The 47,406-nt window shown below is 69.9% G+C and carries 38 protein-coding genes, 2 tRNA genes and 1 pseudogene (1 of these 41 running past the window's edge); 23 read left to right on the top strand and 18 right to left on the bottom strand.

Annotated features, from left to right (window positions below):
- Window positions 1–134 precede the first annotated feature (134 nt).
- A complete protein-coding gene (locus ABT254_RS19130) occupies window positions 135–4,514 on the top strand; it encodes an FtsK/SpoIIIE domain-containing protein (RefSeq protein ID WP_351471125.1) in 4,380 nt (1,459 codons plus the stop codon).
- Window positions 4,515–4,615: 101 nt separating this feature from the next.
- Here the strand turns inward: ABT254_RS19130 and ABT254_RS19125 are convergent, their stop codons facing one another.
- The 12 genes from ABT254_RS19125 to ABT254_RS19070 all read right to left on the bottom strand — a co-directional run bounded on the left by ABT254_RS19125 (window position 4,616) and on the right by ABT254_RS19070 (window position 16,111).
- Window positions 4,616–5,794 (bottom strand): putative T7SS-secreted protein, encoded by a 1,179-nt coding sequence (locus ABT254_RS19125; protein ID WP_351471064.1) that lies wholly within the window; start codon window positions 5,792–5,794, stop codon window positions 4,616–4,618.
- A 9-nt stretch (window positions 5,795–5,803) separates the two neighbouring features.
- Complete coding sequence (locus ABT254_RS19120) at window positions 5,804–6,526, bottom strand: hypothetical protein (protein ID WP_351471061.1); 723 nt, start codon at window positions 6,524–6,526, stop codon at window positions 5,804–5,806.
- Window positions 6,513–6,782 carry a hypothetical protein gene (locus tag ABT254_RS19115; RefSeq protein ID WP_351471059.1) on the bottom strand — a complete coding sequence of 90 codons (270 nt, stop codon included), beginning with the start codon at window positions 6,780–6,782 and terminating at the stop codon, window positions 6,513–6,515. The genes ABT254_RS19120 and ABT254_RS19115 overlap by 14 nt, the downstream gene beginning before the upstream one ends.
- 97 nt (window positions 6,783–6,879) lie before the next feature.
- On the bottom strand, window positions 6,880–7,179 hold the full coding sequence (locus ABT254_RS19110; RefSeq protein WP_030934419.1) for a WXG100 family type VII secretion target: 300 nt from the start codon (window positions 7,177–7,179) through the stop codon (window positions 6,880–6,882).
- Between the two features lie 267 nt (window positions 7,180–7,446).
- Window positions 7,447–8,088: a superoxide dismutase gene (locus ABT254_RS19105; protein ID WP_351471055.1), complete on the bottom strand. Its 642-nt coding sequence runs from the start codon at window positions 8,086–8,088 to the stop codon at window positions 7,447–7,449.
- A 104-nt stretch (window positions 8,089–8,192) separates the two neighbouring features.
- Window positions 8,193–9,575 (bottom strand): amino acid permease, encoded by a 1,383-nt coding sequence (locus tag ABT254_RS19100; RefSeq protein WP_351471053.1) that lies wholly within the window; start codon window positions 9,573–9,575, stop codon window positions 8,193–8,195.
- Between the two features lie 113 nt (window positions 9,576–9,688).
- Window positions 9,689–10,585 carry a TauD/TfdA dioxygenase family protein gene (locus tag ABT254_RS19095; protein WP_351471050.1) on the bottom strand — a complete coding sequence of 299 codons (897 nt, stop codon included), beginning with the start codon at window positions 10,583–10,585 and terminating at the stop codon, window positions 9,689–9,691.
- A gap of 17 nt (window positions 10,586–10,602) precedes the next feature.
- Window positions 10,603–11,943 carry an LLM class flavin-dependent oxidoreductase gene (locus ABT254_RS19090; protein ID WP_351471047.1) on the bottom strand — a complete coding sequence of 447 codons (1,341 nt, stop codon included), beginning with the start codon at window positions 11,941–11,943 and terminating at the stop codon, window positions 10,603–10,605.
- Window positions 11,944–12,078: 135 nt separating this feature from the next.
- Window positions 12,079–12,795 carry an ABC transporter ATP-binding protein gene (locus tag ABT254_RS19085; protein ID WP_351471045.1) on the bottom strand — a complete coding sequence of 239 codons (717 nt, stop codon included), beginning with the start codon at window positions 12,793–12,795 and terminating at the stop codon, window positions 12,079–12,081.
- The gene (locus tag ABT254_RS19080; RefSeq protein ID WP_351471042.1) at window positions 12,771–13,613 is read right to left on the bottom strand and encodes an ABC transporter permease; all 843 of its coding nucleotides are present in this window, start codon (window positions 13,611–13,613) and stop codon (window positions 12,771–12,773) included. The genes ABT254_RS19085 and ABT254_RS19080 overlap by 25 nt, the downstream gene beginning before the upstream one ends.
- 5 nt (window positions 13,614–13,618) lie before the next feature.
- On the bottom strand, window positions 13,619–14,686 hold the full coding sequence (locus ABT254_RS19075) for an ABC transporter substrate-binding protein (protein ID WP_351471039.1): 1,068 nt from the start codon (window positions 14,684–14,686) through the stop codon (window positions 13,619–13,621).
- A 249-nt stretch (window positions 14,687–14,935) separates the two neighbouring features.
- Window positions 14,936–16,111, bottom strand: coding sequence for an ROK family protein (locus ABT254_RS19070; RefSeq protein WP_351471036.1), 1,176 nt, complete (start codon window positions 16,109–16,111; stop codon window positions 14,936–14,938).
- A gap of 435 nt (window positions 16,112–16,546) precedes the next feature.
- Here ABT254_RS19070 and ABT254_RS19065 point away from each other — a divergent pair, with 435 nt between their 5' ends.
- A complete protein-coding gene (locus tag ABT254_RS19065; RefSeq protein WP_351471033.1) occupies window positions 16,547–17,125 on the top strand; it encodes a biotin transporter BioY in 579 nt (192 codons plus the stop codon).
- Here the strand turns inward: ABT254_RS19065 and ABT254_RS19060 are convergent.
- Both ABT254_RS19060 and ABT254_RS19055 read right to left on the bottom strand, forming a co-directional pair.
- Window positions 17,109–18,475, bottom strand: a pseudogene (locus ABT254_RS19060) (FAD-binding oxidoreductase). The gene ABT254_RS19065 and the pseudogene ABT254_RS19060 sit on opposite strands and share 17 nt — an antisense overlap.
- A 78-nt stretch (window positions 18,476–18,553) precedes the next feature.
- On the bottom strand, window positions 18,554–19,285 hold the full coding sequence (locus tag ABT254_RS19055) for an LPXTG cell wall anchor domain-containing protein (RefSeq protein ID WP_351471031.1): 732 nt from the start codon (window positions 19,283–19,285) through the stop codon (window positions 18,554–18,556).
- A gap of 260 nt (window positions 19,286–19,545) precedes the next feature.
- Here ABT254_RS19055 and ABT254_RS19050 point away from each other — a divergent pair, with 260 nt between their 5' ends.
- The 3 genes from ABT254_RS19050 (at window position 19,546) to ABT254_RS19040 (ending at window position 23,067) form a co-directional block, all read left to right on the top strand.
- The gene (locus ABT254_RS19050) at window positions 19,546–21,492 is read left to right on the top strand and encodes a serine/threonine-protein kinase (protein ID WP_450752073.1); all 1,947 of its coding nucleotides are present in this window, start codon (window positions 19,546–19,548) and stop codon (window positions 21,490–21,492) included.
- Between the two features lie 54 nt (window positions 21,493–21,546).
- Entirely contained in the window at window positions 21,547–22,032 is a 486-nt protein-coding gene (locus ABT254_RS19045; RefSeq protein ID WP_351471025.1) for a ribose-5-phosphate isomerase, read from the top strand.
- Between the two features lie 225 nt (window positions 22,033–22,257).
- On the top strand, window positions 22,258–23,067 hold the full coding sequence (locus tag ABT254_RS19040; protein WP_351471022.1) for an Fpg/Nei family DNA glycosylase: 810 nt from the start codon (window positions 22,258–22,260) through the stop codon (window positions 23,065–23,067).
- Window positions 23,068–23,074: 7 nt separating this feature from the next.
- Here the strand turns inward: ABT254_RS19040 and ABT254_RS19035 are convergent, their stop codons facing one another.
- A complete protein-coding gene (locus tag ABT254_RS19035; RefSeq protein ID WP_351471019.1) occupies window positions 23,075–24,313 on the bottom strand; it encodes a GNAT family N-acetyltransferase in 1,239 nt (412 codons plus the stop codon).
- A 162-nt stretch (window positions 24,314–24,475) separates the two neighbouring features.
- On the opposite strand from ABT254_RS19035, the gene ABT254_RS19030 reads away from it, so the two are divergent.
- Both ABT254_RS19030 and ABT254_RS19025 read left to right on the top strand, forming a co-directional pair.
- On the top strand, window positions 24,476–25,666 hold the full coding sequence (locus tag ABT254_RS19030) for a PP2C family protein-serine/threonine phosphatase (protein WP_351471016.1): 1,191 nt from the start codon (window positions 24,476–24,478) through the stop codon (window positions 25,664–25,666).
- Between the two features lie 4 nt (window positions 25,667–25,670).
- Window positions 25,671–26,138 (top strand): HD domain-containing protein, encoded by a 468-nt coding sequence (locus ABT254_RS19025; RefSeq protein WP_351471013.1) that lies wholly within the window; start codon window positions 25,671–25,673, stop codon window positions 26,136–26,138.
- Between the two features lie 17 nt (window positions 26,139–26,155).
- Here the strand turns inward: ABT254_RS19025 and ABT254_RS19020 are convergent, their stop codons facing one another.
- The gene (locus tag ABT254_RS19020) at window positions 26,156–27,334 is read right to left on the bottom strand and encodes an acyltransferase family protein (protein ID WP_450752078.1); all 1,179 of its coding nucleotides are present in this window, start codon (window positions 27,332–27,334) and stop codon (window positions 26,156–26,158) included.
- 614 nt (window positions 27,335–27,948) lie between these two features.
- Between ABT254_RS19020 and ABT254_RS19015 the strand changes: the two genes are divergently transcribed.
- Window positions 27,949–28,143 carry a hypothetical protein gene (locus ABT254_RS19015; protein WP_016435177.1) on the top strand — a complete coding sequence of 65 codons (195 nt, stop codon included), beginning with the start codon at window positions 27,949–27,951 and terminating at the stop codon, window positions 28,141–28,143.
- Window positions 28,144–28,291: 148 nt separating this feature from the next.
- Here ABT254_RS19015 and ABT254_RS19010 read toward each other — a convergent pair.
- Window positions 28,292–28,362 (bottom strand) — tRNA-Gly (locus ABT254_RS19010).
- 130 nt (window positions 28,363–28,492) lie between these two features.
- Here ABT254_RS19010 and ABT254_RS19005 point away from each other — a divergent pair.
- The 5 genes from ABT254_RS19005 (at window position 28,493) to clpX (ending at window position 33,369) form a co-directional block, all read left to right on the top strand.
- A tRNA-Pro gene (locus ABT254_RS19005) sits at window positions 28,493–28,569 on the top strand.
- 224 nt (window positions 28,570–28,793) lie between these two features.
- Window positions 28,794–30,191: a trigger factor gene (tig, locus tag ABT254_RS19000; protein WP_351471007.1), complete on the top strand. Its 1,398-nt coding sequence runs from the start codon at window positions 28,794–28,796 to the stop codon at window positions 30,189–30,191.
- A 356-nt stretch (window positions 30,192–30,547) separates the two neighbouring features.
- Window positions 30,548–31,153 carry an ATP-dependent Clp protease proteolytic subunit gene (locus ABT254_RS18995; protein WP_344402975.1) on the top strand — a complete coding sequence of 202 codons (606 nt, stop codon included), beginning with the start codon at window positions 30,548–30,550 and terminating at the stop codon, window positions 31,151–31,153.
- A gap of 70 nt (window positions 31,154–31,223) precedes the next feature.
- Entirely contained in the window at window positions 31,224–31,904 is a 681-nt protein-coding gene (locus ABT254_RS18990; protein WP_030934342.1) for an ATP-dependent Clp protease proteolytic subunit, read from the top strand.
- 178 nt (window positions 31,905–32,082) lie between these two features.
- On the top strand, window positions 32,083–33,369 hold the full coding sequence (gene clpX, locus ABT254_RS18985; protein WP_351471003.1) for an ATP-dependent Clp protease ATP-binding subunit ClpX: 1,287 nt from the start codon (window positions 32,083–32,085) through the stop codon (window positions 33,367–33,369).
- A gap of 71 nt (window positions 33,370–33,440) precedes the next feature.
- On the opposite strand, the gene ABT254_RS18980 is transcribed toward clpX, so the two are convergent.
- Window positions 33,441–34,394: a hypothetical protein gene (locus ABT254_RS18980; protein WP_351471000.1), complete on the bottom strand. Its 954-nt coding sequence runs from the start codon at window positions 34,392–34,394 to the stop codon at window positions 33,441–33,443.
- 137 nt (window positions 34,395–34,531) lie between these two features.
- Between ABT254_RS18980 and ABT254_RS18975 the strand changes: the two genes are divergently transcribed.
- The 10 genes from ABT254_RS18975 to ABT254_RS18930 all read left to right on the top strand — a co-directional run.
- Window positions 34,532–37,156: a valine--tRNA ligase gene (locus ABT254_RS18975; RefSeq protein WP_351470998.1), complete on the top strand. Its 2,625-nt coding sequence runs from the start codon at window positions 34,532–34,534 to the stop codon at window positions 37,154–37,156.
- Window positions 37,157–37,322: 166 nt separating this feature from the next.
- A complete protein-coding gene (gene folC / locus ABT254_RS18970) occupies window positions 37,323–38,807 on the top strand; it encodes a bifunctional tetrahydrofolate synthase/dihydrofolate synthase (RefSeq protein WP_351470995.1) in 1,485 nt (494 codons plus the stop codon).
- A 6-nt stretch (window positions 38,808–38,813) separates the two neighbouring features.
- Complete coding sequence (locus tag ABT254_RS18965; protein ID WP_351470992.1) at window positions 38,814–39,182, top strand: DUF4233 domain-containing protein; 369 nt, start codon at window positions 38,814–38,816, stop codon at window positions 39,180–39,182.
- A 71-nt stretch (window positions 39,183–39,253) separates the two neighbouring features.
- A complete protein-coding gene (ndk, locus tag ABT254_RS18960) occupies window positions 39,254–39,667 on the top strand; it encodes a nucleoside-diphosphate kinase (protein WP_030934323.1) in 414 nt (137 codons plus the stop codon).
- A gap of 300 nt (window positions 39,668–39,967) precedes the next feature.
- Window positions 39,968–40,987, top strand: a complete 1,020-nt coding sequence (locus tag ABT254_RS18955) for a rod shape-determining protein (RefSeq protein ID WP_099928866.1) — start codon at window positions 39,968–39,970, stop codon at window positions 40,985–40,987.
- A 179-nt stretch (window positions 40,988–41,166) separates the two neighbouring features.
- A complete protein-coding gene (gene mreC / locus ABT254_RS18950) occupies window positions 41,167–42,111 on the top strand; it encodes a rod shape-determining protein MreC (RefSeq protein ID WP_351470987.1) in 945 nt (314 codons plus the stop codon).
- A gap of 13 nt (window positions 42,112–42,124) precedes the next feature.
- Window positions 42,125–42,805, top strand: a complete 681-nt coding sequence (gene mreD, locus ABT254_RS18945; RefSeq protein ID WP_351470985.1) for a rod shape-determining protein MreD — start codon at window positions 42,125–42,127, stop codon at window positions 42,803–42,805.
- 83 nt (window positions 42,806–42,888) lie between these two features.
- A complete protein-coding gene (mrdA, locus tag ABT254_RS18940; protein ID WP_351470982.1) occupies window positions 42,889–45,138 on the top strand; it encodes a penicillin-binding protein 2 in 2,250 nt (749 codons plus the stop codon).
- Window positions 45,135–46,334, top strand: coding sequence for a rod shape-determining protein RodA (rodA, locus tag ABT254_RS18935; RefSeq protein ID WP_351470979.1), 1,200 nt, complete (start codon window positions 45,135–45,137; stop codon window positions 46,332–46,334). Before mrdA ends, rodA begins: the two co-directional genes overlap by 4 nt.
- Before the next feature lie 57 nt (window positions 46,335–46,391).
- Window positions 46,392–47,406 carry the 5' portion of a CYTH and CHAD domain-containing protein gene (locus tag ABT254_RS18930; protein ID WP_351470976.1) on the top strand. 491 nt of this gene lie beyond the right edge of the window, so only the first 1,015 of its 1,506 coding nucleotides appear in the window; its start codon is at window positions 46,392–46,394; the stop codon falls past the right edge of the window.

Genomic DNA, 47,406 nt, shown 5'->3' with positions numbered 1-47,406 from the left:
CGCGGATGGTTCACCAGTGTGTTCGTGAACCATCCGCGGGCCGGCCCCGTAGGCCATTTCAGTGGCCCGGGAGCCGACTGGCCCCACTCCCGCGGCCCCCGTTCACGCAGGCTGGAGGACGTTCCGTGTCGTTGATGTTGACCGTGGTGGAGGGGGACGGTGACGCGTTCGACGTCCACCTCGACGCCGACCCCGACACGCCCCTGAGCGCCGTCGCGGTGGCGCTGGCCGAGGCGGGCGGCGTCCAGCGGCCCCCGGAGGGCCTCGGCCTGTACGCCGGCGACCGGCTGCTGCCGGCGGACCTGACGCTGCGGGACGCGCCGCTGCACCATGCGGCCGTCGTCGGCCTGGGCCGCCCGGCGGGCAGCTCGTCGGCCGAACCGGACGGGTTGGTGGAGGTCCGTGCGGTCGGCGGGCCCGGGGCGGGCGCGGTGCGCCGGCTCGGCATCGGCGAGTACCGGATCGGGCTGGCGCACGACGGGACCGCCCAGGTGCTGGGCACCGTACCGGACCGTCCGTTCGCCGTCCTGACGGTGAGCCCCGGAGGGCGCTGCCGGGTGGCACCCGACGAGTCCGCGGACGGCGGCCCCCTGCAACTGGACCGCGAGGACCTCGGTGAGCCCACCGCCTGGGCGGTCGGCGAACAGCTCCTCGTCGGCGGCAGCCTGCTCGAACTCGCCCTGCCCGGGCCGCCGGACGCGGCCCTGCAACCGTCGGAGGACGGCACGGGCCAGGACTACAACAGACCGCCGCGGCTGCGGCCGCCGGCGAACGCCACCCGCTTCGTCCTGCCCTCCCCGCCCGCGACGCCCGCAGCCCGCCCGATGCCGTGGATCACCGCGCTTGCGCCGCTGGTGATGGCGGGGGCGGGCGTGCTGGTCTTCGGCCGTTTGTCGATGCTGCTGTTCGGGCTGCTCTCCCCGGTCGCGATCCTCGGCAACTACCTGGTGAACCGGCGCAGCGGACGCCAGTCCCACGCGGACGCGGTCGCCGCCTACAAGGAGAAGAAGGCACGCATCGAGGGCGAGGCGAAGCAGGCCCTGGCGGCCGAACGCACCGCCCGGCGCCGCGGTTTCCCGGACCCGGCCGAGGTCGTCCTGACCGCCGTCGGCCCCCGGCGCCGCCTGTGGGAACGCCGCACCACCGACGCCGACTTCCTGGAACTGCGCATCGGAACCGCCGACCTGCCCTCCGACGTGGTGCTCCAGGACCCGACCAAGGACGAACACCGCCGCCAGGACCCGCGGACCGCGTACGACGTCCCGGTGACCGTTCCGCTGCGCGAGCACGACGTGCTGGGCATCGCCGGCGAGGGCCCGGCCGCGCGCGCCGTGGCACGGTGGGCGGTCGCCCAGGCCGCCGTCCTGCACAGCCCCCGTGACCTCCAGATCCACTTGCTGACGACCGGCGGCCCGGGCCGGGACGCCTGGTCCTGGCTGCGCTGGCTGCCGCATGTGCGCAAGAAGTCCGGCGACATCCCGGCGAGCATCGGCTACGGCACGGAGAGCTGCGCCCGGCGGGTCGCCGAACTGGCCGCGCTGATCGCCGAGCGCGCCGGCGGGGAGGACCGCCGCGGCCGGCCCGGCGGACCGGACGTGCTCGTCGTCCTCGACGGGGCCCGCAGGCTGCGTTCGCTGCCCGGCGTGGCGCAGATCCTGCGCGACGGACCGTCCGTCGGCGTCCGCGCGATCTGCCTGGACGCCGAGGAGCGACTCCTGCCGGAGGAGTGCCACGCCGTCGTCGTCGAGGAACCCGGCCAGACCGTGCGGCTGGGACGCTCGGGGAAGGGCACCGTCGGCGGCATCCGGCCCGACGGGGTGTCCCTGGACTGGTGCCGTTCGCTGGCCCGGGCGATGGGCCCGCTGCGGGACCCGGGCGGGGACGACGAGGAGGCCGCGGTGCTCCCCGGCGCCGCGCGGCTGCTCGACGTGCTCGCCCTCGACCCGCCGCAGGCCGCCGGTGTCAAGGCGCGCTGGGCGGCAGGGGGCCGCTCGACCCGGGCGGCCGTCGGCGTCTCCCTGGACGGCCCGTTCTTCCTGGATCTGCGGCGCGACGGTCCGCACGCGCTGGTCGCCGGTACCACCGGGTCCGGCAAGTCCGAACTCCTCCAGACCCTGGTCGCCTCGCTCGCGGTGGCGAACCGTCCGGACGCGATGACGTTCGTCCTCGTCGACTACAAGGGCGGCTCGGCGTTCAAGGACTGCGTGGATCTGCCGCACACCGTCGGCATGGTCACCGACCTCGACGCCCATCTCGTCGAGCGGGCCCTGGTGTCGCTCACGGCGGAACTCACCCGGCGCGAGCACGTCCTCGCCGAGGCCGGTGCCAAGGACATCGAGGACTACGTCGAACTGCTGGAGCGCGACCCGGCCGGCCGCACACCGATGCCCCGGCTGCTCATCGTCATCGACGAGTTCGCCTCGATGGTGCGTGACCTGCCGGACTTCGTGAAGGGCCTGGTCAACATCGCGCAGCGGGGCCGCAGCCTCGGCATCCATCTGATCCTGGCGACGCAGCGCCCCAGTGGCGTCGTCTCCTCGGAGATCCGCGCCAACACCAACCTGCGCATCGCGCTCCGGGTGACGGACGCCGGTGAGAGCCAGGACGTCCTCAACTCCCCCGAGGCCGCGTCGATCTCGCAGAGCACACCCGGCCGCGCCTATGTGCGCCTGGGCCAGAACTCCCTCGTGCCGTTCCAGTCCGGACGGGTCGGCGGCCGCCGGCCCGGCGCCACGGCGAGCTCGCTGCCCGCGCCCTGGGCGGTGGTGGTCGGCTGGGAGCGGCTCGGCGAACCGCTCCCGCCGCGGCCCCGCGCCGCGGCCGCCCCCGCCGACGTGGAGACCGACCTCACGGCACTCGTCACGGCGATCCGCGAGGCGGACCGGGAGCTGGGCATCCCCGCGCAGCACAGCCCCTGGCTGCCGCCCCTGCCCGAGCAGCTCGTCACCGGCGACCTGCCGCCGGCCCCGCCCTCGGACTACGACCTCGCGCCCGTCGCGTACGGCGTGGTGGACCTGCCCGCCCAACAGGCCCGGCTCCCCCTGGTGATCGACCCCGCGACGCTCGGCCACCTGCACATCATCGGCTCACCCCGGCAGGGCAGGTCGCAGACGCTGCGCACGATCGCCGGCACCCTGGCCCGGGCCCACTCCGCGGACAAGCTGCACATGTACGGCATCGACTGCGGCAACGGCGCCCTGCTGGCGATGGAGGGGCTGCCGCACTGCGGCGCCGTCACCCAGCGCACCCAGCCGGACCGGGTGGCCCGGCTGCTCGCCCGGCTGACGGCGGAGCTCGCGCGCCGCCAGGAGCTGCTCGCCGCGCACGGCAGTGCCGACCTGCCGGAGCTGCGCCGCAGCCTGCCTCAGGAGGAACGGCCGCCGCACATCGTGCTCTTCATCGACCGCTGGGAGGTCTTCGACAAGCAGCTCGGTGAGTACGACGCCGGGAACCTGCTGAGCGCGGTGCTCACCCTGCTCCGGGACGGCGGGAGCGTCGGCATCCACCTGGTCGTGACCGGCGACCGGGCGCTGTTCTCCAGCCGGGTCAACGGCTCGACCGAGGACAAGCTCGTGCTGAAGCTGAACGAGAAGTCCGAGTACGGCATGATCGGGATCACCCAGCGGAACGTGCCCGACGAGATCCCGCCGGGCCGTGCCTTCCGCGCCGCCGACAAGGCCGAGGCGCAGGTCGCACTCCTCACCAACGACCCGGGGGGCCAGGCGCAGGCCGTGGCGCTCCAGAAGATCGCCGAGCAGTGCCGCCGGGATGCGGCCCACCTGCCGGCCGCCTCCCGGCCGTTCCGCGTCGACACCCTGCCGGACCGGCTCACCTGGGAGGAGGCGGTCCGGTACGTGCCGCAGCCGCTGAAGTCCGCGCGCTGGGCCCTGGCCGGTGTCGGCGGCGACGAACTCACCGCGTACGGACCGGACTTCGGTCTCACGCCGACCTTCCTCGTCGCCGGCCCCGCCCGCTCGGGCCGCAGCACGGTGCTGGCGACGCTGGCGCTGTCGCTGCTGTCGGTCGGGATGCCCGTCGTCGTCGGTGCGCCCGCCAGGTCGCCGCTGCGCCGCCTCGCCGGACGGCCCGGGGTCCTCGCGGTGTTCGACGAGTCCGACATCGACCCCATCGCGCTGGAGGAGGCGCTGGCGTCCTCGCGGCGGGGGGCCGTGGTGCTCCTGGACGACGGCGACCTGCTGCTGAAGACGAAGGCCGAGGCCGTCCTCACCCGGATCGCCAAGTCCGGTACCGAGATGCGCCGGGGCCTGGTGATCGCCGGGCAGACCGACCGGCTCTCCTCCGGGTTCTCCGGCTGGCACACCGAGGCCCGCCGCCACCGGTGCGGCCTGCTGCTGAAGCCGCAGAACATGAGCGACGGCGAACTCATCGGCGTCAAGGTGCCCCGCAGCCGCCTGGGTGCTACCCGCCCGGGCCGGGCGATCCTGCACCTGGGCGACGGCGTGCTGCGCACCGTCCAGGTCCCGGAGACGGTGCTCCCGGCGGCCGGGGACTGACCGGTCGTCCATCCGGACCGAGGGCTCCCGCCGTTGACGTCGGCGGGAGCCCTCGGAGCCTGGGGCATGTCCCGGGTCGGATCAGCGCCCGGTGAGCGGCCTCACGCGTCCACACCCCCGCCCGGCGCGTGCCCGGAGAACTCGAGGGGCCCGTAGATGAGGCCGGCGATGCTGGTGATGAGCCCCAGCCCGTTCAGGATGCCGTCCAGCGTCGACAGCGCCGGCCGGGCGCCGACCACGACGGTGGCCGGGACGATGGCGGTGGCTCCCCCTCCGATGAGGTCGAGCTCGATCACCGGTGCCGTCGCGAAGATCTCCGTCGGATAGAAATTCTTGAAGAGGTTCTTGATCCACTGCCCCAGGCCGACCTTCCCCAGGGCGCCGATGCCCTTGCTGGCGAGGACGGCGATCCCGCCCGTGGCGAGCCCCACCACTCCCAGGACGATGCCCACGATGTCCCAGTGCCCGGTATCGACCCCCTTCCCGATCGTGAGGCCCAGCGAAGCGGCTCCGAAGAGGAGAGCGCCCGCGGCGAGCGCGACACCGACGGGACCGGCGACGAACATGGCGACGACACCGAGAACGGTTCCGATGATGGAGAAGACCTGGTTCAGGATGTCCCCGATCTTGTCCCAGAAGCTCTTTCCCTTGACCGCCTCGCCCTCGGCCTCCTCCAGCTCGCGCTTGGCCACACCCGCGTCGGAAGTGCGCAGTTCCTGCGCGTCGAGGGCCAGCAGCCGGGCCGCGTCCAGCTCCGCCTGAGCCGACTCGACGGACTGCGCGGCCGAGGATTCCGCCTCCTTCGCGTCAGCCATGGCACGCCGGGCGTTGCTCCGGGCCGCCTCGTCGTCGGGGGGCGGGGGCTCCGCGCTGTCGAGGCTCTTCACATGGGCGCTCGCCGCGGACGCCACCTCGATCGCCGAGTCCAGCCGCTGTTTCGCCTCGCGGCCCCTTTCCAGCGCGCGGTCCGCCTGGTCCTGGCACTCCCGGAGGCTGATGGCGTACTTCGCGATCGCGTCGGCGGCCGCCTCGTAGGACGACTGGAGCTTGCCGACCTGGGTGGGCAGTTCCTTGAGCTGTGTCCGCAGCTTTTCCATGGACTTGCCCTCGCCGAGCTCGTCGGAGTCCAGTCGGGCGACGACGGAGTGGGCGGACTGGGCGTCGTTGGAGATGGACCGGTACTCGGAGGCGAGTCGTTCAAGGATCTCGGGGTCGCCGGGTGTCGGGTCCGACGAGAAGCCGAACACCGATTCCCAGTCGGCCAGCGGTGGCCGTGCCATGTCCCGCCCTCACTTCCCGTTCTCGGCGCCGGCGACGGCGTCCTGCACAGGGTCCTCGGAGTCGTGGAACCGGAAGGTCCCGGCGACGGCGTCGAACACCTCGAAGAACTTCTCCGCCAGGCTGATGTTGGGCGTCGTACTGGCGAGGATCATCAGGTCCCGGCTCGACGGCACGGGGATCACCACCTGGTGCACGGCAGTGCGGATCGTGGCCTGCCCGAAGTAGTCGAAGTCCTCGAGCGAGGTCATCCGCCCCACGCTGCCCACCTCGGGCAGCTCCATGATCTCCACACGGTTCAGGTCGGAACCCCGCCCGACCGAGGTCCGGCTGTTCTGCACGCCCGCGGCGAGCATCATCTGCGGCAGATCGGTCGGCTCACCCTCGGGGATCCGGGTCCGCAGCACCATCGCCGTGGCGTTCAGCGTGCTGCCGTCCGGCAGGAACCCGAGCAGGTAGCCGACCTGAAGGGCGCCCTGGGCATAGGCTTCGCGCGCGCTCCTGCGGGTCTCCCGGATCAGGGCGTCCACCCGCTCGCGCTCGACCTCCACACCCTTCGCCTGCTCCTCGATCCGGCGCCGGATCGCCACATCCCTGGTGTTCGGGTCGAGGTCGAGGTGCGCCCAAGTGGACGGGTATTTCAGCGTGTAGCGCGCCGGAGCGCCCGACGGCCGCTCATCAGAGGGCAGCAGCCGCGGCGGCCCGTCCCCGTCCTGTGCCTCAAGCAGGTTCATCCAACGCCTTTGCAGCTTCGTTGTCCGTGTCGGTGAAGTTGTCGACGATGCCCTGCGCGGCCTGCTTGAACGTGTCCACGTTCTCCTGGACCCGTTCGTGGCCGGCCGACCATGCGTCGTCGAAGCCGTTGACGGCCGAGATCAGACCGTGGTCGCCCACATCGTCGTCCGAACCGACATTGCTCAACTTCGCTGTCCTGTCGATCCGTTCGCGGATGTCCTGCAACGCGGCCATGGTGTCGGCGAGTTCGTCCACCGGTATCTGAATGCGCGACATGACGCCCCTTTCTCTCCCTGCACCGGCCGGGTTCCGTGGCGCCGGAGCGCCACGGAACCCGGCCGTGGCCGAGAAGTCAGCCGATGGCGCCGGACGTCTGGTCGTCGGTGTCGACGAACGCGTCGGCGACCTGCTTGATGAACTCGCTGACGCCCTGAAGGCCTTCGATCGCCTTCTCGGTGCCGTTCTTGTACTCCTCCCAGAACGGACGGAACTTGCTCTCGGAGCCCGGCGTCGCGTAGGCCGCCTCGACCATCTCGTCCATCTTGGTGTTGGCCTCGTGGAGGCTCTGCTGCATCAGTTCCTTCTGGTGCTGGAGCCAGGTCGACGCCTCCCGCATCTCGTCGGGGCTGATCTTGATGTTGCCGCCGGCCATGTCGGTTCCTTCTCTCGTTCCGGATCGCCGCGGCCGCTCGGCCGCTCACACCCGGCTCTACGAGGCGCCTGCCGGGGCGGTTCACGCCTGTTGCGGAACGGTGACGAAAGTGGCTGGCCACGGGCTTCGGGCGGCCGGCGTCAAGTGGCCTTTCCGGCCACAAGGAAGGCCCTCGCGAGTCACGTCCTCGCGAGGGCCTTCCTCTTCATCCGCCCGCTACGTGAAAGGTGAGAAGACGATCACGAGCAGGACGCTTCGATGTCTGCGTCAGGGCGTCAACAGCAATACGTCCGCACGGGACTTCGCCGCCTCGTAACGGCGCGCCACGTCCTGCCAGTTGACGACCCGCCACATCGCCTCGACGAAGTCCACCTTCTGGTTGCGGTACTGGAGGTAGAAGGCGTGCTCCCAGGCGTCGAAGACGAGGATCGGCACCGAGCCCTGCCCGACATTGCCCTGGTGGTCGTAGACCTGCTCGACGATCAGCCGGCCGCTCAGCGGCTCGTACGCGAGGACGCCCCAGCCCGAGCCCTGGGTGGTGGCGGCGGCCTTCGACAGCTGCGCCCGGAAGCCGGCGAACGACCCGAAGGACTCGGCGATCGCCTCCGCGAGCTCGCCCACGCCGTCCGCCGCCAGCGGCTCACCGCCGCCGTCACCCGTCATGTTGTTCCAGTAGATCGAGTGCAGGATGTGCCCGGACAGATGGAAGGCCAGGTTCTTCTCCAGCCCGTTGACCGCCGCCCACGACTCCTTGTCCCGCGCCTCCGCCAGCTGCTCCAGCGTGTCGTTGGCGCCCTTCACATACGCGGCGTGGTGCTTGTCGTGGTGCAGCTCGATGATCTCGGGGCTGATCACGGGCGCGAGCGCGGAGTAGTCGTACGGCAGGTCGGGCAGCGTGTAGACGGGCATGGGGGTCCCCTCCAGAACTCTTATTGCAAGTGACTTGCAACTACACGCTAGCAACAAAAAACCCCCGCGCGTACACGGGGGCTTCCTGCTCGGGGCGACTGTCGTCAGCGCCTGGCCCGCTGCCAGGCGTACCCCACCGCCGCCAGGACGGCCGTCATCCCGCCGGTGGAGTAGAGCTGCACCCGGGTGCCGGGCTTCCGAGCCATCAGGACGAAGATCGCGGCCATGGCCGCCAGCGCCACCCAGGTCAGCCACGGGAACCCCCACATCCGGACCACCAGCTTCTCGGGCGCCTGACGGTCCAGCCGGGCCCGCAGCCGCAGCTGGCTGACCGCGATGAAGATCCAGACGACCAGGATCACCGCCCCGATCATGTTCAGCAGCCAGGGGAAGACGTCGTCCGGGCGCCAGTAGCTGAGGACGACACAGACGAAGCCGAAGACGGAGGAGGCGAGGACGGCGATCCTCGGCACACCGCCCGACACCCGGCCCAGCACCTTCGGGCCCTGGCCGCGCTGGACCAGGGAGTAGGCGATGCGCGAGGAGCCGTAGATGTTGGCGTTCATGGCGGAGAGCAGGGCGACCAGGACGACCACGTTCATCAGCTGTCCGGCGCCCGGGATGCCCAGGTGGTCGAGGGCGGCGACGTACGGGCCCTTCTCGACGACATCCTTGGAGTCCCACGGGACGAGCGTCACGATGACCGCCATCGAGCCGATGTAGAACAGCGCGATGCGCCACATCGCGGTGCGGACGGCGCTCGCGACGCCCCGCACCGGGTCCTGCGACTCGGCCGCCGCGATGGTGACGGTCTCCAGACCGCCGTACGCGAAGATCGAGGCGAGCACGCCGACGATCAGGCCCTCGCTGCCGTTCGGCAGGAACTCGGTGAGGTTCGCCGTGCCCGGGGCGTCCGTGCCGGGGAGCACGCCCGCGATGGCGAGGACGCCAAGCACCAGGAACAGGCTGATCGCGCCGACCTTCAGGGCCGCGAACCAGAACTCGAACTCGCCGAAGTTCTTCACGGCGGCCAGGTTCGCGACACAGAACACGACCATGAACAGGGCCACCCAGCCCCACTCGGGCGTGTGCGGCAGCCAGCCCGTCACGATCTTCGCGGCGCCGATGCCCTCCAGCCCGACGGCAGTGCAGAGCAGCACCCAGAAGGACCAGCCGGCGGTGAAGCCCGCCCACGGGCCGATCGCCCGTTCCGCGTGCGCCGAGAACGAACCCGACGACGGATACGCGGCCGACATCTCGCCGAGCATCCGCATCACCAGCATCACGAGGAGACCGGAGAGGGTGTAGGCGACGACGATGGAGGGTCCGGCGGCGGCGATACCCGCGCCGGAGCCGACGAACAGACCGGCGCCGATGACCCCGCCGAGGGCGATCATCGACAGGTGGCGCTGCTTCAGGCCGTGGGACAGGGTGGCGTCGGCGTCCGCCTGCGGCGGCGACTCGACCTCGGTGGTGCTGCTGGGCATGGGCGCGGCTCGTCCAGTCCATGAGATGGGCAAAAACGCCCACAGTCTGGGCGGCCTCTCCGCTCAGCAGGAGAGGCCGCCCATTATCCGGACAGGCCCGGTACGTGCTGTGACTATGCGGCTACGGATGTGTAGTGCGAGGCGTCGCCCTCGATCGAGTAGCTCTCCTTGCCCTCGATGCCGACCGGGATGTCACCGGCGACGGTCACCCGGTGCAGACGGCGCGGCAGACCGTCGTAGTTGTCGATGGCGTAGTGCTGGGTGATGCGGTTGTCGAAGAGGACCAGCTGGTTCTCCGACCAGCGGTGGCGCAGGATGTTCTCCGGCCGGGTGACATACGCCTGCAGCAGGTCGAGGATCTTGCGCGACTCGCCCGGCGACAGGCCCACGATGCGCTGCGCGAACCCGCCGATGAACAGCCCGCGCTCACCGGTCAGCGGGTGCACGCGGACCACCGGGTGGACCGTGCGGTACTTGATCGAGGTGAACTGGGCGCGCTGGGCGGCCTGCTGCTCGTCGAGCTCCTCCTCCGGTACGGCGTAGTCGTAGTCGTTGGTGTGCTCCGCCCACAGCGTGTCCGCCAACTGGCGGAGCGACTCGGGGAGTTGGCGGTAGGCGGCCGCCGAGTTGGCGATCAGGGTCTCGCCGCCGTACGGCGGGATCGTGATCGAGCGCAGGGTGCTGGCCTGCGGCGGATTCAGGACGAAGGTGACGTCCGTGTGCCAGTGGTTGGCGGCGCGGCCGCGCTCGCTGTCGACGGGCAGGACGTTCGGGACGCCGTCCACGGAGGAGACCGTCGGGTGGGCGGTGGTGACGTCGCCGAGGTGGCGGACGAAGGCCTGCTGGCCCGCGTCGTCGAGGTGCACGTCGTCGAAGACGAGCGCCTTGTGGACGCCCAGGGCCTCACGGACGGCGGCGGTCGTCTCCTCGTCGAGCGGCTTGGAGATGTCGACGCCGGAGACACGGGCGCCGATGTGGGCGGTGACCTTCTGGACTTCGATGTTGGACATGGGAGGGGCCGGTCCTTTCAGACGAGGGCGGGTTCCTGGGTGGAGTACTGGTTGGCGGGGCGGGGGAGGCCGTAGCGCTCCCGGAGGGTCTGGCGGGGGCCGTACTCGGTGCGGAGCAGACCTCGGGCACGCAGGATCGGGACGACCTGCTCCACGAAGGTGTCGAGCCCGGAGGGCAGCACGGCGGGCATGATGTTGAAGCCGTCGGCGGCGCCCTGCGTGAACCACGTCTCGACCGCGTCGGCGACCTGCTCGGGCGTGCCCGCGAAGGTGAGGTGGCCGCGTCCGCCGCCGAGCCGGCCGACCAGCTGCCGGACGGTGAGGCGCTCGCGCCGGGCGAGTTCGACGATGAGGGTGTAGCGGCTCTTGGCGCCCTCGATGGCGTCCTCGGGCGGCAGGTCGGACGGCAGGCGGGCATCCAACTCCAGTGACCCTTCCGGGAGTTGGAGAAGACGTTCCAGGCGGTCCACGCCGTGCGTGTACACGATGTGGTCCTCCAGGACCTGCTCGTTCGCCCGCGCCTCGGCCTCCGTGGACCCGATGACCGGCACGATGCCGGGCAGCACCTTGATCTGCCCGGGGTCCCGGCCGGCGGCCGCCGTACGGGACTTGAGGTCGGTGTAGAAGGCCTGGGCGTCGGCCAGGGTCTGCTGGGCGGTGAACACGGCCTCCGCGTAGCGCGCCGCGAACGCCTTGCCGTCCTCGCTCGACCCCGCCTGCACGAGCAGCGGGTAACCCTGCGGGGAGCGGGGCACGTTGAGGGCGCCCTCGACGCTGAAGTACGTCCCCTTGTGCCGGGGCGGATGGATCTTCGCGTCGTCGCCCCAGACGCCGGCCGCCTTGTCGCCGACGATGGCGTCGTCCTCCCAGCTGTCCCAGAGCTTCAGCGCCACGTCGAGGAACTCGGCGGCGCGGGCGTACCGGTCGGCGTGGGCGGGCTCGTGCTCCAGACCGAAGTTGCGCGCGGCCTCGGCACCCGCCGTGGTGACGATGTTCCAGCCGGCCCGCCCGCCGCTGATGATGTCCAGGGAGGCGAACTTGCGGGCCAGGTTGTAGGGGGAGTTGTACGAGGTGGAGGCCGTGGCGATCAGCCCGATGTGCTCGGTGGCCGTCGCCAGCGCGGTCAGCAGGGTGAGCGGCTCCAGGGCGCCCGCGGGACGCTGGGCGAGATTGCCCCACAGCTGCGGCCCGTCGGCGAGGAAGAGGGAGTCGAAGGTGCCGCGTTCGGCGATCCGGGCGAGCCGCACATAGTGGTCCAGCTCGACATGCGCATACGGATCGCTCTCGGGAAGCCGCCACGAGGCTTCGTGGTGGCCGGTGCTCATGAGGAAGGCGTTGAGATGGAGCTGGCGGGGCATGGGGTGTCCTTTACGGTTTTTCAGCGAGGCCGGCTTCATTGAGCGCCGGGTGCGCAAATTCAGCCCGTCCGGCGTTTGAGGACGAGGCCCTTTCGGGGCCGAAGCGGGGGCCTGGGGGCGGCAGCCCCCGGACGGTCACCCCACCCCCTCGGTGACACCCAGCGCCGCGAGCAACCGCTCCCGGTACTCGCCGCGCGCCGCCGCATCCCGCTCGATGGCCAGATCGACCGAGATCCGCCCGGAGTCGAGCACCAGCACCCGATCAGCGAGCACGATCGCCTCGTCGACGTCATGGGTGACCAGCAGCACGGACGGCTGATGCCGCTTCCACAGCTCCCGCAGCAACGCGTGCATCTTGATGCGCGTCAGCGCGTCCAACGCCCCGAACGGCTCGTCGGCCAGCAGCAGTTCGGGCTCGCGGACCAACGACCGCGCGAGCGCGGCCCGCTGCGCCTCGCCGCCGGACAGCTCGCTCGGCCAGGCCCGCTCGCGCCCCTTGAGGCCCACCTCGGCGAGGGCCTCGCGGCCCTTCCGCTCGGCATCCTTGCCGTCCAGGCCGAGGAGTACGTTGTCCAGGACCCGCCGCCAGGGCAGCAGACGGGAGTCCTGGAAGACCACGGACACCTTCTCGGGGGCGGTGAGCCGGCCACTGCCGGCGACCTTGTGGTCCAGGCCCGCGATCGCCCGCAGCAGCGTGCTCTTGCCGGAGCCGCTGTGCCCGAGCAGGGCCGTGAACTGTCCCACCGGGAGGTCGAGGTCGATGCCGTCGAGGACGGTCCGCCCCTCGAACGACCTGGTCAGGCCCCGGAGCTGGACGGCGGGCCGGGTCAGCTGCTCAGTGTGCGGCGCCATGACAGCACCCTCCGTTCGACGAGACGGACCGCGCTGTCGGAAACCAGGCCGAAGATCCCGTAGACGAGCAGGCCCACGAGGATGACGTCGGACTGGCCGTAGTTCTGGGCCTGGAACATCATGTAGCCGAGCCCGCTGGTGGCGTTGATCTGCTCCAGGACCACCAGGCCCAGCCAGGAGCCGGTCACCCCGAGCCGGAGTCCCACGAAGAATCCGGGCAGGGCGCCGGGCACGACGATCTGGCGGATGAACCGGAAGCGGGACAGCCCCTGTACCTCGGCGAGTTCGACGAAGCGGCTGTCGATGCCGGACAGCGCGGCGTGCGTGTTCAGATAGATCGGGACATAGACGACGATCGCGATGATCGCGATCTTGAACGCCTCGCCGATGCCCAGCCAGAGGATGAACAGCGGGATCAGACCGAGCGTCGGGATCGCCCGGTTGAGGTTCACCGTCCCGTCGATCAGCGCCTCGCCGACCCGGCTGAGCCCGGCGGCCAGCGCCAGCACGACACCGGCCGCGAGACCGATGGTGAAGCCGTACGCGGCCCGTTCGAGGGAGGTCAGGATGTCCGTGGGCAGCGTCCCGGCGCTCCACAGCCGGCCGGCGGTCCGCAGCACCGTCCAGGGCGCGGGGATCGCGGCCGGGTCGAGCTGTCCGGCGGCCGAGGCGGCGGCCCACAGGGCGAGGAAGAGGGCGGGGCCGATCAGCCGGGAGGCGGGCAGCCGCCTGCCGGGGGACAGGCCGCGGCGGGGCCGTACCGGACGGCTCTGCTCCTGGACCTGTGCCGGGAGTGCGGTGGGCGTGGTGGTGGTCATGGCGGTCACCTCCGGTACTCCGCCGGCACGGCCTTGGCGGCGATGGACTCGAAGCGGTGGTCGAAGAGCGAGGAGACGTCGAACTTCTTCACGAAGCCGCCCTCCGCCAGCAGATCGGCGGTCTCCTGCTCCCACTTGATCGCCTCGGTCCAACTCGGCGGGAACAGAGGCTTGTTGGCGAGTTTGCTGATGCCCCGGGCCTGCGCGCGGGTCAGGTTCTGGGTCTTGACGTAGAACTCCTCGTTCCAGGCGTCGGGGTTCTCGTACGTCCAGACTTGGCCCTTGGCCCAGTAGGGGATGTACGCGGCGACCGCGGCGGCCTTCGCGGAGTCGTTGAGCACGGAGGTCGGCGCCCACAGCAGGTTGAGGAGGTCGACGACGTCCGTCGTGATGGCGTGGGCGCCCTTGGACTCGTACTGCCCGAGATAGGCGGGCGCCTGCTGGTTGGGGAGCGGCGCGATGTCCACCTGGCCGGACTGCAGGGCGGTCAGGAACTGGTTGCTGGTCAGCGGGACAAGGTCGACCTCGTCGTACTTGAGTCCCGCCTTCTTCAACGCCCGCAGGAGTACGACACCTTGGGCCTGGCCCTGCGAGAAGGCGAGCTTCTTGCCCTTGAAGTCGGCGACTGACCGGATGTCGCTGCCGGGCTTGGTGGCGAAGAGGTAATTCGGCTTACGGGTGATGTTGATTGCGACGATCTTCGCGTCGAAGCCCTGGTAGTGCGCCTGGATCGGCGGGATTCCCGCGTTGTTCGCGACGTCCAGGGATTTGGCGCGGAAAGCGTTGATCACATCCGGCCCTGCGCCGATGTTCAGCCAGTTCGACACCTCGAAGGGCAGGTCGCCCAGCTTGGCCAGCTTGAACTGGAGTTGCTCGGTGTTCTGATAGGAGGCGATCTTCAGGCTCGTACCGGAGGGAACCTTGTCGGCGAGCGGCGCGGTCGAGACGCCTTTGCTGTCGGCGGATGCGCTGCCGCCCGCGCAGCCGGTCAGACCGGCGACACCGGCTGCGGCACCGAGCACTGAAGTGAGAAAGAGCCGTCGGTCGACACCGGGCACGGCGGAGGAAGGCATGGCAGGACTCCGTGAGGTTCAGAGGGAACGAGCGCAGAAAAGCCAGGAGCGCGGAGGGGAGGAGCGCAGGCGGAATTCCGGCAGAAGAATGCCAGGGGGAGGGAATTCCGCGGTATTTACGCAGGGAGAAATGAGCGCTTCACACGCGGCAACGTGTCAGCAACAAAGGGTGCGACAGCTCACGATCGGGCTCATGAGTACGATGTTCCTGGTCGGCGGTGAGCCGTGTCAACATTCGGCGATTCTGAATTAAATAGCCTCAGGTCGAGCGGCCAGCGGATCCCGGTAGAGCACGTCGAGGGCCACCGAACCGCCCGCCACGGCGAGCACCGAATCCGGGAAACTCGTGGGCATGACGGCAGCCGCGCGCTCGTCGCCGACCCCTTCGCGCAACGCGTTCAGGCAGTCCTCCCGGTGGATGATCCCGACCTCCGTCACGACCACCGTCTCCGGATTGAGCACGTCGAGGAGCAGCCGCGCCGCCCGCCCGATCGCACCCGCCCGCTGCACCAGCAGCCGTACCGCCTCGGGATCGTCCGCGGCGGCCGCCGCGACCACATGCATGGGATTCACGCCGTCCGCCACGCCCGCCTCGCCCGCCCGCCGGCACAGCGTCCGCTCGCTCAACTCGGCCTGCAGGCAGCCGGTCCGCCCGCAGGCGCAGGGCTCCGTGCCGCCCGGCACCGGCAGATGCGCGATGGCGCCCGCCTGGGAGCGGGGCCCGTGGTGCACCTCGTCATGGGTGGCGAACGCCGCGTCGACGACATTGCCGACGAACAGGTGCAGCATGCTCCCGCTGCCCCGCGCCCGCCCGAACAGCCGCTCCGCGTTGACCAGCGCCCGCGCGTGGCCGTCCACATGGACCGGCAGCCCGGTGCGCTCGCCGAGCACCTCGCGCACCGCCACCTCACGCCAGCCGAGCAGCGCGTGCTCCACGACGGTCCCGGACCCCCGGTCCACCCAGCCTCCGACGGCCACGCCGACACCGAGAGCTCGGCAGCGGGGGTTGCCGGCCAGCAGCGCCCCGAGCCCCTCGGCGGCCCGGGCGAGCACCCACCCGGGATCGGTGCGTTCGTGCTTCAGCTCGCGTCGCGCCACCACCCGGCCGCGCAGATCGAGCAGCGCGACCGTGGTGTAGGGCACCGCGACATGCACCCCGCCGACCACGAACCGGGAGTCGTCCAGGTCGACGGGGACGTGCGGGCGGCCCACCCCGTTCGACTGCCGGGGCGCGGCCGACTCGCGGATCAGGCCCAGTTCGGTGAACCGGGCGCAGTAGTCCGTGACCGACGCCGGCGAGAGCCCGGTCAGCCGGGCGATGGTGCTGCGGGCCACCGGACCGTGCTCCAGCACGGACCGCAGCACAACGCTCGCGCTGGTACGGCGGCGGGTGGAAGTGGAGGGGGACGCAAGGGGAGATGCCATGGCAGAGGGCATGGGAGACCGTCCTCGGGAACGGGGCCGACACGTCTCGGAGGTCGAGGCGCGCCGCGGCCCGCCTCACACCGGACGGCGACAGGTGGCAGCGCCCTGGCGTCGCAGGTCGACATAGCGACGCGACGTGAAGTTCCGGGCCTGGGCAACCATGGCTCGAAGGGTAGGCCAGAAAAGGTGAATCCGGCCAGACCACTAGGATTCATTTGGGGGGACCCTACAGACCTGCCCGTCTTCTGCGAGGTGAGCACGGCCTCCCTGCCTCAGTGACCGGTGTCACGCGAACCCCCGTGTAACCAGCATCGTTTGTTCGGAGCCCACCAAGCCCGCGTTCCCGCCTTTGTCGACCGCTGACGGTGATCGGCTCGAGTTCGCTGGGATAGCGTCACCGTGTCCCTGCATGTCCCCGTCACCCGCGGAGTCCCCATGAGCACCGCTGCCGCCACCGCCCGCCCCCGCGAGGTCCTCGCCGACCTCCTGCCCGCGTCCCGCGTCCGGGACATGGCACTCGTGCTCGGCGGCGCCGCGCTCACCGGTCTCGCGGCCCAGATCTCCGTGCCCGTCCCGGGCTCCCCGGTGCCCGTGACCGGCCAGACCTTCGCCGCGCTGCTGGTCGGCACGGTGCTCGGCGCGAGCCGGGGCCTCGCCTCGCTCGTGCTGTACGCGCTGGCCGGTCTCGCCGGTGTGCCGTGGTTCGCGGGCGGCAGCTCCGGTGTCTCCGTCTCCTTCGGCTACATCCTCGGCATGCTCCTCGCCTCCACCGTCGTCGGCGCCCTGGCCCGCCGCGGCGCCGACCGGTCCGTGCCGCGCATGGCGGGCACCATGCTGCTCGGCGAGGCGATCATCTACGCCGTGGGCGTCCCGTACCTGGCCTACGCCGCCGACATGTCCGCGTCCGCGGCGATCGCGGCCGGTCTCACCCCGTTCCTGATCGGCGACGCCCTCAAGGCCGCCCTGGCGATGGGCGTCATGCCCACCGCCTGGAAGCTCATCGACAAGCGCTGAGGTTGTAGTTCCCACGGAAGAGGTTCGCCGGGTCGTACGACGACTTCAGCTCGGCGAGCCTCTTGTGCGTTCCGGCGTCGTACAGTCCGTCCGTCCGGTCCCCGGCGCCGAAGGCGAAGTTGAGCGCACGCCCCATCGTGACCGGAGCGAGCGGCGCGAACGCCGGATCCAGCACCGCGCGCGCCGCGTCCCGGTCGCCGACCGTCAACAGCCGTAGCAGGAAGCGCCCTTCGCGGTACGGCACCGAGTTCGGTGCGGACCGGGCGAGCGCGCCGCCCAGGTGGTTGATCTGAAGGACGCACATCGGACCGCCCGCATCCGGTCCGGCGGCGGCGAGGACCGCACCGGCCCGGTCCACGTCCAGCTCGCTCAGCACCGCACTGTCCCCGTAGTACGCGTGCGGGAAGTCAGGGTCGCTGTGGATGGTGTGGCTCTCGGCATAGGGCATCTCCCGCAGGGAGTCGGCGAGCACCGGCCCCGACTCCCGCAGCGGGGCGAGGAGCCGCTCACCGTCGGTGCCGGTGTACGCGACACGCACGGAGACGACGTACCGGCCGCGCAGCTGCGGCGGCAGCGCCGGGACGTCCGGATACGGTACGGCCGCGAAGGACGAGGTCAGCCCCTCGGGTACGGTCCGCGACCACTCCTCGTACGCCCGCAGCAGGGCCGCCGGGTCGACCTGGCGGCCGTCGAACGCGAGCGAGCCGCCGTAGAGCGTCCGCACCGGCACGAGGCCGATCTCCAGCTCGGTGACGACGCCGAAGTGGTGGCCGCCGCCGAGCAGCGCCCAGTACAGGTCGGGGTCGGACCCCGCGGTCACATGCCGGAGCCGGCCGTCGGCCGTGACGAGGTCCAGGGAGCGCACATGGTCGGCCGCGTACCCGAACTCCCTTGCCAGGATGCCCAGTCCGCCGCCCAGCGTGTAGGACACGGCGCCGACGCCCGGCGCCGAGCCTCCCCCACTGCCTAAAGCGTGGGAGGTGCCCCCATTCGCGGAGCCAGGCCGTACGGCTCGGCGGCCGCCACGACCTGCCCCCAGCGGACGCCGGCCTGGAGGCGGGCGGTACGCGCCTCGGGGTCGACGATCACCCGGTCCATCCGCTTCGTCGTCACCAGCACCCCGCCCTCCGAGGCGCCGGGCAGCCCGTGCCCGGTGGCCTGGACGCCGACCGGCAGGTCGTGTTCGGCCGCGTACCTCACGGCGGCGATCACGTCGTCGGCCGAGGCGGCGGCGAAGACGACGGCGGGCCGCTGGGCGAAACCGGTCTGGAAACCGGCGAGTTCGTCCTCGTAGCCGGGCTCGCCGGGACGGAGGACGAGCAGGTCAGTGGTGTGGTCGGCGGAGTTCATGCAACGGATCGTGCCCGCATAACCTGACAAGTGCCGTCAGGTTATGCGGGCGCTTCGCGACCGGCCGGCCCAGGGTGCTCAGCCGCCCAGCCGCTGCCGGGTGGGCCGCCGGGAGGACCACCACAGGCCCGCCGCACCGGCCGCGATCAGCGAGGCACCGGCCGCCCCCAGCGGCAGGACATCGCGCCCGACACCGGTCTTGGGCAACTCCTTGCCGCCGCTCGGGGCCACCGGCTTGTTGTCGGTGCCGAGGAGCAGCGGGGTGGCCGGCGCGTTCGGCGACGGATTGGTCGTACCGAACGGAACCGGTCCCTGCTGCCAGTACGTCTTCTTCCCGTCACCGGACTGCACCGGCAGGCAGATCTTGCCGGTCTTGTGCAGGTCGTACGTGGCGTCGACGGCAAACGACTTCGACTTCCCGGCCGCGAGATTGTCGATCGGGCAGGAGAAACCGCTGTTTGAACCGGCCGGAAGGTTCTTTCCGTCAATCTGGGAGCAGCCTTGAACGCTCTTGACCGTGAGGCCGTCGAAACCGACGACCAAAAGCTGGATCTTTCCGCTGTCCTTGGTCCCCCCGTTCTTCACCGTGGCGGTGAGAGCCGTCTTTTGCGAGCCGTTGTCGACCGAGATCCTGGAGGGCAGGAGCGTGGTCAGCTTCACACCTGCCGGTGCCTCGTCGACGGCCTTTCCCCCCTTGCTGCTGCCGGGCCCCTGGTCGTCCGCGCTGGCGGTGAAGGAAAGGATCATCACCGCCGAGAAAGATGCCGCGACCAGCGATCCCGCGATGGTCGTCGTGCGACGAGAACTCATGTTCACATCCCCCTTGGCTGCGCCTGAATTCGCAGTACTTGAAGAGCTACCACAAGATTTCTCCGCACTATGCTGGTACGTCATGAAGTGTGACCATTGTGTTTCAGTCGGGGTGCGTTCGAGGTAATTGAGGTAGCCGAGGGAATTTCGGTGGCTGAGGGGGGTGCAGCGGATTGCCGGGGAATGAGAGAAGCGGCGGAGTTCCAGGGCTGTTGGTGACGGGACGCTACCGGTTGGTCGAAAGCATCGGCCAGGGAGGAATGGGGCGGGTGTGGCGGGCCGCCGACGAGATGCTCGACCGCCAGGTAGCCGTCAAGGAGATGCGCATCGACGGACTGGACGCGGAGGACACCCGCACCCGCCGCGAACGCACGCTCCGCGAGGCCAGGGCCACCGCCCGGATCGACCATCCCAATGTGGTGCGGGTCTACGACGTCGTGGACGAGGGCGAACGCCTGTGGATCGTCATGGAGTTGGTCGTCGGCCGCTCCCTCGAACGGATCATGGTGGAGGAGGGGCCGCTGGGGCCGGGCGAGACGGCCCGGATCGGGCTCGGTCTGGTGGAGGCGCTGCGCCAGGTGCACGCACGCGGTGTCCTGCACCGGGACATCAAACCGGGGAACGTCCTGGTGGAGGACGGCGGCCGGCGCATCGTCCTCACCGACTTCGGCATCGCCGCGATCCAGGACGCCAAGGCGCTCACCATGGTCGGCATGCTCGTCGGCTCCCCCGACTACATGGCCCCCGAACGCATCTCCGGCCGCCCCCAGGGCCCGCCGTCGGACGTGTGGTCGCTGGGCGCGACCCTCTGCGCGGCCCTGGGCGGCCATTCCCCTTTCTCCCGCGAAACGACCCTGGCCACACTGCACGCGGTCCTCTACGAGGAGCCCGAACTCCCCGCCGCGGCAGGCCCCCTGAGCGACATCCTGGCGGCCCTGCTCGAAAAGGACCCCTTGGTCCGCCCGGCCCTGCACGATCTCGAGGAGGCCCTGCGCCCGATCGCATACCCGGCGCCCACGCCGACCCTTCCCGTGGGCGGGGGAGAGGACGACGGTGCGGCTGCGGCGGGGCAGGGGGCGGGGCCCGAGTCCGGCCGGCCGACGAACACGGAAGAGCCCTCCCACTCCCCGGAGCCACCCGGGACCGAACCGGTCGAGGGCACGGATCCGGGCCCGGCGGGCGCTCCCGCGGCCGAAGGGACCGCGCGTGCCGAAGCGGAGCGGGAGCCGGAGCAGCCCGGCGGGGCCGAGAGGCCCACCCCGGTCTACCTGGACACCCGTCTGGTACGCGCCGCACGCGACCCCAGGCAACCCGCGCCCGCCCCGATCAACGACGCGGTGCCCCGAGAGCTGCCGGACACCCACGACTTGCGCCGAGACCGCTTTCCGGCGCCGACCCCCATCCCCGAGGCACCACCACCCCGCCCTCCGGAAGTGTTCCCCACACCTTCGGCACCCTCAGGACCCGTGCAGTTCCCCAACGCCTCCACCGAAGTCCGCTCCGAACCGCGCTCGGGGGCCCGCTCCGAGACCTCGTCCGCCAACTCCGCGCCCCCCGCACTCCAGCGGCCCCCCGCACCCCAGCGGCCCGGCGGCCACCGTGCCGCACTCGTGGCCGCCGTCGGTCTGGTGGCGGCCGGTGCCGTCGTCGCCGTACTCCTGCTGACGAACTCCGGAAAACCCGGTGGCGACCACGCGGACTCCTCGACCGCACCGACGACCTCCGCCACGACACCCCCCGGCAGCCCGTCGCCCACAGTGGAGGGCACGTCCAGGCCGCAGAGCCTGCCCCCGGGCGCGCACCGGGAGGCCGGCGGGTTCGCCTGGGCGCCGCCGCGGGGCTGGCGGCGGGACCTGAAAACAGGGGCGGAGGTGCACTACACGTCCCCCGACGGCGCACAGGAACTGGTGGCCAAGTCGTCCCTCGCCCGCGGCGACCTGATGGAGAGCTGGCAGAAGTCGGAGCAGGGCGCCCGGCAGGGCCAGGACTACCGGAAGATCCGCCTGGAGAAGACGACGTTCCGCGGCAACCCGGCCGTGGTCTGGGAGTACACCTTCACCCTGAAGGGCACCCCCTGGCACGCCCGGCTGCTGGGCTTCGACCAGGACGGGAAGTCCTACCAGATCAACACCTGGTACCAGCCGCAGACCGAAACCCAGGCCCTCAGGACCTACGACAAGGTCAAGGACAGCTTCGTGGTGCTGTGACCGGTGCGGCACCCGAGGCTGCCGCCCGGAAACAGCCATGTCACACTCGGAACCATGCGCGTGTATCTCGGCTCCGACCATGCCGGCTTCGAACTCAAGAACCACCTCGTCGAGTGGCTCAAGGCGGCAGGCCACGACCCCGTCGACTGCGGCCCCCACATCTACGACGCCCAGGACGACTACCCGCCCTTCTGCCTCCGCGCCGCGGAGCGGACGGCCGCGGACCCCGACTCCCTCGGCATCGTGATCGGCGGCTCCGGCAACGGCGAGCAGATCGCCGCGAACAAGGTCAAGGGCGTCCGCGCGGCCCTCGCCTGGAGCGAGGAGACGGCCTCCCTCGGCCGCCAGCACAACAACGCCAACGTCGTGGCGGTGGGCGCGCGCATGCACACCCAGGAGGAGGCGACAAAGTTCGTCGAGACCTTCCTGGGCACCCCGTTCTCCGAGGACGACCGCCACATCCGCCGCATCGACATGCTCGCGGCCTACGAGACGACGGGCGACCTCCCGCCCATCCCGCCCCACCACCCGCAGCAGTAATCTTTTCAGCCCGTCCGGTGCCTGAGTCTTTCAACCCGTCCGGCGTTTGAGTCTTTCAGCCCGTCCGGCGTTTGAGGACGAGGCCGTTCAGGCCGATGGGGGTCCAGGGGGCGGAGCCCCCTGGCGGGGTCGAAGGGGCGGAGCCCCTGGGGACGGGAACGGGTAGGGGCGGCGGGGGCGAAAACCATGCCCTCAGCCCCCACCCCCGGACGAACAGGAGCCACCGTGCCAGAGGGGCACACAATCCACCGCCTGGCCAAGGACTACGCCACAAGATTCCTCGGCACGAGCCCCCACGTCACCAGCCCCCAGGGCAAATTCTCCGACGCCGCAGAACTCCTCGACACCGCCGAACTCACCCACACCGACGCCCACGGAAAACACCTCTTCCTCGGCTTCCGGGACACGGACTGGGTCCACATCCACCTGGGCCTCTTCGGCAAGGTCACCTTCGGCGATGCCCCGCCGCCCCCACCCACGGACACCGTCCGCCTCCGCCTCGCGAACGCCACGTCGTACGTCGACCTCCGCGGCCCGACGACCTGCGCGCTCATCACGGACACCGAGAAGCAGGCGATACACGACCGCCTCGGCGCCGACCCCCTGCGCGAGGACGCCGACCCGCGGACGGCGTACCGCCGAATCTCCCGCAGCCGTACGACGATCGCCGCACTCCTCATGGACCAGAAGGTGATCGCAGGCGTCGGCAACGTCTACCGCGCCGAGGTCCTCTTCCGCCACGGCATCGACCCCTACCGCCCCGGCAGGGACGTCACCCCCGCCGAGTGGGACGCGATCTGGTCCGACCTGGTCGAGCTGATGCACGAGGGCGTCCGCCACAACCGCATCGACACCGTCCGCCCGGAACACACCCCCGAGGCCATGGGCCGCCCGCCGCGCGTCGACGACCACGGCGGCGAGGTGTACGTCTACCGCCGGGCCACCCTGCCCTGCCACATCTGCGGCGGCGAGATCCGCACCGCCGACCTCGCCGCCCGCAACCTCTTCTGGTGCCCCGCCTGCCAACAGCGCTGACGCGCCGCTAGAAGCCGTGCGGCAGCCAGGGCGTCACCGGCGAGCCGAACGCCGGCGACGCCTCCGCCAGCGCGCCCCGGCGCAGCTCGCGCACCCGGCCGGCCGCCGCCAGCGACACGAGCGACACACCGCCGAGGTACGCCGAGCCCAACTCCCGTACCGACAGGGCGAGATCGGCAGCGTCCGCCGTACGCTCGCACGACGAGCCCTTCGGGTCGCCGGTCAGCCGCCAGCGGCCCTCGTTCCAGGGGCAGAAGGCGTCCTCGACCTCCAGCACCACGTCCACCGGCGTCTGATACGTGCGCGCCTGAAGCGCGGTGCCCACGTCCACCAGCCGTACGTGCAGCGAGTCCCGGACCAGCAGCGAGCAGCGGCGGATGTCGGACACCATGTGCTGCCAGGGCTCGTCCAGCGGCCGCCGCCGTGCGTCGATCCTCGACGTGAGGTCGATCTCGAACAGGAACCGCCAGAGCGCCGCGTGCGCCGCCGCATCCAGCGCGTCCACGTCCTGTGCGACCACGGTCCCCTTGGGACCGGCAGCCTCCCAGTCCGCCTTGACCCGGAAGCGCGCGTACCCGACGACCTCGCCGTCCCGCTCCGCGAGCACGCACTGCAGCGGCGACGCACCGTCGCGCTCGCTCTCCGGGTCGAGCACCCACAGCCGCTCCCAGCCCGGAATCCGCGCCACCATCCCGGGCCGCCGCGCGACCAGTTGGGCGTACACCGCCTCGCACGCGTCGAGTACGTCGGCCGGCTCGGCGTACCGCAGCCGTACGTCATCGGTGCCGGGCGGCACGGACAGCCGTACACGCGTCGTGTCGATCTCGGCGTTGACGTGGTACGTCCCGACGCCGTACCCGAACCGTCCGTAGATCGCGGGTTCGGACGCCGTCAGGACGGCCAGCGGCTCGCCCCAGGACCGTACGTCGTCCAACTGCCGCCGCATCATGGACGTCAGCACCCCGCGCCGCCGGTGCGTCGCGGCCACGGACACCATGGTGACGCCCGCCGCGGGCACCGCGGCCCCGCCGGGCACGGTCAGCCGGAAGGAGAACGCGCCCGCCGTCCCCACGCACGCATCACCGTCCCAGGTACCGATGGAACGGTCCGTCTCGGTGAGTTCACGCCACAGCGCCCGCTCCTCGGCCGACTCCGGAACCCCGCCGAAGGCGCGGATCAGGTTGTCGTACCACTCGTCCCAGTCTTCCCGGCGCAGCACGCGCAGGTCAGTCACGTCAGTCCCCATGAACCATGCCTACCAGGGCATTGCGGGACGAGCGAGGGAATTTCGCCTTGGCGGACCCGCGACGGCTTTCTGTGAAGTTCACTGTGAAGTTGAACCTCGGACGGGGGACAAGTGGGACCTCCCGTGCCAAGCAGCTGGTCCGATGGATAGGGTCCCGAACTAATGGCAGCAGGACGAGAGCGGCGCGCAGCAGCCGAGACGTTCACGGCCCGGTTGAAGATGGAGTGGCACCGGGTCCGCGTCGGCCTGCGCAGAAGCGCCGTGGACTACTTCCGGGGGGACGGCTCCGACTGGGTCGCGCTCGCCGGTCTGCTCCTCACCGTCCCGCTGATCGCCGCCGTCACCCTCGCCAACTCCGTGTGGTGCTCACCGGCCGTCCTGGTCCTGCCGATCGTCGCGGGCGGCCTGCTGCTGCGCCCGGCGAGCCTGCTCGGTCTGTACGCGGCCGCGGCCACGGCACTGATCGTGGAGTCGGTGAAACTGGGGCCCTACACGGAGGGCCCTTCCCGTGTCACCCCTGGCGTGGTGCTGGTGGTGGCCGCCTGCGGCTTCTTCGGGCTGCTCATCGCCCAGTTCCGCAGCCGGGTCGGTGTGCCCTGGCGGCGCGGCGGCACCATGCTCTTCGACCTGCGCGAACGCATCCGGGTGCAGAGCAAGCTGCCGCAGCTGCCGGTCGGCTGGCACCGCGAGATGGCGCTGCGCCCGGCGGGCGGCCAGTCCTTCTCGGGCGACTTCGTGGTCGCCGCCCGCACCAACGGCGGCCGCACGTTGGAGGTCGTCCTGACGGACGTCTCCGGGAAGGGCATGGACGCGGGCTCGCGCGCCCTGCTTCTGTCGGGGGCGTTCGGCGGCCTCCTCGGCTCCCTGCCCCCGCACGCGTTCCTGCCGGCGGCCAACGGCTATCTGCTCCGCCAGGACTGGGACGAGGGCTTCGCGACCTCGATCCACCTCGTCCTGGACCTCGACTCCGGCGACTACGAGCTCTACTCCGCGGGCCATCCGCCGGGTCTCCAGCTCAGCGCGGGCAGCGGCCGCTGGGAGGAGAAGGCGGCCGAGGGCCCGCTCCTCGGTGTGTACGACGGCGCGCAGTTCGACCCCGTGAAGGGCTCGCTTCGCCCCGGTGACGTGTTGATGCTGTTCACGGACGGCCTGGTGGAGACCTCCGACCGGGACATCGTCGAGGGCATCGACCGCCTCACGGGCGAGGCCGACCGCTATGTCGCCGGCGGCTTCCACGGCGCCGCCTGGCACCTCATCGAGGCGGTCGCGAAGGACGTGAACGACGACCGCGCACTGCTGCTGATCTGCCGGGAGGGCCCGACTGCGACCTCCCAGCCACCGAGCCTGGGCTGAGCCGATGACCGAAACCCCTCGGGTGCCGATGACCCTCGCCGAAGTCGAGGCCACCGCCCGTGCCGCCCACGAAGGCCAGACGGACAAGGCGGGACGCCCCTACGCCGAGCACCTCCGGGCCGTCGCCGAGGGCGTACGCGCCCGGGGCGGCGACGAGGACCAGACGGCGGCAGCCTGGCTCCACGACGCCGTCGAGGACGACGCGCTCTCCGAGCAATGGCTGGAAGAGGCCCCCTTGAGCGCCCGCACGAAGGACATCGTCCTGGCGCTCACCAAGCGGGCGGGGGAGGCACCAGAGGCGTACGCGGCCCGAATCCTCGCCACTCCGGGCGCCCTGTTGGTGAAGGAAGCGGACCTTGCCCACAATGCGGATCCGGCGCGCCTGGCCCGCCTGACCGACGAGTCGACCCGCAAAAGACTGACCGAGAAGTACACACGGATGCGTGCACTTCTCGGCCTGTCTCAGCAGTAGCCCCCTGAAGGGGTGCCTCAGGCGTTGGCCATCTCGCGCTCGCGCCGCACCCCGCGCCCCCGCGCGGCCTCCGCCGCGTCCGGCCTGAAAGCCCACCTCATCTCGGGCTCCATCACGCCCTTGAACAGTCGCCGCACCGGCGAAGTGCACAGCAACGTGACGGCCCCGGCAAAAGCCACCGTCACCAAGATCTCCCCGAGCGGCCGGTGCATCCACTCCGGCTCGAACCAGCCGTAGAACTCACCGGCCTTCACCAGGAACCCGTGCAGCAGATAGCCGTAGAGCGTGCCCGCGCCGAGCGCCGTGAACCACATCTTCCGGCGCGGCACCCAGGCGAAGAAGCAGGCGGTCAGCAGCAGCGAGCAGCCGAACATGGCGAGCACCATGACCGGCCCGGTCCACCAGGGCGCGGCCATCTCCTGGGCGGCGTCCCGGTGGTAGAACCACGCGGTGTTCATCCGCGGCACGGCCCACCAGCCGACGGCCAGCGCGGCCGCGAAGACCGGCACCGCGATGATCCGCACCTTCCGTGTGCGCACCATCTGGAAGTGCTCGGGCTTCATGCACAGGCCCAGCACGAAGTACGGCAGGAACTGCAGGACGCGCTGGAGGTCGAGGTCGTTGCCGATCTCCGGCGAGACCGACCCGAACATCGCGACGCCCAGTGCGATGGGCAGAGGCCAGCGCAGGCTCTTCCACAGCGGGGTCGTCAGACGCCAGACGAACAGGGCGATCAGGAACCAGGTGAGGTACCAGGGGTCGAGCAGACTGACAGTCATGCTCGGGTCGTGGTCGCCGTAGCGCTTGAAGAGGGTGTACGCGGTCTCGAAGACGACGTACGGCACGAGGACGCCGGTGACCAGTCGTCTGAGGCGGTCGGGGCGCATGTCGAAACTGCGCGAGAAGTAGCCGGAGATGATGATGAACGCCGGCATGTGGAAGCAGTACACGACGGTGTACGCGGCCTCCAGGATGCGGCTGTCACCCTTCAGCGGCTCCCAGGAGTGGCCCATCGCGACCAGCACGATCGCCAGGTACTTCGCGTTGTCGAAGAACGAGTCGCGCTGTTTGCCGGGTTTGGGAGGCTTGCTCTGCTGTTTCTGCGGGGAGCGTGGACTCGGCACTCCCGACGCCGGCGACTGTGCCGGAGGGAGCGGCGCCCTGTTCTGGCCGTGCGGTTGCAACGAGTTCGTCACAGACCATCCCCCCGGAAACTGCAGGAGACGGTCCCGGACCTCGCTGCGCGTGCGGGGGACGAGGCAGCGTGAAACATTTGAGGCACCCTAGCGTCGTCTGTGGGTTTTCGTAAAACTCCCCACGTCGTTCCTGCCAATTGGCTTCGAGTACCCGAGATTAAGGGAAGTTGACAGCCTCATGGAGGTGACGGTCAACACACCATTACATGTCCTGGTTGTCACGACTCGTCCTGACTAAACGGGGCATATGACCAGGGGGCGACTCCAGTGGAATGTCTGCTTCATTGGCCTTTCGCGGGGCCGGTGTTGGCACCTTTGCTGTGCCCGTGACAACAATTCGAAATACCTGCGAACGCATTGTGTGGACATGGAAACGATCTCGGTGAATTCCCTGTGCGGGTGCACGGTCGAATTGCTGTGCGAGGTACGGGTGTTGGGGCCCTCGGACGTGCCGCGCCCGCATGGCCGAGGCAAAGGTCCGGCACAGGTGTGACCGACGATGCCTCACCTGCCGCATACGGCGGCTCCGTTGGTGGCACGATGGTTCTGGCGGGGGTGCGCGGGGCTGGCACCCCCGGGCCGGGAGAGCGGACCGACCGAGGGTGTGATCAGTTGTGGCCATTTCACTGTCAGTGGTGCTGCTGTTGGCGATCATCCTGGTGGTGTTGATCAGGGGAGGCTCGATCAAGGCCGGCCCGGCGATCGTCGCAGTGCTCTTCGGCTTCTTCCTCGCGTCGACCGGCATGGCCCCGTCGATCAACCGGTTCCTGAACTCGATAGCGGAGACCATCAACTCGATCAGCTTCTGATCCGGGCGGATGGCCCGCCCGCGCAGGACGCGGAGGCCGCCGTGCCGCGCCCGCGGGCGAGCACGCTCTACGAGCCGGACGTACCGGACCCGAAACGATCAGGGCCGGACCGGAGGAAGATCCTCCGGCCCGGCCCTGATGCGTGGAGAGCGGGCGACGGGAATCGAACCCGCGTAGCTAGTTTGGAAGACTAGGGCTCTACCATTGAGCTACGCCCGCACGGCGCGCGCCGCAGGTCAGGTGACCACGGCACAGGAGGCATCGTAGCGGGTCGGACCCCCTCGGTGCACACCCCGTAAATGCGGCAGCCGCACTGCCTGCGGGCATGTACCCTACGTGTCGCACCTGACGGGGTGTGGCGCAGCTTGGTAGCGCGTCCGCTTTGGGAGCGGAAGGCCGTGGGTTCAAATCCCGCCACCCCGACCACGGACCGGTCAACACCGGTCACCCCGGGCGATCACCTCGCATGATCGCCTTTGGGGCGTTCAGCGGCTGCGGTTACTATGCAAGCTGCGCGCCCGTGTGTCTCATCCGCAGGAATCCACTGGACCACCACTGGAGATCCTTAGGACGTCCTCCGGGCGGCGAAATCCGCCGGACCAGTCTGGCTCCGGCAGAAACCAAGAAGTCAGCCACAAGGAGACCGAACCGTGAAGAGCGCCGTGGAGACCCTGAACCCGACCCGGGTTCGGCTCACTGTCGAGGTGCCCTTCGAGGAGCTCAAGGACAGCCTCGACGCGGCGTACAAGAAGATCAACCAGCAGGTCACGGTGAAGGGCTTCCGGAAGGGCAAGATCCCGGCGCGCGTCATCGACCAGCGGTTCGGCCGCGGTGCGGTCCTGGAGGAGGCGGTCAACGACGCGCTTCCGAAGTTCTACACCGAGGCGGTCAACGAGGCCGACCTGAACGTCCTCGGCCAGCCCGAGGTCGACATCACGGAGCTGAAGGACGGCGAGACGCTGAACTTCACCGCCGAGGTCGACGTCCGTCCCGCCCTTGAGATCCCGGACTACTCCGGCATCGAGGTCGAGGTCGACGCCGTCGAGGTCACCGACGAGGACGTCGAGAAGTCGGTCGAGCAGCTCCGCGAGCGCTTCGCCTCGACCTCCCCGGTCGAGCGGGCCGCCGAGGACGGCGACGTCGTCACCATCGACCTGGAGGCCAAGGTCGAGGGCGAGGTCCTGGAGGACGGCGTCGCCAGCGGCGTCTCCTACACCATCGGCTCCGGCGAGCTGCTCGACGGCATCGACGACGCCGTCAAGGGCCTGTCCGCCGGCGAGGAGGCCACCTTCACCTCCGAGCTCAAGGGCGGCTCCGCGGCCGGCAAGGAGGCCGAGGTCACCGTCAAGGTCACCCAGGTCGCCGCCCGCGAACTGCCCGAGCTGGACGACGAGTTCGCGCAGCTCGCCTCCGAATTCGACACCCTGGAGGAGCTGAAGGCGGACAGCCGCAAGCGCCTCGAGAACATGAAGCAGTACGACCAGGCCACGCAGGCCCAGGAGCGCGTCCTGGAGAAGCTGCTCGAGCTGGTCGAGGTCCCGGTCCCCGAGAAGCTGCTCGAGGACGAGATCAACACCCGTAAGCACAACCTCGAGCACCACCAGCTCGGCCAGATGGGCCTCGACCTCGAGAAGTACCTCGAGATCCAGGGCAAGACGGTCGAGGAGTTCGACGCCGAGACCAAGGAAGCCGCGGTCAAGGGCATCAAGACCCAGTTCGTCCTCGACGAGCTGGTCAAGCAGGAGAAGCTCAACGTCAACCAGGAGGAGCTCACCGAGCACCTCATGCGGCGCGCGGCCTCCTCCGGCATGTCCCCCGACCAGTTCGCCCAGGCCGTCGTCGAGGGCGGCCAGGTCCCGCTCCTGGTCGGCGAGGTCGCCCGCGGCAAGGCCCTCGCGGTCGTCGTCGAGGCCGCCACGGTCAAGGACACCAACGGCGAGGTCATCGACCTGGACGACGAGGACGAGGTCGAGACGGCCGCCGAGGTCGCCGCGGAGGCCACGGAGGCCGACGCCACCGAGGCGGACGAGGAGAAGACCGAGGGCTGACGCCCACGGCGCCTCTGACGGACGCATGACGGGCCCCTGGGGACACCACCCGGGGGCCCGTTTCGTCTTGGGGGAGCTGCGGCCGGCCTGGAGGGGCGCGGGACTGTGTCGATTTGCGGCTCCGCCGCGTGGGCGCGAACGGCCCCCACTACCCGCAGTGGCCGACGAACGGAAAGTACTCACGACGCTACGCCCCCGGCGAACACCCCCCTTCGCGGGATTCCCCGAAGGGACCCGCGCGTTAGGGTCCATGAATACGAGGGCAGTGGAGTCCCCGAACGGCTCCAGCCCCGCAGGGAAACGTGAGACGGCCCGGCGCCGTCGTAAGACGAGCAGGTGGATACGTGACGAATCTGATGCCCTCCGCCGCCGGCGAGCCTTCCATCGGCGGTGGCCTCGGCGACCATGTCTACAACCGACTGCTCAACGAGCGGATCATCTTCCTCGGCCAGCCGGTCGACGACGACATCGCGAACAAGATCACCGCGCAGCTGTTGCTCCTTGCCGCAGACCCGGACAAGGACATCTACATGTACATCAACAGCCCGGGCGGCTCGATCACGGCCGGCATGGCGATCTACGACACCATGCAGTACATCAAGAACGACGTGGTGACCATCGCCATGGGCCTCGCGGCCTCCATGGGTCAGTTCCTGCTCAGCGCGGGCACCCCCGGCAAGCGCTTCGCGCTGCCGAATGCCGAGATCCTGATCCACCAGCCCTCCGCCGGCCTGGCCGGTTCGGCCTCCGACATCAAGATCCACGCGGAGCGGCTGCTGCACACCAAGAAGCGCATGGCCGAGCTCACGGCCTTCCACACCGGCCAGTCGGTCGAGCAGATCACCCGCGATTCGGACCGCGACCGCTGGTTCGACGCCGACGAGGCCAAGGAGTACGGCCTCATCGACGACGTCATCCCCACGGCCGCCGGAATGCCGGGCGGCGGCGGTACCGGGGCCTGAGCCCCGCCGCGGGGCCCGTACGGCCCCGCACAGCCCCCAGCCGACCGCCTCAGCTCCTAGGAGACAGACAGTGAACGACTTCCCCGGCAGCGGCCTGTACGACCGCTCACGCGCCGAGTACACGGGCCCCACGGCGGAGTCCCGTTACGTCATCCCGCGCTTCGTCGAGCGCACCTCGCAGGGCATCCGCGAGTACGACCCGTACGCGAAGCTCTTCGAGGAGCGCGTGATCTTCCTCGGCGTCCAGATCGACGACGCCTCCGCCAACGACGTCATGGCGCAGCTGCTGTGCCTGGAGTCGATGGACCCCGACCGGGACATCTCGGTCTACATCAACAGCCCCGGCGGCTCCTTCACCGCGCTGACGGCGATCTACGACACGATGCAGTTCGTGAAGCCGGACATCCAGACGGTCTGCATGGGCCAGGCGGCCTCCGCCGCGGCCATCCTGCTGGCCGCCGGTACGCCCGGCAAGCGCATGGCGCTGCCGAACGCCCGCGTGCTGATCCACCAGCCCTACAGCGAGACGGGCCGCGGCCAGGTCTCCGACCTGGAGATCGCCGCGAACGAGATCCTGCGGATGCGCGCGCAGCTGGAGGAGATGCTCGCCAAGCACTCCACCACGCCGATCGAGAAGATCCGCGAGGACATCGAGCGCGACAAGATCCTCACGGCCGAGGAGGCGCTCTCGTACGGCCTGATCGACCAGATCATCTCCACCCGGAAGATGAACAACGCGGCCGTCCGCTAGTCGGAGGCTGTATCGTCTGCCGCCCCTTGGCACGGAAAGTGCGCTTTGACACGCTGCACGTCAAAGTGAACCGCGCCAAGGGGGGCCCGAACGGGGGGCCCGGCAAGGTACCGTCGGATTAAGGCAGCACCAGGAGCCGCTGGATTCAGGCGTCTCCCAGGCGAAGGGGAAGCACACCGTGGCACGCATCGGTGACGGCGGCGATCTGCTCAAGTGCTCGTTCTGCGGCAAGAGCCAGAAGCAGGTCAAGAAGCTCATCGCAGGGCCTGGTGTGTACATCTGCGACGAGTGCATCGACCTCTGCAACGAGATCATCGAGGAAGAGCTCGCGGAGACGAGCGAGGTGCGCTGGGAGGAGCTTCCCAAGCCCCGCGAGATCTACGAGTTCCTCGAGGGCTACGTCGTCGGCCAGGAGCCGGCGAAGAAGGCCCTCTCGGTGGCGGTCTACAACCACTACAAGCGCGTCCAGGCCGGCGAGAACGGCGGCGCCAACGGACGCGACGACGCGATCGAGCTGGCGAAGTCCAACATCCTGCTGCTCGGCCCCACGGGCTCGGGCAAGACCCTCCTCGCCCAGACCCTGGCCCGCATGCTGAACGTCCCGTTCGCCATCGCCGACGCCACGGCGCTGACGGAGGCCGGCTACGTCGGCGAGGACGTCGAGAACATCCTGCTCAAGCTGATCCAGGCGGCCGACTACGACGTCAAGAAGGCCGAGACCGGGATCATCTACATCGACGAGATCGACAAGGTCGCGAGGAAGAGTGAAAACCCTTCCATCACCCGCGACGTGTCGGGCGAGGGCGTCCAGCAGGCCCTGCTGAAGATCCTGGAGGGCACCACCGCCTCCGTGCCCCCGCAGGGCGGCCGCAAGCACCCGCACCAGGAGTTCATCCAGATCGACACGACGAACGTCCTGTTCATCGTGGGCGGCGCCTTCGCGGGCCTGGAGAAGATCATCGAGTCCCGGGCCGGCGCCAAGGGCATCGGCTTCGGCGCGACGATCCGCTCCAAGCGCGAGCTGGAGGCGAAGGACCAGTTCGAGGACGTCATGCCCGAGGACCTGGTCAAGTTCGGCATGATCCCCGAGTTCATCGGCCGCCTCCCGGTCATCACCTCGGTCCACAACCTGGACCGCGAGGCCCTGCTCCAGATCCTGGTGGAACCCCGCAACGCCCTGGTGAAGCAGTACCAGCGCCTGTTCGAACTCGACGGTGTGGAACTCGACTTCGAGCGCGAGGCCCTGGAGGCCATCGCCGACCAGGCGATCCTCCGCCAGACCGGCGCGCGAGGGCTTCGGGCCATCATGGAAGAGGTCCTCATGTCGGTCATGTACGAGGTCCCGTCCCGCAAGGACGTCGCCCGCGTGGTGGTCACGGCGGACGTCGTCCACTCGAACGTGAACCCCACCCTGATCCCGCGCGACGCCCGCGGCCGCGGCCCGGGCGAGCAGAAGACGGCGTAACCGCCGTCCCGCACACGGCGAAGGGGCCCCGGTCGACCGACCGGGGCCCCTTCGTGGTCGAGACGTAGGCGTCAGGCCTTGACGCGGACGTCGTTGCGGAGCTTGGCGGCCAGGTCGGCCGCGTCGTCCAGCGAGGTGGCCTTGCCGGAGGTCAAGGCCCCGAGATCGTACGAGATCACATAGGTGAGCGTGCTGTGGTCACCCCAGATGCAGAACGGCATCTTGGTGGTCTGACCGGCCGTCGTGGTCTCGGCGTACTGGCACTTCATGATGCCGTTCGAGAAGCCGGCCGGCTTCATCTCCTGCGGGCTGCCGAGGAGTTTGCCCTTGGTCGAGGAGGACCCGGAGTCCTCCTTGGTCTTGGCGAACATCGCGTCGACGGCCTTCTCCGGGTCGTCGATGGTCCCGTACACGCCCGCGAACAACAGGTTCTTCGCGGTGAGGCCCGACCCCGACGTGTAACCGGCGCTGACATCCTTGGGGTTCTCGATCCCCCACGACTCCGCGTCCTTGACGTCGTCGCTGGTCATGGTGCCGCTTTCGCTGTTGCCGCTCTTCTTGTACTCACCGCCGAGCACCGTCGCCTGCGCCACCAGCTTGTGCGCTCCGTCGTCCGCGATGCTGCTTCCGCTGCCGGAACCGCTGCCCCCGCCGACGACGAAGTAGATCCCGACCCCGATGGCCGCCACGACCGCCACAGCGCCGATGATCAGGCCCGCCTTCTTGCCGCCGCCCCCGCCGGGCACCGGCGGCTGCGGGACGGTGTAGGGCTGCTGGCCGTACGGCGCCTGGCCGTACGGCTGCTGCTGCGGGTAGCCGTAGCCGGGCTGGGCCGGGGGAGCCTGCTGCGGGTAGCCGTAACCCGGCTGGGGCTGGGGCTGGGGCGGAGGGGCCTGCTGGGGGTAGCCGTAGCCGGGCTGGGCCGGAGGAGCCTGCGGCGGCTGCTGGCCGTAGGGGCCCGGCTGGCCGTACGGTCCGGGCTGCTGGGGCTGCCCGCCGTACGGGCCCGGCTGGTTGTGACTCATTTCTGGGTTCCCCTCCAGATGCTTTATATGGTCCTGACATCCTGGCCCAGACCCCGAGCGCGCGTTCCGGCGGGGGCCGCACCGTTACAGAACAAACGCGTTTCGGGACACCCCCGGGACACCCCTAAACTGACCCCGTGACCGAGAACGCTCAGCAGCAGCCATCAGCGCCCGACACCGAACTGCCGACCCAGTACGCGCCGGCCGACGTAGAGGGGCGGCTGTACGAGCGCTGGGTAGAGCGCGGTTACTTCGAGGCTGACGAGAAGAGCGACAAGCCGCCGTACACCATCGTCATCCCGCCGCCGAACGTCACCGGCAGCCTGCACCTCGGGCACGCCTTCGAGCACACCCTCATCGACGCGCTGACACGTCGTAAGCGCATGCAGGGCTTCGAGACGCTCTGGCAGCCCGGCATGGACCACGCCGGTATCGCCACCCAGAACGTCGTCGAGCGTGAGCTGGGCAAGGAGGGCAAGTCCCGCCACGACCTCGGCCGTGAGGCCTTCGTCGAGCGTGTCTGGCAGTGGAAGGGCGAGTCCGGCGGGCAGATCTCCGGGCAGATGCGGCGCCTGGGCGACGGTGTCGCCTGGTCGCGCGAGCGGTTCACGATGGACGAGGGGCTCTCCCAGGCCGTCCAGACCATCTTCAAGCGCCTCTACGACGACGAGCTGATCTACCGCGCCGAGCGCATCATCAACTGGTGTCCCCGGTGTCTGACGGCGATCTCCGACATCGAGGTCGAGTACCAGGACGACGACGGCGAGCTGGTCTCCCTCAAGTACGGCGAGGGGGAGGAGACGGTCGTCGTCGCCACCACCCGCGCCGAGACCATGCTCGGTGACACGGCCGTCGCCGTTCACCCCGACGACGAGCGCTACAAGCACCTCGTCGGCAAGCAGATCAAGCTCCCGCTGACCGACCGCACCATCCCGGTCGTCGCGGACGAGCACGTCGACCCCGAGTTCGGCACCGGCGCCGTCAAGGTCACCCCGGCCCACGACCCGAACGACTTCGAGATCGGCCAGCGCCACAACCTCCCGGCGATCACGGTCATGGACGAGCACGCCGTGATCACCGTCCACGGCCCCTTCCAGGGCCTGGACCGCTTCGAGGCCCGCTCGGCGATCGTCGCCGCGCTGCGCGCCGAGGGCCGGATCGTCGCCGAGAAGCGGCCCTACGTCCACTCGGTCGGCCACTGCTCGCGCTGCAAGACCACCATCGAGCCGCGGCTGTCCATGCAGTGGTGGGTCAAGGTCGGTCCGCTCGCGAAGGCCGCCGGTGACGCGGTCCGCGAGGGCAAGGTCAAGATCCACCCGCAGGAGATGGAGAAGCGGTACTTCGACTGGGTCGACAACCTCCACGACTGGTGCATTTCACGGCAGTTGTGGTGGGGCCATCGCATTCCGGTCTGGTACGGCCCGGAGGGTGAGGTCGTCTGCGTCGGACCGGACGAGCAGCCGCCGAGCGGCGAGGGCTGGCGTCAGGACACCGACGTCCTCGACACCTGGTTCTCCTCCGGCCTGTGGCCGTTCTCCACCCTGGGCTGGCCCGAACAGACCGAGTCGCTCGCGAAGTTCTACCCGAACTCCGTCCTGGTCACCGGCTACGACATCCTCTTCTTCTGGGTCGCCCGGATGATGATGTTCGGCCTGTACGCGATGGACGGCACCCCGCCGTTCCACACCATCGCCCTGCACGGCATGGTCCGCGACCAGTTCGGCAAGAAGATGTCGAAGTCCTTCGGCAACGCGGTCAACCCGCTGGACTGGATGGACAAGTACGGCAGCGACGCCCTGCGCTTCACCCTCGCCCGCGGCGCCAACCCCGGCGTCGACGTCCCGATCGGCGAGGACTGGGTCCAGGGCTCCCGCAACTTCGCCAACAAGATCTGGAACGCCACCCGCTTCGCGCTGATGAACGGCGCGACGGTGGACGGCCCGCTGCCGGACGCCTCGAAGATGTCCGCGACCGACCGCTGGATCCTCTCCCGCCTCAACTCCGTCGTCGCCGAAGTCGACGCGTTCTACGAGGACTTCCAGTTCGCGAAGCTCTCCGACGCGCTGTTCCACTTCGCGTGGGACGAGGTCTTCGACTGGTACGTCGAGCTGTCCAAGACGACGTTCCAGGCGGGCGGCGAGGCGGCCGAGGTCAGCAAGCGGGTCCTCGGTGAAGTCCTCGACGTCACCCTGAGGCTCCTCCACCCGGTCGTGCCCTTCGTCACGGAGACGCTCTGGACCACCCTCACCGGCGGCGAGTCGATCGTCATCGCGGACTGGCCGAAGGACAGCGCCTTCCGTGACACGGCGGCGGAGCGGGAGATCGAGACCCTCCAGTCCGTCATCACCGAGGTCCGCCGCTTCCGCGCCGACCAGGGTCTGCAGCCGGGCCAGCGGGTTCCGGCCCGGCTGACCCTGGACGGCACGGCGCTGGCTCCGCACGAGGCGGCCATCCGTCAGCTGCTGCGTCTGCAGCCGGAGGGTGAGTCCTTCACGGCTACGGCGACGCTGCCGGTCGGCGGTGCCGAGGTCGCCCTCGACCTGTCCGGCACGATCGACGTCGCGGCGGAGCGCAAGCGGCTCGCGAAGGACCTCGCGGCCGCCGAGAAGGAGAAGGCCCAGGCCACGGCGAAGCTGGGCAACGAGGCGTTCCTGGCGAAGGCGCCGGACAACGTGGTGGACAAGATCCGCGGGCGCCTTGCGAAGGCGGACGAGGACATCGCCCGCATTCAGGCCCAGCTGGACCGGCTGCCGGACGCGTAGCTTTTCTTACGTCGAGGAAGGCCCCCGGAGCTGTTCGGCTCCGGGGGCCTTCGGTTGCTGTCACGGTGGGGTCGCTCGCCCGCGCTTGCGGGGTGCCGCCTTTCCTTGGGACGGGCGCCGCCCCAGCGGCACGACTGCCCGCAGGCTGGGTACGTAGACTGGCCCCGTGAGTGAAAGCGACCCCTTCGACGAGATCATCGCGGCCGAGACCGACCGGGACCCAGATCTCGCGATCATCGAGGCCGGCAGCCGCACCCTGCGCACCCAGGGCGGACAGCCGCACGCAGACGTGCCCGCGCGCCCCGAGGATCCGGAGGTCGACAAGGCTCTCCGCGAGGTCGAGGCCGACCTGGCGACCCGCTGGGGCGAGACCAAGCTGGAGCCCTCGGTCAGCCGCATCTCCGCGCTGATGGACGTCCTGGGCGCGCCGCAGCGCTCGTACCCCTCGATCCACATCACCGGCACCAACGGCAAGACCTCCACCGCCCGCATGATCGAGGCCCTCCTCGGCGCCTTCGAACTGCGCACCGGCAGGTACACGTCGCCGCACGTCCAGTCGATCACCGAGCGCATCAGCCTGGACGGCGCCCCGATCTCCGCCGAGCGCTTCATCGAGACGTACGAGGACATCAAGCCGTACATCGAGATGGTCGACGGACAGCAGGAGTACCGGCTGTCCTTCTTCGAGGTGCTCACCGGCATGGCCTACGCGGCCTTCGCGGACGCGCCCGTGGATGTCGCCGTGGTGGAAGTGGGAATGGGCGGCTCCTGGGACGCCACCAACGTCATCGACGGGGACGTCGCCGTCGTCACCCCCATCGACCTCGACCACACCGACCGCCTCGGTGAGACGCCCGCCGCGATCGCCACCGAGAAGGCCGGCATCGTCAAGCAGGACGCGACGGTCATCCTGGCCCAACAGCCGGTGGACGCGGCCCAGGTGCTGCTGAAGAAGGCCGTCGACGTGGACGCCACCGTGGCACGGGAGGGCCTGGAGTTCGGGGTCGTGGCACGTCAGGTCGCGGTCGGCGGACAGCTGCTCACCCTGCGCGGCCTCGGCGGCGAGTACGACGAGGTCTACCTCCCGCTCCACGGGCCGTACCAGGCGCACAACGCCGCCGTCGCGCTCGCCGCCGTGGAGGCGTTCTTCGGGGTCGGCTCCCAGCGGCCCGAGCCGCTCGACATCGACACCGTCCGCAAGGCTTTCGCGGCCGTCTCCTCGCCGGGGCGGCTCGAAGTCGTACGGCGCTCGCCCACCGTCGTCCTGGACGCCGCCCACAATCCGGCCGGCGCCCGCGCCACCGCCGAGGCCATCGGGGAGGCCTTCGACTTCAGCCGGCTGATCGGTGTGGTCGGCGCGAGTGGCGACAAGAACGTACGAGGACTGCTGGAAGCCTTCGAGCCGATCTTCGCCGAGGTCGTCGTCACGCAGAACTCCAGCCACCGAGCGATGGACGCGGACGAGCTCGCCGCGATCGCCGTGGAGGTCTTCGGCGACGACCGCGTCCAGGTCGAACCACGGCTGCCGGACGCCCTGGAGGCCGCGATCACGCTGGCCGAGGAGGAGGGCGAGTTCGCGGGCGGCGGGGTGCTGGTGACCGGCTCGGTCATCACGGTCGGCGAGGCCCGGCTGCTGCTGGGAAGGGGCTGACAACCCGTGCGTACGCTCTGTGCCTCGACCCTGATCGGCGAGTTCTTCGTGATCGGCTTCGCCGGACTCGTCGCCATGAAGGACCCCGACCTCGCCACATCGACGGTGTGGACGGTCAGCGGCATCGCGATGCTCCTGTGCGTGGCGCTGTGCGGCGTCGTGACGCGTCCGGGCGGCATCGCCCTCGGCTGGGCCCTTCAGGCCGCCCTCGTCGCCTCCGGCTTCGTCGTCCCGACGATGTTCTTCCTGGGCGCGGTCTTCGCGGCCCTGTGGTGGGCCTCGGTGCACTACGGAAGAAAGATCGACGAGGCGAAGGCGCGGTTCGCCGCGGCGCAGACGGGCTCGTCGGGCTCCTCCACTCCTGACGCTGTGTGACAAGGGTCAGGCCACGCCCTGTAATCTTCGAACACCCCCGCACGATCCTTGATCTTCCATAGGAGCCCGCAGTGACCCAGCGCACCCTCGTCCTGCTCAAGCCCGACGCGGTCCGCCGTGGCCTGACCGGCGAGATCATCAGCCGTATCGAGCGCAAGGCCGGCTGGCAGATCACCGCGCTGGAGCTGCGCACCCTGGACCAGGAGACCCTGGAGCAGCACTACGGCGAGCACAAGGGCAAGCCCTTCTACGAGCCGCTGGTGGAGTTCATGGCCTCCGGCCCGGTCGTCGCGCTGATCGTCGAGGGCGAGCGGGTCATCGAGGGGCTGCGCGCCCTCGCCGGCCCGACCGACCCGATCGCCGCCGCCCCCGGCTCCATCCGCGGCGACTACGGTGTGATCGTCCGGGAGAACCTGATCCACGCCTCCGACTCCGAGGAGTCCGCCGAGCGCGAGGTGAAGATCTTTTTCCCCGGTCGCGGTTGAGCGACAAACCTATGAATTTTTGAGTGACCGTCAGGTCGCTCGCCCTTCTGACCTGGGGCGGCCGAGAGTTTCCGGCCGTCCTCTGGCATATGCGTGCCGATCGGGGGAACGAGTGCCCCCGATGGGCCGTCTCCACAAGCGAGGCGGCACTTCATCTGCTGACAATGGCGAAGACCCTCGCGCAGTGTTCGTGCAGGCGCGTCTACGATGGAAGCCTTCACGTCACAGCACCCACTTCGCCGACCTGAAAAGCCCTCAAAAGCTCCCAGGAAGGCCAGACGAATCCTGATGGGGAACTCAATGTCGTTCATCGGCCGTGACATGGCTGTCGACCTCGGGACCGCCAACACGCTGGTGTACGTCAGGGGTCGCGGGATCGTACTCAACGAACCTTCCGTCGTCGCGATCAACACCAACACCGGTGGCATCCTCGCGGTCGGCGCCGAGGCGAAGAAGATGATCGGTCGGACCCCTGGCAACATCGTTGCCGTACGACCGCTGAAGGACGGTGTCATCGCCGACTTCGAGATCACCGAGCGGATGCTCCGCTACTTCATTCTGAAGATCCACAAGCGGCGGTATCTCGCGCGGCCGCGCGTCGTCGTGTGCGTGCCCTCCGGCATCACGGGCGTCGAGCGCCGCGCCGTGATCGAGGCGTCTTCGCAGGCCGGGGCTCGTCAGGTGCACATCATTGAGGAGCCGATGGCGGCGGCCATCGGCTCCGGCCTGCCGGTCCACGAGGCCACGGGCAACATGGTGGTGGACATCGGCGGCGGCACCACGGAGGTCGCGGTCATCTCGCTCGGCGGCATCGTCACCGCCCAGTCCATCCGCGTCGCGGGCGACGAACTGGACAACGCGATCATCCAGCACATCAAGAAGGAGTACTCCCTCCTTCTCGGTGAGCGGACGGCCGAGCAGATCAAGATCACGATCGGTTCGGCGTACGACCTCGACGACGACCAGCACACCGAGATCCGCGGCCGGGACCTCGTCTCCGGACTGCCCAAGACCGTCGTCATCTCCGCCGCCGAGGTGCGCAAGGCGATCGAGGAGCCGGTCAACGCCATCGTGGACGCCGTCAAGACCACCCTCGACAAGTGCCCGCCGGAGCTGTCCGGCGACATCATGGACCGGGGGATCGTGCTGACCGGCGGCGGGGCGCTGCTGCGCGGCCTTGACGAAAGGCTTCGCCGGGAGACCGGGATGCCGATCCACATCGCCGAGGACCCGCTGGACAGCGTGGCGCTCGGTTCGGGCAAGTGCGTCGAGGAGTTCGAGGCGCTCCAGCAGGTGCTGGACGCCCAGCCGCGCAGATGACATAACTCTTCGATTCCGCCGTACGGGACGATCTCCTCTCGTACGGCGGATCGTTGATATAGAGGCAGTTGATATAGAGGCATAAGCTCGCCCATAAGCCTCTGCCCGCTGGAACTGCCCAGCTGAACTGAACACCTGAACCTCTGCACATTCCTATGAGGAAGGCACGGCCGCCGCACGTGAGGGACACACGAGAGAGCCGGCTGCTCCTGGTGCTGCTGATCGCCATCGCGTTCGCGCTGATCACGGTGGACATCCGCGGCGGGGAGGACTCACCGGTCGACGGTGCCCGCCAGGTCGCGGCCACCGTGTTCGGCCCGATCGAGGACGGCGTGTCGTCGGCGGTCGACCCGGTCGGCAACGCCGTCTCCGCGGTCCGTGACTCGGGCACCCGGCACGACCGGCTCGCCCGTCTGGAGACGGAGAACGCGGCCCTCAAGGCGAAACTCGGCAGCGACGACCGCAACCGCAGCCGCCTCGCGCAGCTCGACAAGATGCTGAAGGTCTCCGCCGAGGGCCAGTACGGCATCAAGGGCGCCCAGGTCATCGCCATAGGAGCGGCCCAGGGCTTCTCCTGGACGATCACCATCGACGTCGGTGCGAGCGACGGCATCAAGCGGGACATGACCGTGCTGAACGGCGACGGGCTGGTCGGACGGGTCACCAACGTCGGCCCCGACGCCTCCACCGTCCTGCTCGCCAACGACCCGGACTTCACCGTCGGCACCCGCATGGAGGGCAGCGACGAGCTCGGCTTCGCCACCGGGCAGGGCGACCGCCCGCTCCGAGTGGAACTGCTCAACTCCAAGGCCGACGTGAAGAAGGGCGACCGGCTGGTCACCTTCGGCTCCGAGGCCGACAAGCCCTTCGTGCCGGGCGTCCCGGTCGGTGTGGTCTCCCGCGTCGACCCGTCCGGCGGCAACCTGACCCGCACCCTCTATGTCACGCCGTACGTCAGCTTCTCCAAGCTGGACATCGTCGGCGTCGTCGTGGAGACCCCGAAGAAGGACCCGCGCGACACGGTGCTCCCCGACAAGCCCAAGCCGACGCCCACCCCGACGGTCACCGTCACGGTCACCCCGTCCCCGAGCGCGTCCCTCGACGGCCAGACCCAGCAGCAGTAGGAGCTGAATCCCCATGCGCGTCAACCGGATCCTGCTCTCCTCGGCCCTGGTCGTCGTAGCCCTGGTGGTCCAGGTGAGCGTCCTCGCCCGGCTCCATCTCCCGGGCGCCGTCCCCGACTTGCTGCTGCTCACCGTGCTGGGCCTGGCCCTGGTCTACGGCCATGTCGGCGGCGCCCTCGTCGGCTTCGGCGCGGGCCTGCTCGCCGACCTCGCCCCGCCCGCCGACCACGCCGCCGGCCGCTACGCCCTGGTGCTGTGCGTCATCGGCTACCTCGCCGGGCTGGCCAGACCGGAGAACGGACGGCTGAAGTCGGCCACCGGTCCCATGCTCGTCGTGGTCGCCGCCGCCATCGGCTCGACCCTGCTGTACGCCGGTGTGGGCGCCCTCGTCGGCGACACCGCCGCCCGCCATGTCGGCCTCGTCAGCCTGCTGTTCTCGGCGGCCCTGTACGACCTGCTGCTCGCCCCCTTCGTGGTCCCCGGGATCATGGCCCTGGCCCGGCGCGCGGACAACGACCCGCTCGCCGAGGCGAGCTCCCCGTCGAAGACGGCCACCGACATCACCTCCGGCTGGATCTCCGCCGGCACGGGCCTCAAGCTGGGCGGCCAGCGTGGCGGCCTCGGCAGCCTGAAGACCAAGGCCCGCACCCGCACCGCCCGGGTGGGCCGCATCAAGGGGGTCAAGCGGCTGTGAGCAGGCGGGAGTTGGCGGCGGGCGCCATTCACAGCTCCGTCGTATATGACACGTACACACACTGAGAGGGGGAGGCAGCCGCAGTGACCAACATTCCCGAGACCGGACGGACCCCGAGGGTCCAGATCCGGCTCGTCGTCATCCAGATCCTCGTCCTCTCCCTGCTCGGCACCCTCGGCGGCCGGCTGTGGTACCTGCAGATCCGCGAGGGCAGCGAGTACGCCAAGGAGGCGTCCGGCAACCACGTCCAGCAGGTCGTCGACCCCGCCGTACGCGGCTCCATCCTGGACGCCCGCGGTGTGGCGCTCGCCGACAACGAGACCCGCCTCGTGGTCTCCGCCTCCCGCACCGACCTGCTGAAGATGAAGGACGACGGCAAGGCGGTCCTCACCAAGCTGGCCGGGGTCCTGGGCATGAAGCCCAAGGAGGTCATGCAGCGGGTCCGGCTGTGCGACGCCAAGACGCCCCAGCCCTGCTGGAACGGCTCGCCCTTCCAGCCGATCCCCATCACCGACGAGGCCACGCCCCGCCAGGCCATGCAGATCCGCGAGCGCTCCGAGGACTTCCCCGGCATCACCGCCGAGCCCGAGGCGCTGCGCCGCTACCCCGGCCCCGGCAAGTCCAACACCGCGCAGGTCCTCGGCTATCTCTCGCCCGTCACCGACGAGGAGATCCAGAAGGCCAAGGACACCGACTCGCCCTATCTCCGCTCCGACCAGGTCGGCCGCTCCGGCCTTGAGCGCCAGTACGACAAGGAGCTGCGCGGCAAGGCCGGCGTCACCCGCTACGAGGTCGACAACCTCGGCCGCGTCATCGGCAAGGCCAAGTCCGATCCCGCCCAGGCCGGTTCGACCCTCGTCACCAGCATCGACTCCCGCGTCCAGCGCGTCGCCGAGTACGAGCTGCACAACGCGATGAAGATCGCCCGCGGTCAGTACGACAAGGTCACGGGCGAGAAGTACAAGGCCGACTCGGGTGCCGTCGTCGTGATGGAGGCCAAGACCGGCCGTATCGTCGCCATGGCGTCCGCGCCGACGTACGACCCGAACGTCTGGGTCGGCGGCATCTCCGCCAAGGACTACAAGCAGCTCACCGGCAAGGACTCCGACTACCCGCTGCTCAATCGGGCCATACAGGGTCAGTCCGCGCCGGGTTCGACCTTCAAGGTGGTCTCCACGGCCGCCGCGGTCCAGGCCGGCTACGCCTGGGACGGCGGCTACCCCTGCACCAGCTCGTACTCGGTGGGCGGCCAGGTCTTCAAGAACTTCGAGGGCGAGAGCTTCGGCCCCATCTCGCTGGGCCGCGCCCTGGAGGTCTCCTGCGACACCGTCTTCTACGGCCTCGCCGACCGCGAGTGGAAGAAGGACGGCGGGATCAACCCGAAGAAGGGCCAGCCCAAGGACTACTTCTACAAGACCGCCCACCAGTTCGGCCTCGGCAAGCCGACCGGCATCGACCTCCCGAACGAGGTCACCGGCCGCGTCCCCGACCGCCAGTGGAAGCGGGACTACTGGAAGGCCAACAAGGACGCCTGGTGCAAGAGCGGCAAGAAGGGCGGCACCTACGTCCAGAGGATCGAGTACGAGGGCTGCCTCGAAGGCTTCAAGATGCGCGAGGGCGACTCGATCAACTACTCCATCGGCCAGGGTGACACCCTCCTCACCCCGATCCAGGAGGCGATGATCTACGGGGCCCTGGCCAACGGCGGCACCGAGCACGTCCCGACCATCGGCAAGGCGATCATCAGCGCCGACGGCAGGACGGTCAAGGAGATCAAGCCCAAGGTCCTGCGCAGGCTCCCGATCAGCGAGGCCACGCACAAGGGCATCGACAAGGCCCTCGCGGGCGTCATCACCGCCGGTACCGCCGCCTGGAAGTTCAAGGGCTGGCCGCAGGACAAGATCACGCTGCACGCCAAGACCGGTACCGCGGAGGTCTACGGCAAGCAGACCACCTCGTGGCTCGCCACCTACTCCAAGGACTACTCGGTCGTCATGACGATCGCCCAGGCCGGTACGGGTTCCGGCGCCTCCGGTGAGGCCGTCCGCAGCATCTACAGCGCCCTCTACGGCGTCCAGCCCGACGGCTCGATCGACGGCAAGAAGGCACTGCTGCCCAGCCCGCAGAAGGGCCTGCCCAAGGTCAAGACCGACGGCACGATCGCCTCGCCGAAGGTCCCCAAGGACCCGGCCAAGGAACTGCACGCGGGCGACAACGCCAGCCCCTCCCCGGGCGCGAGCCAGCCCGCCGCGACCGCACCCTCGCCCACGTCGACCAACCGGACCACCCGCAGGCGGCCGCGCAGGCGGGGAAGCCGGAGGATGCTCACATGACCGGTGCAGGCAGCTTCTCCGTCCCCGGATACGGCCCGCGGCGCGCGGGCTGGACCCGGCTCTTCGCCCGTGACTCGGTGGCCCGCCGGCTGGACTGGCCGATGCTGCTGGCGGCCCTCGCGCTCTCGGCGATCGGCTCGGTGCTCGTCTTCTCGGCGACCCGCAACCGCACCGAGATCAACCAGGGCGACCAGTACTACTTCCTCATCCGGCACATCATGAACACCGGCATCGGGTTCGCCCTGATGGCCGGCACGATCTGGCTCGGCCACCGCACCCTGCGCACCGCCGTCCCGATCCTCTACGGCGCCTCGGTCTTCCTGATCCTGCTGGTGCTCACCCCGCTCGGCGCCACCATCAACGGCAGCCGCAACTGGATCGTCTTCGGCGGCGGTTTCTCCCTCCAGCCCGCCGAGTTCGTGAAGGTCACGATCATCCTCGGCATGGCGATGCTGCTGGCGGCGCGGGTGGACGCGGGCGACAAGAAGTACCCCGACCACCGCACGGTCCTGCAGGCGCTGGGCCTTGCCGCCGTACCCATCCTGATCGTGCTGCTCATGCCCGACCTCGGCACGGTCCTGGTCCTGGTGACGATCATCCTGGGCGTGCTGCTCGCCTCCGGCGCCTCCAACCGCTGGGTCTTCGGCCTGATCACGGCCGGCGTCGTCGGCTGCATCGCCATCTGGCAGCTGCACATCCTGGACGAGTACCAGATCAACCGCTTCGCGGCCTTCGCCAACCCCAGCCTCGACCCCGCGGGCGTCGGCTACAACACCAACCAGGCGCGCATCGCGATCGGTTCGGGCGGTCTGACCGGCGCGGGCCTCTTCCACGGCTCGCAGACCACCGGCCAGTTCGTGCCCGAGCAGCAGACCGACTTCGTGTTCACGGTCGCCGGCGAGGAGCTGGGCTTCGTCGGCGCGGGGCTGATCATCTTCCTTCTCGGCGTGGTGCTGTGGCGCGCCTGCCGCATCGCCCGCGACTCGACCGAGCTGTACGGCACGATCGTCGCCGCCGGGATCGTCGCCTGGTTCGCCTTCCAGACCTTCGAGAACATCGGCATGACCCTCGGCATCATGCCGGTCACGGGCCTGCCGCTGCCCTTTGTGTCGTACGGCGGCTCGTCGATGTTCGCGGTGTGGATGGCGGTGGGGCTGCTGCAGTCGATCAGGGTGCAGAGGCCCATGTCCGCGTAGGCCTTCGGCCGTTGCGCCCCTCTGTCGCGGCAGTTCCGCAGCAACTAGATTCGGTTCATGGCGGACACCAAGCGGGAGATCGAGCGGAAGTACGAGTCCGACGAGAGCGGCCTGCCCGACCTGACCGGCGTCGCCGGGATCGACGCGGTGGTCGACAAGGGCGTCGCGCACCTGGACGCCACCTACTACGACACCTCCGACGAACGTCTCGCCGCGTCCGCGATCACCCTGCGCCGGCGCACCGGCGGCTCCGACGCGGGCTGGCACCTGAAGTTCCCGGTCGCCCCCGGTGTCCGCGACGAGATCCAGGCCCCGCTCTCCGACACCGTCCCGCGCAGCCTCGCCGGGCTGGTCCGCTCCCGGGTCCGCGACGCCGAGCTGCTGCCCGTGGTGCGGCTGCGCTCCGACCGCGACCTGCGCGACCTCGTCGACACCGGGGGCCGGGTGCTCGCCGAGGTCAGCGTGGACGCCGTACACGCCGAACGGCTCACCGGCAAGGGCGGCTCGGCCCAGTGGACCGAGCTGGAGGTGGAACTCGCCGACGGCGGCGACCCCGCCCTCCTGGACAAGGTCGACAAGCGGCTGCGCAAGGCCGGCGTACGGCCGTCCGCATCGGCCTCCAAGCTGGCCCGGGCCCTGGCGGAGACCGCTCCGAAGAAGAAGCGCGCGAAGAAGCAGCAGGCCAAGCCGCCGGTGACGGCCGGGGACCACGTCCTCGCCTATGTCCGCGAGCAGCGCGACGCCATCGTCGAACTCGACCCCGCCGTACGGCAGGACGTGTACGACTCCGTGCACCGCATGCGGGTCGCGACCCGCCGGATGCGCAGCGCCTTCCGCTCGTACGGCAAGGTGCTGGACCGTACCGTCACCGACCCCATCGGCGAGGAACTGAAGTGGCTGGCCGGTGAGCTCGGCGTGGACCGGGACCGGGAGGTGCTGACCGAGCGCCTCGCGGCAGCCCTGGACGAGCTGCCCAGGACGCTGCTCTCCGGTCCGATCCGCACCCGGCTGCGCACCTGGATGAACGCCCGCCGCGGCGGATCGCGCCGCCGCCTGACCGGCGTCCTGGACT

This window comes from Streptomyces sp. NPDC001137 (assembly GCF_040298885.1).
In the GTDB taxonomy this organism is placed as follows: Bacteria; Actinomycetota; Actinomycetes; order Streptomycetales; family Streptomycetaceae; genus Streptomyces.
This window is presented reverse-complemented; position numbering and strand designations above follow the sequence as displayed.

Bases quoted from the DNA above. Each gene is read 5' to 3' on its own strand.
- ABT254_RS19030 (WP_351471016.1), top strand. From the start codon at position 24,476: ATGGCAGCAGGACGAGAGCGGCGCGCAGCAGCCGAGACGTTCACGGCC.
- mreD (WP_351470985.1), top strand. From the start codon at position 42,125: ATGCGCGTCAACCGGATCCTGCTCTCCTCGGCCCTGGTCGTCGTAGCC.
- ABT254_RS19050 (WP_450752073.1), top strand. From the start codon at position 19,546: ATGGGGCGGGTGTGGCGGGCCGCCGACGAGATGCTCGACCGCCAGGTA.
- ABT254_RS19080 (WP_351471042.1), bottom strand. From the start codon at position 13,613: ATGACCACCACCACGCCCACCGCACTCCCGGCACAGGTCCAGGAGCAG.
- ABT254_RS19035 (WP_351471019.1), bottom strand. From the start codon at position 24,313: ATGGGGACTGACGTGACTGACCTGCGCGTGCTGCGCCGGGAAGACTGG.
- ABT254_RS19120 (WP_351471061.1), bottom strand. From the start codon at position 6,526: ATGAACCTGCTTGAGGCACAGGACGGGGACGGGCCGCCGCGGCTGCTG.
- ABT254_RS19090 (WP_351471047.1), bottom strand. From the start codon at position 11,943: ATGCCCCGCCAGCTCCATCTCAACGCCTTCCTCATGAGCACCGGCCAC.
- ABT254_RS19070 (WP_351471036.1), bottom strand. From the start codon at position 16,111: ATGGCATCTCCCCTTGCGTCCCCCTCCACTTCCACCCGCCGCCGTACC.
- ABT254_RS19025 (WP_351471013.1), top strand. From the start codon at position 25,671: ATGACCGAAACCCCTCGGGTGCCGATGACCCTCGCCGAAGTCGAGGCC.
- ABT254_RS19125 (WP_351471064.1), bottom strand. From the start codon at position 5,794: ATGGCACGGCCACCGCTGGCCGACTGGGAATCGGTGTTCGGCTTCTCG.
- ABT254_RS19110 (WP_030934419.1), bottom strand. From the start codon at position 7,179: ATGGCCGGCGGCAACATCAAGATCAGCCCCGACGAGATGCGGGAGGCG.
- ABT254_RS19085 (WP_351471045.1), bottom strand. From the start codon at position 12,795: ATGGCGCCGCACACTGAGCAGCTGACCCGGCCCGCCGTCCAGCTCCGG.
- ABT254_RS19075 (WP_351471039.1), bottom strand. From the start codon at position 14,686: ATGCCTTCCTCCGCCGTGCCCGGTGTCGACCGACGGCTCTTTCTCACT.
- ABT254_RS18955 (WP_099928866.1), top strand. From the start codon at position 39,968: ATGTCGTTCATCGGCCGTGACATGGCTGTCGACCTCGGGACCGCCAAC.
- ABT254_RS19045 (WP_351471025.1), top strand. From the start codon at position 21,547: ATGCGCGTGTATCTCGGCTCCGACCATGCCGGCTTCGAACTCAAGAAC.
- ABT254_RS19130 (WP_351471125.1), top strand. From the start codon at position 135: ATGTTGACCGTGGTGGAGGGGGACGGTGACGCGTTCGACGTCCACCTC.
- ABT254_RS18980 (WP_351471000.1), bottom strand. From the start codon at position 34,394: ATGAGTCACAACCAGCCGGGCCCGTACGGCGGGCAGCCCCAGCAGCCC.
- ABT254_RS19065 (WP_351471033.1), top strand. From the start codon at position 16,547: ATGAGCACCGCTGCCGCCACCGCCCGCCCCCGCGAGGTCCTCGCCGAC.
- ABT254_RS19100 (WP_351471053.1), bottom strand. From the start codon at position 9,575: ATGCCCAGCAGCACCACCGAGGTCGAGTCGCCGCCGCAGGCGGACGCC.
- ABT254_RS19055 (WP_351471031.1), bottom strand. From the start codon at position 19,285: ATGAGTTCTCGTCGCACGACGACCATCGCGGGATCGCTGGTCGCGGCA.
- rodA (WP_351470979.1), top strand. From the start codon at position 45,135: ATGACCGGTGCAGGCAGCTTCTCCGTCCCCGGATACGGCCCGCGGCGC.
- ABT254_RS18995 (WP_344402975.1), top strand. From the start codon at position 30,548: ATGCCCTCCGCCGCCGGCGAGCCTTCCATCGGCGGTGGCCTCGGCGAC.
- ABT254_RS19095 (WP_351471050.1), bottom strand. From the start codon at position 10,585: ATGTCCAACATCGAAGTCCAGAAGGTCACCGCCCACATCGGCGCCCGT.
- ABT254_RS19105 (WP_351471055.1), bottom strand. From the start codon at position 8,088: ATGCCCGTCTACACGCTGCCCGACCTGCCGTACGACTACTCCGCGCTC.